This window comes from Streptococcus sp. M334 (genome assembly GCF_000187745.1).
GTDB lineage: Bacteria > Bacillota > Bacilli > Lactobacillales > Streptococcaceae > Streptococcus.
On sequence record NZ_GL732486.1, the window covers coordinates 1,333 to 57,162 of the forward strand.

Here is a 55,830-nt window from a genome sequence, read left to right on the forward strand (position 1 = left end):
CTCCACGAGTGAAAGATGGATTAACATCAGGTAAAGTAACACCGACAAACAAAGCAGTAGATGGACAACCATATACAAGCAAGGAAAAAGTCATCAATCCAAATAAACCAGGAACAACGGTAACACCAACACCAACAAATGGTTTAACAATTGATGGAACAAGCGGCAAAGTTACAGGAACACCAACAGGCTTAACATGGAATGGCGATGACACAGAACAAACAGTCAATATTCCAGTAGTCATCACAAAAGGAAATGAAAAAATCAACGTAACCATTCCAGTAGTGGTCCAACGAGATGTAACAAAAACACCAACGTTTACAGTAGGTAACCAAGATCCAACAGACGGTCATGTAGATGTAACAGTAAGCGGCGTACCAGATGGCACAAAAGTGACATTACCAGGTGTTAATGGAGAGAAAGTCGTAACAGGTGGAAAAGTAACATTAACAAATGATGAATTACCAGAAACACCTCAGACCGGAAAAGGACGTGCGCAAGAAGACGGCAAACTTCCAAAAGAAGGCACAAGTGACATCACAATTCCAGGTAAAATTTCAAGTTCAAAAGGTGAACCAGAAGTTCAAACAGAAACCCCAGACTACACAAATACAATTCCAGTTACGCCAGTCAAACCTGCTACTAATGATAATGGAGCTAAATCAAATGATTCTCAAAATGTATTGCCAAATACAGGAACAGAATCAAATGCGACTCTTGCATCTCTTGGACTTCTTGGACTATTGAGTGGATTTGGACTTGTAGCTCGCAAGAAAAAAGAAGACTAAAAATTTAGTCAAATGAATATTCATTCTTTTGTATTGTAAAGACAAACTAGATTGTTTCTGGGAATCGTGTTCGTCATAAAATACAAAAAATGTTTAGATAAAGAAAGCGAACAATGCTAGGATTTTGTTAAACGGAATTCTAAGTATTGTTCGCTTTTGTGGTATAATAAGACTATGCAGAAGAAACCAACGTCAGCCTATGTGCACATCCCGTTTTGTACCCAGATTTGTTATTATTGTGACTTTTCAAAGGTCTTCATAAAAAATCAGCCTGTAGATAGTTATTTGGAACATCTGTTAGAAGAGTTTCGTTCTTATGATATTCAAAAGTTGCGAACCCTCTATATCGGTGGTGGGACACCGACAGCTTTATCAGCTCCGCAACTGGAGGTGTTATTGAATGGCTTGACTAAAAACTTGGACTTGTCTGCCTTGGAAGAGTTGACCATTGAAGCTAATCCAGGCGACTTGGATGCGGATAAGATTGCTGTTTTGAAAAACTCGGCTGTCAATCGTGTTTCGCTAGGTGTGCAGACCTTTGATGATAAGATGCTGAAAAAGATTGGGCGCAGTCATTTGGAGAAGGATATTTATGAAAATATCGACCGCCTGAAACTGGCTGGTTTTGACAATATCTCCATCGATTTGATTTATGCACTGCCAGGTCAGACCATGGAGCAAGTTAAGGACAATGTGGCTAAGGCCATTGGACTGGATATTCCCCATATGAGTCTGTATAGTTTGATTTTGGAAAACCACACGGTCTTTATGAACCGTATGCGACGAGGGAAATTGCCTCTGCCTAAGGAGGAACTGGAGGCTGAGATGTTTGAGTACATCATTGCAGAGCTGGAGCGAGCTGGTTTTGAGCATTATGAGATTTCCAATTTCTCCAAGTCTGGTTTTGAAAGTCGTCACAATCTCATGTACTGGGACAATGCTGAATACTATGGTATCGGTGCTGGGGCATCTGGTTATGTTAATGGAGTACGCTATAAAAACCACGGTCCGATTCGCCATTATCTAAGTGCAGTTGAGGAAGGCAATGCTCGGATCACAGAAGAGCACCTGAGTCAAAAAGAGCAAATGGAAGAAGAAATGTTCCTGGGCCTTCGCAAGAAATCAGGAGTCTCCATGGCGCGATTTGAGGAAAAATTTGGACGAACTTTCGATGGACTTTATGGAGAAATTGTCAGAGATTTGGTTCAACAAGGTCTCATGCAAATAGAGGGTGACCGAGTTCGCATGACAAAAAGAGGTCTCTTTTTGGGAGACACTGTAGCAGAACGATTTATTTTGGAGTAGAATGATGGGCTTAACTTATCAAATGAAAATGAAAATTCCTTTTGATATGGCTGATATGAACGGTCATATCAAACTTCCAGATGTGATTTTGCTATCCCTACAAGTTTCAGGGATGCAGTCTATTGAGTTAGGAGTTAGTGATAAGGCAATTTTGGAAAACTATAATCTAGTCTGGATTATCACAGATTATGATATTGAGGTGGTTCGTTTGCCTCGTTTTGCGGAAGAAATCACCATCGAAACGGAAGCTTTGAGCTACAATCGGCTCTTTTGCTACCGTCGCTTTACCATTTATGATGAAGCGGAGCAGGAGCTCATTCACATGATGGCGACCTTTGTTCTCATGAACCGAGACAGTCGAAAAGTCCATGCTGTTGAATCTGAGATTGTGGCTCCTTACCAGTCTGAGTTTGATAAAAAACTTATCCGTGGCCCAAAGTATGAGCCTTTGGAAGAGACAGTCAGCAAGGAGTACCATGTCCGTTTTTACGATTTGGATATGAATGGCCATGTCAATAATAGTAAATACCTGGATTGGATTTTTGAGGTCATGGGAGCGGATTTTTTGACCCACTATATTCCCAAGAAAATCAACCTCAAGTATGTCAAGGAAGTTCGACCAGGTGGGGTGATTACATCGGCTGTTGAACGGACTGGACTGGAAAGCAAGCATGAGATTACAAGCGACGGGGCTACCAATGCCCAAGCTATCATCACTTGGCAAGAAATGAAAAAGGATTAGAGAAAATATGAAATATAAAGGCTATTTAATTGATTTAGACGGAACCATTTATAAGGGGAAAGACAGAATCCCAGCAGGAGAGGCTTTTATCCATGAATTGCAAAAGCGGGACATTCCCTATCTCTTTGTGACCAACAATACAACCCGCACTCCTGAGAGTGTTCAGCAGATGTTGGCTCAGAATTTTAATATCGATACGCCCCTGTCGACTGTCTACACAGCAACTTTGGCGACTATCGATTATATGAATGACTTGGGGCTTGAAAAGACCGTCTATGTCATCGGAGAAGCAGGGCTCAAGGAAGCCATCAAGACGGCTGGATATGTTGAAGACAAGGAAAATCCTGCCTATGTGGTAGTAGGTCTGGACTGGCAAGTTGACTATGAAAAATTTGCCACAGCAACTCTGGCTATCCAAAAAGGTGCTCACTTTATTGGAACCAATCCTGACCTCAACATCCCGACAGAACGAGGGCTTTTACCAGGAGCAGGTTCGCTAGTAACTCTCCTTGAAGTAGCAACACGAGTGAAGCCTGTTTATATCGGAAAACCAAATGCCATCATTATGGACAAGGCAGTTGAGCACTTAGGCTTGGAACGTGAAGAGTTAATCATGGTTGGGGATAATTACTTGACTGATATTCGAGCTGGGATTGATAATGGCATTCCAACGCTCTTGGTAACGACTGGTTTTACCAAGGAAGAAGAAGTAGCTGGCCTGCCAATCGCACCGACTCATGTGGTTTCTAGCCTTGCGGAGTGGAACTTTGATGAAAACTAAACTGACCTTTTGGGGCTCTATGATTTTTCTCCTCTCCCTCTCAATCCTTCTGACCATCTATCTAGCTTGGATTTTTTATCCGCTGGAAGTTCAGTGGCTGAATTTAACGGATCGGGTTTATCTAAAACCAGAAACCATTCAGTACGACTTTCATGTCTTGATGAATTACCTGACCAATCCATTTAGTCAGGTTCTAGAGATGCCTGATTTTCGTTCGTCAGCAGCAGGTCTGCACCACTTTGCAGTGGTGAAGAACCTCTTTCACTTGGTTCAGCTAGTTGCTCTAGTGACACTGCCAAGTTTCTATTTCTTTGTTAAAGGGATTGTGAAAAAGGGCTTCTTGTCTCTATTTAGTAAAGGGCTTTTGGCTCTAGTAGTCTTGCCTTTGTTGATTGGGCTTGGGGGAGTTTTGATTGGTTTTGACCAATTCTTTACTCTGTTCCATCAAATTCTCTTTGTGGGAGATGATACCTGGCTTTTTGATCCAGCCAAGGATCCTGTTATACTGATTTTGCCAGAGACTTTCTTCCTTCATGCCTTCCTCCTCTTTTTTGCCCTCTATGAAAGCTTCTTTGGCTATCTTTATCTAAAAAGTCGTAGGAAGTGAAACGAAAGATGTTTTTAATTTGTATATATAAAATTGTATACGATTTGAAACCATCGTTAAGAGTGAATTAACTAAATCCAGAATATATCAATCGTTCGCAAACAGTCTATTTTTCTTGAAAAAATAGGCTTTTTTTCTAAAAATCCCTAGTCAAGCGCTTTATTTTTTTGTATAATAGAAGTAGCAAAGTATAGATAAGAAGAGAAAAGCATGATTACACTATTTCTATCACCGAGCTGTACATCATGTCGTAAGGCTAAGGCCTGGTTAGAAAAACATAAGGTTCCCTTTGTAGAACACAATATTATGACCAGTCCTTTAACAAGAAAAGAATTGCAACACATCCTTTCCTTGACCGAAAATGGTACTGATGACATCATTTCAACTCGTTCAAAAATTTTTCAAAAATTGAATATTGATGTAGAGAGTATTTCGGTATCGGAATTGCTTCATTTGATTGAGCAGTACCCTAGTCTTTTGCGTCGTCCCATTATTATTGATGCCAAGCGCATGCAAATCGGTTTTAATGAAGATGAGATTCGTGCTTTTCTCCCTCGTAGTTACCGTAAGCAAGAACTAAAAGAAGCAAGAATGAGAGCTGGTATTAGTTAATGAACAAACAGTATAGTTACCCACTAGATTTGTCGTGGAGCACTGAAGAACTTGCTTCAGTGCTTTCTTTTTTTAATGATGTTGAAGCTGCCTATGAAGGCAAGGTAGAGGCTAAAAAGTTACTGGACTCCTATAAGGGATTCAAAGCGGTCGTGCCAAGCAAGAGTGAAGAAAAACGTTTGGGACGAGAATTTGAAACGGTTAGTGGCTATTCGCTTTACCGAGCAGTTCAGACTGCCAAGGAAAAAGGGGAAGGAAAGATTTCTCTTGGAAAGTAAATTTGAATTTGCTAAAGAGCTTGTTAAGAAAGCAGGCCAGTATATCCTTGACCATATGCAGGAAGACTTGCAGGTTGAGATTAAAACCTCTCCGACAGATTTGGTGACCAGACTGGACAAGGAAGTTCAGGAACTTTTGGTTGGTGAAATTCTATCCCGTTATCCTGAGGATAAGATTTGTGCTGAAGAAGGTTGTCTGCGAGCTTCGGTTCAAGAAGGAAAGGTTTGGGTCATTGATCCGATTGATGGTACCAGTAACTTTGTAGCCCAGCAAGAAGATTTTGCTGTTATGATGGCTTATTTTGAAAATGGTCGGGGACAGTTTGGTCTGATTTATGATGTGGTCAAAGGGGATTGTTATCACGGGGGTGGAGCCTTTCCCGTTTGTCTAAATGATAAGCCCCTAGCTCCCTTTAAAGCAAAACCACTTGGAGATTTTCTCATTGCAGGCAATAGTGGCATGCTGGAAACCAACGAATGGGGTCTGGCTGATTTAGCTCGTGCGGTCCTCGGTGTTCGTGTCTATGGGAGTGCGGCCATTAGTTTTGCCAAGATTTTATCAGGGCATTTGTTGACCTACGTCACCTATCTGCAACCATGGGATTATGCTGCGGCTAGTATTTTAGGGGAAAGTCTGGGCTATCGGGTTGTGACCCTATCTGGTCAACCGCTTGATTTTCAAACCAGACAGCCAGTCATGATGGTCCCTCTTGAGATGCAGGAGGAAATTCAGTCCTATATTTATGAAAGGAAAAGAACTTAAATGCAATTTCCAGAAGGATTTGTTGAAAAATATAAAGAGATACTAGGAGATGAGGCAAGAGATTTTCTTGCCTCTTTTGAGGAGGAAGCGGTTTCGGCCTTTCGGGTCAATCCTTTAAAAGAAGCGCCAGTTTCCTTTTCTGATCCCATTCCTCAAACCCCTTGGGGCCACTACGGAAAGGTATCAGGGAAATCGCCTGAGCATGCTACTGGTTTGGTTTATTCGCAAGAACCTGCTGCTCAGATGGTTGCTCAGGTAGCCCAGCCCAGTCCTGGTATGAAGGTCTTGGACTTGGCTGCTGCTCCAGGTGGCAAATCAACTCAACTAGCAGCCTATCTAGCAGGAGAGGGTCTCCTTGTTTCCAATGAAATTTCAAGCAAACGGGCTAAGATTTTAGTAGAAAACATGGAGCGCTTTGGAACGACAAATGTCGTAGTGACCAATGAATCTGCTGACCGCTTGGCCAAGGTTTTTAAGGGCTATTTTGACCTCATTGTCCTTGATGCCCCTTGCTCTGGTGAAGGGATGTTTCGTAAGCAACCAGATGCTATGGATTATTGGAGCCTTGATTATCCGAGTCAATGCGCTAGCTTGCAAAGAGAAATTCTGGAAGATGCAGTAACCATGCTAGCTGAAGGTGGTCGCTTGGTTTATTCAACCTGTACCTGGGCCCCCGAGGAAAACGAAGAGATTATCAAGTGGTTGCTGGAAGAGTATGATTTTGATTTGTTGCCAGTTGAACATATCAATGGAATGGTAGCTGGTATTGACCTGCCAGAAACGGCTCGAATGTACCCTCATCATTTTAAGGGAGAGGGGCAGTTTGTAGCCCATCTACAGTTTAAAGGTGAAAATCCAGCCCCTAAATTTAAGGCTAGCAAGAGCAATCTCAGCCGTGAGCAAGTTGCCTTGTGGCAGGAATTTGCCCAAAAACATCTAAACATCAATCTACCGGGTATCTTGCAGACATTTGGAGACCAGCTTTATCTCTTACCAGAACTTTTACCAGATTTAGGGAAGCTCAAGATTGCTCGCAATGGTCTGCATCTGGGTACCTTTAAGAAGAAACGCTTTGAGCCCAGTTTCGCTCTTGGACTAGCCTTGAAACCAAGTCAGGTCAAGCAGTCGGTTGAAATTGACCAAGAAGGGTTTGTAAAGTATGTTGCTGGCGAAACCGTTCAGCTGGCAGAAAGTCTGCCAAATGGTTGGTACCAAGTTTTGGTTCAAGGCAATGGGTTGGGCTTTGCTAAGGTGACTGGAAATGTTTTGAAAAATTATTTTCCAAAAGGCCTCAGATTCAAGTGAAAATGCTAGTCAAAGTAGCTTGTCTATGTTATAGTGGAAGTATGGATTTTTTTCAAATTGTCTTTCATTTTAAGTCAAAATTGGTGGAAAAGGTAACTAAGCAAATTTCTAGTTAAACCAAGCTAATACTCTTCGAAAATCTCTTCAAACCGCGTCAACGTCGCCTTGCCGTATATATGTGACTGACTTCGTCAGTCTTATCTACAACCTCAAAGCGGTGCTTTGAGCAGCCTGCGGCTGGTTTCCTAGTTTGCTCTTTGATTTTCATTGAGTATAAGAACTTCAGTTAGCTCCCAATTTTCAAAAGAAAAACATAAATAAATAGTTGAAAAAATTCACAGCATTCACCATTATTTTCAAGGAGAAAAACAGTGAAAAAAAGGAAAAAACTCGCTCTATCACTTGCGGCTCTTTTGCTAGCAGGTTCTTTGGCGGGATGTGCTAGCTGGATTGATCGTGGAGAATCCATGACAGCTGTTGGCTCAACGGCTCTCCAGCCCTTGGTCGAAGCAGCAGCAGATGAATTTGGAGCTATGAACGTTGGAAAAACAGTCAACGTTCAAGGTGGAGGATCTGGTACAGGTCTGTCTCAGGTTCAGTCTGGAGCCGTTGATGTAGGAAATTCAGACGTATTTGCCGAGGAAAAAGACGGTATCAACGCATCCGCTCTTGTGGATCACAAGGTTGCAGTAGCAAGCTTGGCGGTAATTGTAAATAAGGAAGTTGACGTTGAAAATCTGACAACAGAACAACTCCGTAGCATCTTCACAGGCCAAGTGACCAACTGGAAAGAAGTCGGTGGGAAAGACCTAGCTATTTCTATTATTAACCGTGCGGCAAGTTCTGGTTCGCGTGCAACCTTTGATAGTGTTATCATGGATGGTCAATCTGCTGTGCAGAGTCAAGAACAGGATTCAAATGGGATGGTCAAAAACATTGTTTCCCAGACACCAGGAGCTATTTCTTACCTAGCCTTTGCCTATGTGGATGACTCGGTTAAACGCATGAAGTTGAATGGCTATGAGCCGATTGCAGAAAATGTTACGACCAATAACTGGCCTTTGTGGTCTTATGAACACATGTATACCCTAGGTCAGCCGAACGAATTGGTGGCAGAGTTTCTCAACTTTGTCCTCTCAGATGAAGCGCAAAGCGGAATCGTTAAGGGGATGGGCTATATTTCTGTTAAGGAAATGAAGGTTGAAAAAGATGCTGTAGGAACGGTGACAGCACTAGAAGGGAGTCAATAATGAATCAAGAAGAATTAGCTAAAAAATTACTTTCTCCCTCAAAGAACTCTCGTCTAGAGAAATTAGGAAAAGGCTTGACCTTTGCCTGTCTGTCTTTGATTGTCATCATTGTGGCCATGATTTTGATTTTCGTAGCCCAAAAAGGCTTGTCGACCTTCTTTGTCAATGGGGTCAACATCTTTGATTTCCTCTTTGGACAAACTTGGAATCCTTCAGGTAAGCAATTTGGTGCCCTTCCTATGATTTTGGGTTCCTTTATTGTCACAATCCTATCAGCCCTTATCGCCACTCCTTTTGCCATTGGTGCGGCAGTCTTTATGACCGAGGTCTCACCAAAAGGTGCTAGAATCTTGCAACCAGCCATTGAATTGCTTGTCGGAATTCCTTCAGTCGTGTATGGATTTATCGGTTTGCAGGTCGTAGTTCCCTTTGTCCGTAGTGTCTTTGGTGGTACTGGTTTTGGGATTTTGTCAGGGATTTTCGTTCTCTTTGTCATGATCTTACCGACGGTAACCTTTATGACAACGGATAGCTTGCGTGCGGTGCCTCGTCACTATCGTGAAGCTAGTTTGGCTATGGGAGCCACTCGTTGGCAGACCATCTGGCGTGTGACCTTGAAGGCAGCGCGTTCAGGGATTTTCACCGCAGTGGTCTTTGGGATGGCGCGTGCCTTTGGAGAGGCTTTGGCCATTCAGATGGTGGTCGGAAACTCAGCCGTAGTCCCAACTTCATTGACAACACCTGCTGCGACCTTGACCTCTGTGTTGACCATGGGTATCGGAAATACTGTTATGGGAACAGTTGATAATAACGTTCTCTGGTCACTGGCCTTAGTCTTGCTCTTGATGAGTTTGGCCTTTAACAGTGTGATTAAATTGATTACGAAAGAAAGAGGAAAGAAAAACTATGCACGCTAAGAAATTAGATAAAATTGCAACAGCTGTCCTCTACTCGATTGCAGGAATTATTGTTGCCATCTTGGCATCCTTGATTCTTTATATCTTGGTTCGTGGTTTGCCCCACATCTCTTGGTCTTTCTTGACTGGCAAATCATCTTCTTACCAAGCAGGTGGAGGGATTGGAATTCAGCTTTATAATTCCTTCTTCCTCTTGGTTATTACCTTGATTATCTCTGTGCCTTTATCTATGGGGGCTGGGATTTTCCTAGCTGAATATGCCAAAAAAGGTCCTGTGACCAATTTTGTCAGAACCTGTATTGAAATCTTGTCTTCACTGCCATCAGTGGTTGTAGGTCTCTTTGGTTACTTGATCTTTGTAGTTCAGTTTGAGTATGGATTTTCAATCATTTCAGGTGCCTTGGCCTTGACAGTCTTTAACCTGCCTCAGATGACTCGAAATGTTGAGGACAGCTTGAAACACGTTCACCATACGCAGCGTGAGGCTGGCCTAGCCCTTGGAATTTCTCGTTGGGAGACAGTGGTCCATGTGGTCATTCCAGAAGCCCTTCCAGGTATTGTGACTGGGGTTGTCTTGGCATCTGGTCGTATCTTTGGTGAGGCGGCTGCTTTGATTTATACAGCAGGACAATCCGCTCCAGCCCTTGACTGGTCTAACTGGAATATTCTCAGTGTAACCAGCCCAATCTCTATTTTCCGTCAAGCAGAAACCTTGGCTGTCCACATCTGGAAAGTTAATAGCGAAGGAACTATCCCTGATGGAACCATCGTATCAGCAGGTTCTGCGGCCGTGCTCCTCATCTTTATCCTCATCTTTAACTTTGGAGCCCGCAAACTCGGAAGTTACCTACATAAGAAATTAACCGCTGCCTAAAGGAGAAGCCATGTCAAAATATAATTGGGATGAAAAGCATATCATCACCTTTCCTGAAGAGAAAGTGGCCCTCTCTACTAAGGATTTACATGTTTACTACGGTAAAAAAGAATCCATCAAGGGCATCGATATGCAATTTGAAAAAATAAAATTACTGCCTTAATTGGCCCATCTGGATCAGGAAAATCAACCTACCTCCGCAGTCTCAATCGAATGAATGATACCATTGATATTGCCAAGGTAACAGGTCAAATCCTCTATCAAGGGATTGATGTCAACCGTCCAGAAATTAACGTTTATGAAATGCGTAAGCACATCGGAATGGTCTTCCAACGACCAAATCCCTTTGCCAAGTCTATCTACCGCAATATCACTTTTGCTCATGAACGTGCAGGGGTTAAGGACAAGCAAGTCTTGGATGAAATTGTGGAAACCTCTCTTCGTCAAGCAGCTCTCTGGGATCAGGTCAAAGACGATTTGCACAAGTCAGCCTTGACCCTATCAGGTGGTCAGCAACAGCGTCTCTGTATCGCTCGTGCTATTTCTGTTAAACCAGATATTCTCTTGATGGATGAACCAGCGTCAGCCTTGGATCCGATTGCGACAGCCCAGCTGGAAGAAACCATGTTGGAATTGAAGAAGGACTTTACCATCATCATCGTAACCCACAGTATGCAGCAGGCTGCGCGTGCTAGTGACTACACAGGATTTTTCTACTTGGGTGACTTGATTGAGTACGATAAGACCTCTAATATTTTCCAAAATGCCAAACTACAGTCAACCAATGACTACGTAACAGGACACTTTGGATAGGAAGGAAACAGTATGACAGAAGCGATTTTACAGGTATCAGACCTGTCCGTTTACTACAATCAAAAAAAGGCCTTGAATAGTGTTTCCCTATCTTTCCAACCTAAGGAAATTACAGCTTTGATTGGTCCATCTGGATCAGGGAAATCAACCCTCCTAAAGGCTATCAACCGTATGGGGGATCTTAATCCAGAGGTGACTACAACTGGTTCAGTAGTTTACAACGGCCACAATATCTACAGCCCACGTACAGATACAGTTGAATTGCGTAAAGAAATCGGTATGGTTTTCCAACAACCAAACCCCTTCCCCATGTCTATCTACGAAAATGTTGTTTACGGGCTTCGTATCAATGGAGTGAAAGACAAGCAGGTTCTGGATGAAGCGGTAGAAAAAGCCTTGCAACGAGCTTCCATCTGGGATGAAGTCAAGGATCGCCTACATGATTCAGCTATCGGGCTTTCAGGTGGACAACAGCAACGTGTTTGTGTTGCCCGTGTCTTGGCAACTAGTCCTAAAATCATTCTTTTGGATGAACCGACTTCAGCCTTGGACCCTATCTCTGCTGGGAAGATTGAGGAAACCTTGTATGGGCTAAAAAATAAATACACCATGCTCTTGGTTACGCGTTCCATGCAACAAGCCTCTCGTATCTCTGACAAGACAGGATTTTTCCTAGATGGAGATTTGATTGAGTTTAACGATACCAAGAAGATGTTCCTCAACCCACAACACAAGGAAACAGAAGATTATATTTCAGGAAAATTTGGATAAGGAGATAAATGATGTTACGTTCTCAATTTGAGGAAGATTTAGAGAAATTGCACAACCAGTTCTATGCTATGGGACAAGAAGTGCTATCCCAAATCAATCGTACAGTGCGTGCCTTTGTTACGCATGACCGTGATTTGGCCAAGGAAGTCATCGAAGACGATGCAGAAGTAAACGAATACGAAGTGAAATTGGAGAAAAAATCATTTGAAATGATTGCCCTTCAACAACCCGTTTCTCAAGACTTGCGTACAGTTCTAACAGTCTTGAAGGCTGTATCTGACTTGGAACGTATGGGTGATCATGCCGTTTCCATTGCCAAGGCGGCAATTCGTATGAAAGGTGAGCAACGCATCCCAGCTGTTGAAGAAGAAATCAAGAGAATGGGGCGCGATGTCAAGAACTTCGTTGAAGCAGCCCTTGAACTCTATCTCAATGGTTCAGTGGATCAGGCCTATGAAGTAGCAGCCATGGACGAAAAAATCAACCATTACTTTGATAGCATTCGTGACTTGGCTACAGAAGAAATTAAGAAAAATCCAGATGCCATCGTTACAGGCCGTGATTACTTCCAAGTGATTGCCTTCTTGGAACGTATCGGAGACTATGCCAAGAATATCTGTGAATGGGTTGTTTACTTTGAAACAGGTAAGATTGTCGAACTATAAAATAGATTTATTTTGTATAAAAAGGAGCTTGAAATCAACTGATAGCTCCTTTTCTTGAATGAAAAAAATATTTTTGAGATAAAAATTCAAAAAACACTTGACAAGTAACTTGGATAGCGTTATAATTATACAAAATTAACAGAGAGGTTGTTTATTTATGAAATCAAAAAAATGGATATTTGTTTTATGTAGTTTTCTTGCAAGTTTCTTCTTAGTGGCTTGCCAGTCAGGTTCTAATGGTTCTCAGTCAGCTGTTGAGGCCATTAAGCAAAAGGGAAAATTAGTTGTGGCGACCAGTCCTGACTATGCACCTTTTGAATTCCAATCCTTAGTTGACGGAAAAAATCAGGTAGTCGGTGCGGACATTGATATGGCCCAAGCTATCGCTGATGAACTTGGGGTGAAGTTGGAAATCTCAAGCATGAGTTTTGACAATGTCTTGACCAGTCTTCAAACTGGTAAGGCTGACCTAGCAGTTGCGGGAATTAGCGCTACTGACGAGAGAAAAGAAGTCTTTGATTTTTCAATCCCTTACTATGAGAACAAGATTAGTTTCTTGGTTCGTAAGGCTGATGTAGAAAAATATAAGGCTCTAACTAGCCTAGAAAGTGCTAATATTGCAGCCCAAAAAGGAACTGTTCCAGAATCAATGGTCAAGGAACAATTGCCAAAAGCTCAGCTGACTTCCCTAACCAATATGGGTGAAGCAGTCAATGAATTACAGGCTGGAAAAGTAGATGCTGTTCACATGGATGAGCCTGTTGCCCTTAGCTATGCTGCTAAAAATGCGGACCTAGCTGTCGCAACTGTCAGCTTGAAGATGAAAGACGGCGAAGCAAATGCCGTTGCCCTTAGAAAAAATAGTGCTGATTTGAAAGAAGTGGTGGACAAGGTCATCCAAAAACTCAAGGATGACGGCACCTACCAAAAATATCTTGAAAAAGCGGCAACCTTAACAGAAGTGGAAGAATAATACTCAATGAAAATCAAAGAGCAAACTAGGAAGCTAGCCGCAGGTTGCTCAAAGCACTGCTTTGAGGTTGTAGATAAGACTGACGAAGTCAGTTACATATATCTACGGTAAGGCGACGCTGACGTGGTTTGAATTTGATTTTCGAAGAGTATAAGAAAAAAGCAGAGTTGGAAGTCATTCCAATTCTGCTTTTAAATAGTTTAAAACATTTTCCAGATTGTCTAAGGACACCTTGGCAAATTGATAAGGGCAGGCACCCAAGTAAGCCTCTTCAAAGAAGTCCAAGCTCAGTTGGCTATGTTTGAGACTAGCAATTTTAGGATAATGTCTCAGGTCTAGCAATAAACCATCATGTAGGGGAAAATGTGGAAGGGGACAAGGTGTTTTGGTTAAACTTTCCTTGATTTGTTTTTGGTAAATTTCCTGATTGGACAAGCGAGCTAGACGATTTTTCTCAAATAATTGACTGTCAATATAGAGTGACAGGGCCTTTTGCATGATGAGGTTGCTGTCGTAGTCTAGGATATTTTTGTAGGCCACAAAGGCTTCTTTGATAGCATTTGGCAGAATGAGTGCCGTAATCCGCAGGGCTGGAAAGAGGCTTGTTGAGAAGGACTTGATATAAATAACGCGCTCCTCTGTATCCAGATAGTGAAAGGTCTGGCCCTTCTTGGAGTCCAAGTCACCTAGATAGTCGTCCTCTACGATATAAACACCGTACTTGGCAGCTAAGTCAAGAATGGCTCGTTTGTCCTGTTCAGAATAGGAATGGCCTAGGGGATAGTGAAAACGAGGAATAGTGTAGAAAAACTTAATTTTTCCTGTTTTGAAGTGGACTTCCAGTTCCTCCAAGTCAATCCCATCAATGCCTCGTTCAATCGTTTGATAGTCTAGATCTTGAGCAATCAAGAGGCGATTCATCCGATGGTAGGTCGGCTGTTCCACCAAGATTTCCTTAGCCTGGCTAGGAAAGGAAATTTGAGAGAGGATAAACAGGGCTTGTTGGGTCCCAGAAGTCAGTACTAGTTGGTCAGCCTTGCAGTAGAGAGCTTGGTCAAAGAGTAATTTGTGAATGGACCGTCTTAGGTCTTCTAATCCTTCTTGGTTGTCATAGTAGTTGAAGAGGTAGTTTTCCCGTCCAATCAAGGTTTCATTGACACAGAGTCGGAAATCGTCATAGGCGCTGGCATGTTCGTCTGTAACCTCGATTTCTAGGTCTTGGTGTTGCCCTTGTTCTAAGACATAGTAGCCACTCTGGGGCTTGGCATAGAGGTATTGTTCGTGCCGTAATTCCAGCAGGGCGCGTTGAATAGTGTCCTTGCTACAGTGGAAGTCAAGGCTCAGCTGACGGATAGAAGGCAGGCGACTACCCGTCGGAAAGCGTCCAGACTCGATAGCATTTTTCAGATAGGAAACGACCTCTTGGTACTTGCTTTGTTTCTTCATTCCAGACCTCCCTTGATTTTGTTACATTGTACCCTTTTTTTTCCTTCTTGGCAATGTCTAGGGTGTTTCTCTCGTTCACATCTAGGGGCAAATGTGGTATACTTAGGAGTAAGATTTATAGAATAACAGACAAGAAAGAGAATGGATAAGAACGTGCAGGAACCAGTGAAATTATTTCAATACAATACCCTCGGAGCCTTGATGGCAGGCCTTTATGGTGGTACTATGACAGTAGGAGAATTACTAGAGCATGGTGACCTTGGTTTGGGAACCTTGGATTCCATTGATGGGGAATTGATTGTATTGGATGGCAAGGCCTATCAGGCCAAAGGCTCAGGAGAGCAACCGGAAATTGTAGAAGTGTCTCCAGATGCCCTTATTCCTTATGCAGCAGTAGTACCGCACCAGGCAGAGGTTATTTTTCGCCAGCGCTTTGAGATGACGGACAAGGAATTGGAAGAGCGAATTGAGTCTTATTATGATGGAGAAAATCTTTTCCGCTCTATCAAGATTCGGGGGGAATTTTCACATATGCATGTGCGCATGATTCCCAAGTCGACACCAGATACCAAGTTTGCTGATGTCGCAACCCATCAACCGGAATATAGTCGTGACAATGTGGCGGGAACCATCGTTGGTTTCTGGACGCCTGAGATTTTCCATGGGGTCAGTGTGGCAGGCTATCATCTGCACTTCATTTCAGATGATTTGACCTTCGGTGGTCATGTCATGGACTTTGTCATCAAGGAAGGGATTATCGAGGTAGGCGCTGTTGACCAGTTGGACCAACGTTTTCCAGTCCAAGACCGCCAATACTTGTTTGCTAAGTTCAATGTTGACGAGATGAAAAAAGACATTGAAAAGGCGGAATAGGAGAAGAAAATGACTATTCATATTATCATTGCCATGGTGCTGTTGCTGGCTTTCTTGATAGGAAGTATTTGGTATGCCAAAAAGAAATACCAGATTAATCTAGCTGTCTTGGGCTTGGGGGCTGTTGCCTTCTTTGTCTCTTCACAGATTTTGGAAAAACTGGTGCATATCTTGGTTTTGCATCCTCAAAAAGACGGCAGTATTGCCCTCTTGCAAGACTATCCGCTTTTCTATATCCTCTATGGCCTAGCCATGGCAGCATTTTTTGAGGAAACAGCTCGTCTTGTTTTCTTCAAATGGTTGGAGAAAAAGAGAAGTTTGGAAAAGGCAGATGCCTTGGCTTATGGGTTAGGTCATGGTGGCTTGGAGTTGATTTTCCTAGGTCTTACTAGTTTGCTTAATCTCTACTTCGTTCTCTCAGCAGTTCAAACGCAGGATCCACAGGTCATGCAATTACTGTCTGAAAATATGTTGAAAACTATCCAGTCGCTATCAGTCTGGCAGATTTATTTGCTTGGTTTTGAGAGAATCTTGGCCCTAGGTTTCCAATTACTCTTGACTGTTTGGGTTTACCAAGCTGTTCGCCAGAAGAAATGGATTTATCTCCTAGCAGCCTATGGCCTACATGCCTTTTTTGACCTAGTACCATCTCTAGCTCAAGTAGGATGGATTACAAGTCCAGTCTTGGTTGAAGTTGTCCTAGCACTTGAGCTCATTCTGGTCGCCTATGGAACCAAGGCAATCTTTTGTAAAAAATCATAAGAAAAAGGGGGTAACCTCTTTTTTGTTTAAAATAAGTCCAAGATTTTTTTAGGGTCGTCAAATGTCTCTAAAAATGGTATAATGGAATGAATTTTGTAAAAGGAAGAGTGACATGTCTGTAAGAGAAAAAATGCTTGAAATCTTAGAAGGAATTGATATCCGTTTTAAAGAACCCTTGCATAGCTATAGTTATACAAAAGTAGGTGGAGAGGCCGATTATTTGGTCTTTCCACGAAATCGTTTTGAGTTGGCTCGCGTTGTCAAATTTGCCAATCAAGAAAATATTCCTTGGATGGTTCTTGGAAATGCCAGCAACATTATCGTTCGTGACGGTGGGATTCGTGGATTTGTCATCTTGTGTGACAAGCTCAATAACGTTTCTGTTGATGGCTATACCATCGAAGCAGAAGCTGGTGCCAACTTGATTGAAACAACTCGCATTGCGCTTCGTCATAGTTTGACTGGCTTTGAGTTTGCTTGTGGCATTCCAGGAAGCGTTGGTGGTGCTGTCTTTATGAATGCGGGTGCCTATGGTGGCGAGATTGCCCACATCTTGCAGTCTTGTAAGGTCTTGACCAAGGATGGAGAAATCGAGACCCTGTCTGCCCAGGGCTTGGCTTTCGGTTACCGCCATTCAGCCATTCAGGAGTCTGGTGCAGTTGTCTTGTCAGCTAAATTTGCCCTTGCTCCAGGAAGCCATCAGGTTATCAAGCAAGAAATGGACCGTTTGACGCACCTACGTGAACTCAAGCAACCTTTAGAATATCCATCTTGTGGTTCGGTCTTTAAGCGTCCAGTAGGTCATTTTGCAGGTCAATTAATTTCAGAAGCTGGCTTAAAAGGCTATCGTATCGGTGGTGTTGAAGTGTCTGAAAAACACGCAGGTTTTATGATTAATGTTGCTGACGGAACGGCTAAAGACTACGAGGACTTGATTGAGTCTGTGATCGAAAAAGTAAAGGAACACTCTGGCGTTACTCTTGAGAGAGAGGTCCGTATTTTAGGTGAAAGCAAGTAGGAAGCTGTATTTGAAAAGCTGCTGCTATGTCATGGAAAGGGGGTGAAAGCCTATCGTTAGTGCAGAAGAATGTAGGCAGTTCAATCTCCTACACGAGGTAGTAGCGGCCTGACAGAGCCCTGATCTGTTAATCTATGAAAAAGAAGGAATAAATGACAATTGAAAAAACCAATTATTGAATTCAAAAACGTCTCTAAAGTTTTTGAAGACAGCAACACCAAGGTTCTCAAAAATATCAACTTTGAGTTGGAAGAAGGGAAGTTCTATACTCTTCTAGGCGCATCTGGTTCAGGGAAATCAACTATCCTTAACATCATTGCAGGTTTACTGGATGCGACGACAGGAGATATTTTGCTGGACGGTGTTCGTATCAACGACATCCCAACCAACAAGCGAGACGTCCATACGGTCTTCCAATCCTATGCCTTGTTTCCACACATGAATGTGTTTGAAAATGTTGCCTTTCCACTTCGCTTGCGTAAGATTGACAAGAAAGAAATCGAAAAACGTGTAGCGGAAGTTCTCAAGATGGTTCAGTTGGAAGGTTATGAAAAACGTTCCATTCGTAAACTCTCTGGAGGACAACGTCAGCGTGTGGCTATTGCCCGTGCCATCATCAATCAACCCCGTGTGGTCTTGTTGGATGAGCCTTTGTCAGCGTTGGACTTGAAATTGCGAACAGACATGCAGTACGAACTGCGTGAACTGCAACAACGATTGGGCATTACCTTTGTCTTTGTTACCCACGATCAGGAAGAAGCACTTGCCATGAGTGACTGGATTTTCGTTATGAATGATGGCGAGATTGTCCAGTCTGGAACGCCTGTAGACATCTACGACGAGCCGATTAATCACTTTGTTGCCACCTTTATCGGTGAGTCAAATATCTTGCCAGGAACCATGATTGAGGACTACTTGGTTGAGTTTAACGGCAAACGCTTCGAAGCGGTCGATGGGGGGATGAAGCCAAATGAGCCTGTCGAGGTTGTGATTCGTCCAGAGGACTTGCGTATTACCCTTCCTGAAGAAGGCAAGCTCCAAGTTAAGGTCGATACCCAGCTCTTCCGTGGGGTTCACTATGAAATTATCGCCTATGACGAACTTGGAAATGAATGGATGATCCACTCAACCCGTAAGGCCATCGTTGGTGAGGAAATCGGTCTGGACTTTGAACCAGAAGACATCCACATCATGCGTCTCAACGAAACCGAAGAAGAGTTCGATGCTCGTATCGAGGAGTACGTGGAAATCGAAGAGCAAGAAGCAGGTCTAATCAATGCAATCGAGGAGGAAAGAGATGAAGAAAACAAGCTCTAAACTCTTTGTAGTGCCCTACATGCTCTGGATTGCCCTCTTTGTCCTAGCACCCTTGGTCTTGATTTTCGGTCAATCCTTTTTCAATATCGAAGGCCAGTTTAGTTTAGAAAATTATAAATCTTACTTTGCGTCACAAAACTTGACCTACCTAAAAATGAGTTTCAACTCAGTGCTTTATGCAGGGATTGTGACCTTTGTGACTCTGCTTATCAGCTATCCAACAGCCCTCTTTTTGACTCGTCTCAAGCACCGTCAACTCTGGCTCATGCTGATTATTTTGCCAACTTGGATTAATTTGCTCCTTAAAGCCTATGCCTTTATCGGGATTTTTGGTCAGAATGGCTCTATTAACCAATTCCTTGAATTTATCGGAATCGGTTCGCAACAGTTGCTCTTTACCGATTTCTCCTTTATCTTTGTCGCAAGCTACATCGAGCTTCCCTTTATGATTTTGCCCATTTTCAATGTCTTGGACGATATGGATAACAATCTCATCAATGCCAGCTATGACCTCGGTGCGACCAAGTGGGAGACATTCCGACATGTCATCTTCCCTCTGTCTATGAATGGTGTGCGAAGTGGAGTTCAGTCGGTCTTTATCCCCAGCTTGAGTCTCTTCATGCTGACCCGTTTGATTGGTGGGAACCGCGTTATCACCTTGGGGACAGCCATTGAGCAGAATTTCCTAACCAATGACAACTACGGTATGGGTTCAACCATCGGTGTTATTCTCATCCTGACCATGTTCATCACCATGTGGGTGACCAAGGAAAGGAGAGAACGATGAAAAAATTTGCCAATCTTTATCTGGGACTGGTCTTTCTTGTCCTCTATCTGCCTATCTTTTACCTGATTGGTTATGCCTTTAATGCAGGCAACGACATGAACAGCTTTACAGGTTTTAGCTTGAACCATTTTAAAACCATGTTTGGCGATGGTCGTCTCATGTTGATTGTGACTCAGACCTTTTTCTTGGCCTTTTTATCAGCCTTGATAGCGACTATTATCGGGACTTTTGGAGCTATCTATATCTATCAGTCTCGTAAGAAATACCAAGAAGCCTTTCTATCTCTCAATAATATCCTCATGGTTGCGCCTGATGTTATGATTGGTGCCAGCTTCTTGATTCTTTTTACCCAACTCAAGTTTTCACTTGGCTTTTTGACCGTTCTATCTAGTCACGTGGCCTTCTCCATTCCTATCGTGCTCTTGATGGTCTTGCCACGTCTTAAGGAAATGAACGGAGATATGATTCATGCGGCCTATGACTTGGGAGCCAGTCAATTTCAGATGTTCAAGGAAATCATGCTTCCTTACCTGACTCCGTCTATCATTGCGGGTTATTTCATGGCCTTCACCTATTCGCTAGATGACTTTGCCGTGACCTTCTTTGTAACGGGAAATGGCTTTTCAACCCTGTCAGTCGAGATTTACTCTCGTGCTCGTAAGGGGATTTCTCTAGAAATCAATGCTCTGTCTGCCCTAGTCTTTCTCTTTAGTATTATTCTGGTTGTTGGTTATTACTTTATCTCACGTGAGAAGGAGGAGCAAGCATGAAAAAACTCTATTCATTTTTAGCAGGAATTGTAGCCATTATCCTGGTCTTGTGGGGAATTGCGACGCATTTAGATAGTAAAATCAATAGCCGAGATAGTCAAAAACTGGTTATCTACAACTGGGGAGACTATATCGATCCTGAACTCTTGACTCAGTTCACAGAAGAAACTGGAATCCAAGTACAGTATGAGACCTTTGACTCCAACGAAGCCATGTACACTAAGATCAAGCAGGGTGGAACGACTTATGATATTGCTATCCCTAGTGAATACATGATTAACAAGATGAAGGACGAAGACCTCTTGGTACCGCTTGATTATTCAAAACTTGAAGGTCTTGAAAATATCGGACTAGAGTTTCTCAACCAGTCCTTTGACAAAGGAAATAAATTCTCCATTCCTTACTTCTGGGGAACCCTGGGAATTGTCTACAATGAAACCATGGTAGATGAAGCGCCTGAGCATTGGGACGACCTTTGGAAGCCAGAGTATAAAAACTCTATCATGCTCTTTGATGGGGCGCGTGAGGTACTGGGACTCGGACTCAATTCCCTCGGCTACAGCCTCAACTCCAAGGATACCCAGCAGTTAGAAGAAACAGTGGATAAGCTTTACAAGCTCACTCCAAATATCAAGGCTATCGTTGCAGACGAGATGAAGGGCTACATGATTCAGAACAACGCTGCAATCGGCGTGACCTTCTCTGGTGAAGCCAGCCAAATGCTAGAAAAAAATGAAAATCTACGCTATGTGGTTCCGACCGAGGCCAGCAACCTTTGGTTTGACAATATGGTCATTCCCAAAACAGTCAAAAACCAAGATGCGGCCTATGCCTTTATCAACTTTATGTTGAAACCTGAAAATGCTCTAAAAAACGCAGAGTATGTCGGCTATTCAACTCCAAACCTACCAGCTAAGGAATTGCTCCCAGAGGAGAAAAAAGAAGACAAGGCCTTCTATCCTGATGCTGAAACCATGAAACACCTAGAAGTTTATGAGAAATTTGACCATAAATGGACAGGAAAATATAGCGACCTCTTCCTACAGTTTAAAATGTATCGGAAGTAGCAGTTAGCGGTCACGAAACGAATCAGTCAAGCTGGTTCGTTTTTTAGAAAAAATAGAAATCATGGTATAATAGTTTTAGGTTGAGAGTTATTAGAATTGTTTATAGCATCTCTGAAAATTTAATTCCAAAGGAGTTCAAAATGAGTCAGACTACGCAAATGCATATATATATATATATATATAACCTGATAAAAAAATGTAAAAAATATAGATTGAAACCTACTGAAAATCCAGTAGGCTTTTTGCGTTTCTTGGAGGTATCTAATGGCTAAAAAGTTATTAAATATTACCGAGATTGAGGATAGAACCAAGGTTTTAGTAGAGAATCTTAATAAATCGACATTTATCATTGAATTTGTTTCATTGTTTGACATTACTAAAACGACCATAACAAGAGCAAGTAAAGTAGCATCTGATGATTTTATAATAAAAAACAAATTGTATTTTCGTAAAGTTGAAAATCAGCCATTACTTACTCTGACTGAGATTGATAAAGAGTTGGAGGATCAGGTTCGTAAATCTCGATTTATTATTACAACAGATTTTCAAGAATTATATGCAAAGGATACACAGACAGGGCTAACTCTAGCAATTTCTTTTAATGATTTACCAGCCCATTGTGATTTCTTCTTACCTTGGAATGGTATTGAAAAGATTGATTATGATAAGGAAAATCCTGCTGATGTAAAAGCGGCAGAGCGTTTCACCAAACTTTATGATGAACTAATTTCTATCAATCCTGAACTAGCAATCACTGAAACTGATGGTAAATCATTTAATCTATTTTTGATTCGTGTTCTTTTTCTACTATTTGCAGAAGATACAAATATTATCTCCAAGGGAGCTTTCACAAATGTTATTAAGATGAGGACATCCGAAGATGGTTCTGACTTGAATGAGTGTGTTAGAAAACTATTTACTGTTTTAGATATGCCTGAATGTAGTCGTCAGAATTTGGAGTCATGGTTATCAGATTTTCCTTATGTAAATGGTAAGCTTTTTTCAGAGCCACATCATGACCTTATTTTCAATAAAAGAACTCGTCAATTACTCATTGAAGCAGGAGAATTGCTAAACTGGAATGAAATCAATCCAGATATTTTGGGATCAATGATTCAAACCGTGGCAAATGCAGAAGCAAGATCAACATCGGGTATGCACTATACTAGCGTGCCTAATATTATGAAGGTCATCAAACCACTATTTTTAGATAATCTACGAGCAACATTTACGGAATTAGAAGAACGAGCTGATTACTATATAGGAGGTGGTGACTTTAGTGAGGAACATCGTCGCAAGGAATTACGACAAATCTTACCTAAGTTAGAAGAGTTGCTCACTCGTATGGCCTCTATCAAGTTTTTAGATCCTGCTTGTGGTTCTGGAAATTTCCTCATCATTACCTATAAAGAACTTCGTCGTTTAGAAATTAATATCTTAGTCAAACAGCGTGAAATTCGTGACTCCTTGAATGAAAAAGCTGTTTATCAAGGAGAATTGATTGCTGATGCATCTAAGATTTCTCTATCCCAGTTTTCAGGAATTGAATTGGATGATTTCGCTCATGAAGTAGCAAGGCTATCCTTGTATATAGCAGAACACCAGATGAATGTGGAAATGGAAGAAGCTCTTGCTGATGTCCATCCAAGACTATTACCTTTAAGAGAAGCTGGAAATATCGTCTGTGGGAATGCTCTAAGAATTGACTGGGAAACTGTGTTGAATGCTAAGGAAGATGACGAAGTTTATATATTTGGGAATCCGCCGTATATAGGGGCTGGGGGAAGAAATCCTCAAACGAAGGTTCAAAAAGAAGATTTAAAGAATGCTATTTTCCCAATTAGTGCTAAAAAAATTGATTATATTTTAGGATGGTTTGTTAAAGGAAGTAGATTCATATTAGGAAGAAATAATTTGACTAATTTAGCCTTTGTGTCTACAAATTCTATTTTTCAAGGTGAACAAGCCTCATTTTTCTTGAATAATATTTTAAATAGTCTTGAAATTAGTTTTGCTTACCCATCGTTTTCTTGGTCAAATAGTGCTAAAAATAAAGCTGGAGTTACTGTTGCAATTGTTGGTATTTCAAGAATAAATAATGAAAAGAAAAAATTATTTAAACTTGATGAAGTAAAGGCAGTAGATAATATAAATGTCTATTTAAAAGAAGGGCCAAATTTTATAGTAAACAAAAGAAGAGAGCCATTAAGTCGTTTACCAAAGAATATAACAAAAGGAAGTGCTGAATTTGGTGAAGATAATCTTATTTTGACTATTGAAGAAAAGAATAAGTTTGTTTCTAAATATCCAGAATCGGAGAAATTATTTAAAAAACTAATTAATGCTACTGATATCATGAATGGAACGTATTCATTTGCTATTTGGATTAATGATGAAGAAGTAGATTTTGCTATAAAAATACCTGAAATAAAGAGTCGTATTGAAAAAGTGAAATATTTTCGTGAGAATACAAAAGGTAAGAGTTCAAATTCAGTAGCTAATAAACCGTGGCGTTTTGGTCAAGATAAATATCGTGAAGAAGATGCAATTGTTATGCCTGTAGTATCTTCTGAAAGTAGAGATTATATACCAGTCGCTTACATGGAGAAAGGTACAATTGCCACTTATGCTGTAAGCATTGTTTACAATGCTCCAATCTGGCTTATAGGGATAATTGGGTCGCGTATGCATAATATCTGGTTACGTGAAGTAGGTGGTAAATTAGAGACACGTTTGCGTTATTCAGCTGGACTGGTCTATAATACATTCCCAATTCCAGAACTTTCGGATACTCGGAAAAATATGCTTGAAGAAGCTGTTTTTGAAATGTTAGATGTTCGAGAAGAAGAAGGTGGGACCTTGGCTGAATTGTACGGTGGAGCCAATAAACCGATGAACGAACGTCTTCGTCAAGCACATGAAAAAATTGATGGTATCGTAGAACGTGCCTACCAGCAAAAGCCTTTTGAATCAGATGAAGAAAGGCTCAGTGTCTTATTGAACCTGTATAAAGAAATGACAGAAAAGGAAGCGAAATGACCTCAAATATATTTGAAATTAATTATAATGGTACAGGTGCTAGTCAATCAAATAATGCACTTGGAATGCGTGAAATGCAGGAGCGGGTATATGCTAAGAGATCTTCTCAACACTTACTGATTAAGGCGCCTCCTGCCTCTGGTAAGTCGAGAGCTCTGATGTTTATTGCTCTTGATAAACTACATGCTCAAGGTCTGAAAAAAGCTATCATAGCTGTTCCAGAAAGATCTATCGGAAAATCGTTTCGTTCAACAAAATTGACAGATTATGGTTTTTACTGGGATTGGGAAGTTCTTTCCAAAAATAATTTGACTGAACAAGGAACCAGTAAAAGTAAGGTAAAACAGTTTGTAGACTTTATGCATTCAGAGTCACCTGATGATAGAGTTTTAATCTGTACGCATGCCACCTTGCGTTTTGCCTTTGAACAGCTGGCTGATAGTGATTTTAACAATGTTCTTTTAGCTATCGATGAATTTCATCATGTATCTCAAGATGATAATTCAGTTTTAGGGAATGCCTTGAGAAACATATTAGCCAATTCAACAGCTCATGTAGTGGCTATGACAGGGTCTTATTTCCGTGGAGATTCTGTCCCTATTTTGGCACCTGAAGATGAGCAAAAATTTGATAAGGTATCCTATACTTATTATGAACAGTTGGAGGGATACCAATATCTGAAAAGTTTTGCCATGGGTTATAACTTTTATCGTGGTCGTTACACGGATGTTTTGCACGAAGTATTGGACACAAGCAAGAAAACCATCATTCATATTCCCAATGTAAACTCGGGTGAGTCAACTAAGGATAAGTATGATGAAGTTGACCGAATTTTAGACGAACTGGGGCAAGCTGTTCCAGATCCTAAGACTGGATTATGGTTAGTTACTGAGGAAACAGGTCGTGTATTGAAGGTTGCTGACCTTGTTACAGAAGAAGGGCGTGAAAAAGTACAGGATTATCTAAACAAGATGACCAGTTTAGATGATCTCGATATCATTATCGCACTTGGTATGGCTAAAGAAGGTTTTGACTGGCCTTATGCTGAGTATGCTTTAACGATTGGCTATCGTCAGTCGCTAACAGAAATTGTTCAGATTATAGGTCGAGTAACACGAGATAGTTCCAATAAATCGCATGCTCAATTTACCAATCTTATTTCCCAACCAGATGCTCAAGATGATGAAGTTTTCTTTGCTGTGAATAATGTTATGAAGGCTATTACAGCTAGTCTATTGATGGAGTCTGTTTTAGCACCAAATTTCAAGTTCAAACGCAAAGACCGAGATGACCAGAAATCTTCTGGTGCCGAAATGTTTGTGAAAGGCTTAAAAGAGCCGACTACTCAAAGAACAAAAGATATCATAGAAAATGACATGAATGACTTACGTGCTAGTATCTTACAAGAATCGCGTATCCAAACTGCGATTGCTTCAGGAACGGATGCAGAAGTCATTAATAAGCAGATGATTCCAGCCATCATTAAACAAATCTATCCTGACTTAAGTGGGGCTGAAGTTGAAGAAGTTCGTCAACAGTTTATTAGTCAATCGGTCGTTCAATCAGCTGAACGGAAAGAGGGAGTAGGGCAAACAGATTTCCTAAAAATGGCAGATAAATTTGTGAATATTGATGAGTTGTCTATTGATTTGATTGATCAGATCAATCCTTTCCAGAGAGCTTACGAAGTTATATCACGTGAAATTGATGCTCCGACTTTGCGTCTAATACAAGATTATATGGATGGTCAGAAGATGGAGTTTTCGGAAGAAGAACTGTTAATTCTTTATCCTCAAATTAAGCAGTTTTTAAATGAAAATGGTCGTCATCCAGATAAATTAAGTAACGATACGTACGAACAGAGACTGGCTTATGCTTTGTTACAATTGTCTCAGATGAAGTTGAAGATGGAGAATGGTAATGATTGATTTCAAAAATTTAACTGACATTTTTAATGATTCTGATTTTGAACATTTAATAGCTCCTTTAAAACCTAAGAAAAAAATAGTTACAGATCATGAAGTAGAGAAATTTTTAGAAATTATAGACTGGGTGAGAGTAAATAATGGACAAGAGCCACAAAAGTCTAGAAATATTAAAGAACGCAGTTTATTTTCTCGATTAAATGGTATTAGAAAATCTCCTGATAGCATCCGAAAGTTAGAACCTTATGATGAATTTGGGCTACTAAAAATAGATATTGTTGAGTCCGAGACTCCTATTTCAAGTCCTGCTAGTTTAACAGATATTTTATCAGATGAATTGTTTGAGTCAGTAAATAGTGCTGAAAAATCGTTATTTGATATCTCACGTTATAAACGAACGATTCAAGCGCGTGATAAAACACGAACACGCAAACGAATGGGCAATTTTGAAGATTATCAAGGATTATTTACTCGTGTTCATGATGAAATTAGTGAAGGTCGTCGTCAAGTCAGAAAGTCTGATGTGATAAAAGAAAAAGAAATTAAACCAGGTATGTTCTATGTGGATAATGGAGTAATGGTTTATGTTGTTTCTAAAGGAGAAGACTTCACTGACAAGAATGGCTATACTAATGCTGAACTTCATCTCGTGTATGAAAATGGTACAGAAAACAAGAAGGCCTTACTCCGTTCTTTTGTATCTAATCTGCACGATAGAACGCGACATGGACGAATGGTAACCGAATTGATAGAAGATGTGATGACTGGTATTAGTCCAAGCGAACGTATTACAACTGGATATATCTATGTAGTGAAATCCTTGAGTAGCAATCCTCAAATTGCCAATATCAGTAATCTCTATAAAATCGGTTTTACAGAGGATCAAATTTCAAAACGGTTAGCAAATGCAGAAAGAGAAGGAACCTATCTTTATGCTCCTGTCCGTTTAGTAGCTAGTTTTGAGGTTCAGAATTTCAGCGCTCGAAAATTAGAAACGACTCTTCATCATTATTTTGCAGACAAGCAGTTAGATGTGGAATTAATATCACCAAATGGAGAGAGCTTTGTCCCTAAAGAATGGTTTCTAGTATCGCTAGATGAGATCCAAAAAGTGATTGAAAAAATTGGCTTTGAAATTAGATTTAGATAAAGAAAGACACTATTTAGAAGACTATTTAATATTTAGAGAACACAAAATATTTTAGACTGATTAAACTAAAAGGAATAATAGAAAAATGAAAGAGTTGAAATTCTTGAAATATGCTACAATCGTATTTATGCTTTTTATCTTATTTTGGGTAAACTTTGTGGGATATATTTTAGGAACTCAAGGAAGCAAGGAAGAGATTAAAACAGTACAAACAGAAAGCTTAGATCTGCAAGAAAGCAAGTTAAAAGCAAAAGAAGAAGATGCAGAAATTTTAGGCAAGTTTTGGAATGATAAAGGACATTTTATTGTAGTGTATAACGGACTCACAAAAGTCCCAGAAATCCTTGAGGTTGGTTATTCTGAGTGGCAATATATGAGAATAGGGAAAAGTATTAGAAATAAATTAAATATTACTACTTACATTTCAAAACTAGTAGGTGAATTTTCAAAATATCTTCTCTCCTAACTCACTACTATTGGTTAGAATCATTTCCAGTTGACGCAGACTTAAAAAAACGTTATAATAAGAGAGTTGAGAATTGATTTTCTCTTGTCTTAGTCCAGAGAAATGGCGGTGCTGCGAGCCATCTAAGCTAGAAAGTCATGCTACTCAATCATACAATTGCATAAGAATAAGAGAATGACAAGTTCATTGAATGAAGGTGGTACCGCGGTTTTTCGCCCTTCGTGATATGAGCTTGTCTTTTGATTTTTTGGAGGTGTTGATGAAAACATTTCTTGTCAAACAAAAGTTTCGTCTTGGAGGCGAACGCTTCGCTATCAAGGATGACAGGGGAGAAATCGCCTATCAGGTGGAGGGATCTTTTTTCCAAATTCCTAAGACTTTTACCATCTATGACGCCTATGGTGAACAGGTCAGTCAGATCAGTAAAGAAATCTTGACCTTGCTTCCTCGTTTTGAGATTCAGCTTTGGAATGGCTCGAGTTTCGTCATTCGTAAGAAGTTGACCTTCTGGCGAGATAAGTATGAGTTTGATAATCTAGGTCTTCGTATCGAGGGCAATATCTGGGATTTGAATTTCAAATTGCTGGATGATCGCAATCAGATGATTGCGGAAATTAAGAAGGAACTCTTCCATCTGACCTCTACCTATACCGTAACGGTTCTGGAGGACGCTTATGCAGACCTAGTCATTTCCCTCTGTGTCGCCATTGACTATGTGGAAATGCTGGAAAGCCAATCACATTAAACAAGTAAATAAGGAGACAATATGAAACAACTATCTAGTGCACAAGTACGCCAAATGTGGCTTGATTTCTGGGCGACCAAAGGTCACTCTGTAGAACCATCAGTGAGCTTGGTTCCTGTAAATGATCCAACACTTTTGTGGATCAACTCTGGGGTAGCAACTCTTAAGAAATACTTTGATGGGACTATTATCCCAGAAAATCCACGTATTACCAATGCCCAAAAGGCGATCCGTACCAACGATATTGAAAACGTAGGGAAGACTGCTCGTCACCATACCATGTTTGAAATGTTGGGGAACTTCTCTATTGGGGATTACTTCCGTGACGAAGCCATCACTTGGGCTTATGAGCTTTTGACAAGCCCAGAATGGTTTGACTTCCCAGCTGAGAAACTTTACATGACCTACTATCCAGATGATAAAGATTCATACAACCGTTGGATTGAAGTGGGAGTGGATCCAAGCCACTTGATTCCAATCAAGGACAACTTCTGGGAAATCGGTGCTGGACCTTCTGGACCAGATACTGAGATCTTCTTTGACCGTGGAGAAGCCTTTGACCCAGAAAATATCGGACTTCGCCTGCTTGCAGAAGATATTGAAAACGACCGCTATATCGAAATCTGGAACATCGTTTTGTCACAATTTAATGCAGACCCTGCTGTTCCTCGTAGCGAATACAAGGAATTGCCACACAAGAACATTGATACGGGCGCTGGTTTGGAGCGTTTGGTGGCCGTTATCCAAGGGGCTAAGACAAACTTTGAAACGGACCTCTTCATGCCAATCATTCGTGAAGTGGAGAAATTGTCTGGTAAGGTCTACGACCAAGATGGCGACAACATGAGCTTCAAGGTCATCGCTGACCATATCCGTTCTCTTTCATTTGCCATCGGTGATGGTGCCCTTCCAGGAAATGAAGGTCGTGGTTATGTCCTTCGTCGTCTTCTTCGTCGTGCTTCTATGCATGGTCAAAAATTGGGTATCAACGAACCTTTCCTTTACAAACTGGTTCCAACTGTTGGGAAAATCATGGAAAGCTACTACCCAGAAGTGCTTGAAAAACGTGATTTTATCGAAAAAATCGTTAAGAGCGAGGAAGAGTCATTTGCCCGTACTCTTCACTCAGGTCAACACTTTGCCCAAGGCATCGTAGCAGACTTGAAAGAAAAAGGTCAATCTGTCATTGCTGGATCAGATGTCTTCAAACTTTATGATACTTATGGATTCCCAGTTGAATTGACAGAAGAAATCGCTGAAGAAGCTGGTATGACTGTGGATCGTGAAGGTTTTGAAGCAGCCATGAAAGAACAGCAAGAACGCGCGCGTGCCTCAGCTGTTAAGGGTGGCTCAATGGGCATGCAAAATGAAACCCTTCAAAACATCACAGTGGAAAGCCGCTTTAACTACGAAGCATCTCAATTGTCTTCTAAATTGGTCGCTATCGTGGCTGACAATGCAGAAGTAGAAGCTGTGTCAGAAGGAACTGCCTCTCTTATCTTTGCGGAAACGCCATTCTATGCTGAAATGGGTGGACAGGTAGCTGACCACGGTCAAATCTTGGATGAGTCAGGTAAGGTTGTGGCTATTGTGACAAATGTTCAAAAAGCTCCGAATGGACAAGCCCTTCACACGGTTGAAGTTCTTGCACCACTTGCCTTGAACCAAGAATATACCTTGACAATTGATACCAATCGTCGTCACCGTGTTATGAAAAACCACACTGCGACTCACTTGCTTCACGCTGCTCTTCACAATATCCTTGGAAACCACGCAACACAAGCAGGATCTCTTAACGAAGTTGAATTCCTTCGCTTTGACTTTACCCATTTCCAAGCTGTAACTGCTGAAGAATTGCGTGCGATTGAACAGCAAGTCAACGAGAAAATCTGGGAAGCTCTTGAAGTTAAAACAGTTGAAACGGATATTGACACTGCCAAGGAAATGGGAGCTATGGCCCTCTTTGGTGAGAAATACGGCAAGGAAGTCCGTGTTGTTACTATCGGTGACTACTCTATCGAGCTTTGTGGTGGTACCCACGTTGGCAACACTTCTGAAATTGGTCTTTTCAAGATTGTCAAAGAAGAAGGTATCGGATCAGGAACTCGCCGTATTTTAGCAGTGACTGGTAAGGAAGCCTTTGAAGCCTACCGCGAACAAGAAGATGCTCTTAAAGCTGTCGCAGCAACCTTGAAAGCACCTCAACTTAAAGAAGTACCTCACAAGGTAGAAGGACTTCAAGAACAACTTCGTCAATTGCAAAAAGAAAATGCTGAGTTGAAAGAAAAAGCCGCAGCTGCAGCTGCGGGCGATATCTTCAAGGATGTGAAGGAAGTCAATGGTCACCGTTATATCGCTAGCCAAGTATCTGTATCTGACGCTGGTGCCCTTCGTACTTTTGCAGATAACTGGAAACAAAAAGATTACTCTGATCTTCTTGTCCTTGTTGCTGCTATCGGTGACAAAGTCAATGTCCTTGTAGCAAGCAAGACAAAAGACCTTCATGCAGGAAACCTTGTCAAAGAATTGGCACCAATCGTCGATGGACGTGGTGGTGGTAAACCAGACATGGCCATGGCAGGAGGAAGCAACCAAGCTAAGATCCAAGAACTCTTGGATGCCGTAGCAGGTAAATTGTAATCAAGTAAAGATCTATCCACTTGGGTAGGTCTTTTTGTGAATGCAAAAAAGCCAAATCCGCTTGGATCTGGCTTGATGATTATAAGCTATTAGATAGTATTGGCTGCCCAGACACTTACAGATCTTGCTGAGACTGGGAATTGTCCATAACCTTCCTCATTGATTGTAACTTGACCTTGGTGGTTGCCAAGTAAGTCTACAAAGGTTTGGTTAGCCCATTCTTGGCCGACAAACATTGATTTGCTGTTTTCTTGGTCATTTGAAATCAATACTGCGATTGGGGATTGATTTTCAGCACCTGAGCGTACCCAACCGATACAGTTAGCATCATCAAAGTAGTCATTTTGTTCTCCATAGGCCAAATCTTTTCGGATGACTAGGAGGCAGTCAAGAACTTCTTTGAAATCTTGTTGAGCATACTGCCCTGAAATCCCATAGTAGTCTCCGTAAAAAACACATGGAAGGCCGTCTTGGCGTAATAGAATGAGAGCATAGGCTGCTGGTTTGAACCATTCTTCAACAGTAGACTCAAGAGCCTGACCACGTTGAGTATCGTGGTTGTCGACAAAGGTTACAGCCTTGTCAGGTTTGAGTTCAACCAAGCTATCTGTGAAAATACCACGAAGGTCATAGTTTGCGCCAGCTTGACTGGCTTCAAATAGATTCTGGTGGAGACGAACATCAACAAGGTCAAAGCGTTCTTCCGTTTTTTCAAGATAGTCCAGATTGGCTTCCTTATCTGGATTCCAAAATTCACCAAAAACGTAGAAATCCTCACCGTATTTTTCCTTCATATCTCGGATGAAATTGCGCATGAAGAAAGAGTCAATGTGCTTAACGGCATCCAAGCGGAAACCAGCTACACCAGTCGTTTCCATGAACCAGTCAGCCCAGTCATAGATATTTTGGATGACTTCAGGATGTTTAAAGTCTAGGTCGGCATACATGAGGTAGTCGTAGTTTCCGTTTTCGTTATCGACCAATTCCTCGTTGGCCCAGCCCTTGTTGTCTCCTTGAATCAGATAAATCCCAGACTTGCGGCGTTTGGCATCGTAGTCTGTACCGGTGAAGTGGTACCAGTGCCAGTGAAAGTCATTGTAGGTATCTTGGCGACCATCAAAGGTAAAGCTAGTCCAGCCATTGATGGTGAAGGGTTCTCCAAGTTCAACTGTACGGTCTACAGGATCTACTTCAATAACTTGAAAGGCTTCCATGTGATCGGCCGCAGCCTTGTGATTGAGCACCACATCGGCCATTGGTTGGATTCCCTGTGCTTTTAGGGCTTGAATGGCTTGAAGATAGTCTTCTTTAAAACCATACTTGGTGCGGACAGTTCCTTTTTGGTTAAACTCGCCTAGGTCGAATAAGTCATAGACCCCATAGCCGACATCTTTTTCATTGGTCGCCTTAAAAGCTGGTGGCATCCAGACATGGCTGATACCGAGATTGGCTAGGTGTTGAGCATCTTCAGATAGATGCGTCCAGTGCTGACCGTCGTGGGGCAGATACCATTCAAAGTATTGCATGAGTGTTTGATTTTGCATGATGTTTCCTCTTACTTGTCAATCTTGTTCTTTATTCTATCATAAAGTATTGGTTAGCTCAAACGTTTGCGTAAGATAGAAGAAATCTATTTTAACTACTTAAAATAAAGTGTTGATTTTTTTGTATCAAAGTGCTAGTATAATAGTATGTAATATAGATAAAGATAGGAGTCATCCCATGATTGAATTTCAAAATGTTAGTAAGTTGTATGGTGATAAAGAGGCTTTGAGCAATCTCAATTTGCAGATTGAAAATGGGGAGATTATGGGTTTGATTGGCCATAACGGTGCTGGAAAATCGACCACTATAAAATCCCTAGTCAGTATCATTTCACCCAGCAGTGGTCGTATTCTGGTAGATGGTCAGGAGTTATCGGAAAATCGTTTAGCTATTAAACGAAAGATTGGCTACGTAGCAGACTCGCCTGACTTATTTTTACGCTTAACAGCCAATGAATTTTGGGAATTGATCGCTTCATCCTATGATCTGATTAGCTCTGACTTGGAAGCTAGTCTAGCTAGGTTATTGGACGTTTTTGACTTTGCTGAAAATCGCTATCAAGTTATTGAAACTCTTTCTCACGGAATGCGTCAGAAAGTCTTTGTCATCGGGGCACTCTTGTCTGATCCTGATATTTGGGTTTTGGACGAACCCTTGACTGGTTTGGATCCCCAGGCTGCCTTTGATTTGAAGCAGATGATGAAGGAGCATGCACAAAAAGGCAAGACGGTCTTGTTTTCAACCCATGTCCTAGAGGTGGCAGAGCAAGTCTGTGATCGGATTGCCATTTTGAAAAAGGGGCATTTGATTTATTGTGGTAGCGTAGAGGACTTGAGAAAAGACCATCCAGACCAGTCTTTGGAAAGTATCTACCTTAGTCTTGCTGGTAGAAAAGAGGAGGTTTCAGATGCGTCTCAAGGTCATTAAAAAATTAGTTGATATCAATATCCTCTATTCATCTCAAGAAGCTAATCTGGCTAACCTACGAAAGAAGCAAGCTAAAAATCCTGGAAAAAAAGTAAATGTTTCCGCTAGAGTCCTAAGTTCTTACATTTTTTCCAGTCTCTTGATGCTCATCATGTTTATAAATATAGCCTTTCGTTTTCCTTTTGAGGAAATACCAAGTTTTTTTAGTAGCATGGTTGCTATTTTACTGGTGCTTGCCTTTTCAACTTCTTTCACTGCATTTTACAATGTCTTTTATGAGAGTAAGGATTTGGTATCGTATAGGCCCTATGCCTTTAAAGAATCAGAGATTATAATTGCTAAAGGACTGTCTGTTCTCTTGCCAGCTCTAGCTGGAATTGTACCAATCCTAGCTTATTTTCTAGTCCTCTATATTAGGCTAGCTCCTTCTCTTTGGCTGGGCTTGCCTTTGATGCTGCTGTCCTTGGCCTTATTATTTGTCTCTGTTACTTTAGTGATGGTAGTGGCAGTACATTTCTTGGCTCAGACTACGGTCTTCAGAAAGTATCAGTCTATTTTTGCCAATGTGATGATTGGGATAGGGGTTCTCATACCTTTAATATTTGTCCTCTTTCTACAGTCGACTTTTGGAAGTATTGTTGACAAAGTTAGAGACATTCCATTTCTCCTTTATCCTATTCATATCTTTTACAAAATAGCAGTGCAGCCTTTTTCGACTGAAGCCATAGTGGGTCTACTAGCTTGGATAGGGCTAACTCTCTTCTTGCTTTACCTGACCAAAAAGAAGGTTTTTCCTCATTTTTATGACGTGATCCTGCTTAATAGTGAGGAGAAAGTCAAAAAAGAACGTCGCAATAAGGAGAGAATTTCAACTACTAATAAAAAGGGCTTTTTCCGTATGGTTTTACGCTACCACCTCACCCTCTTGGGACAGGGAACTGGCGTAATTACAGTACTTTTTACAAGTGCCTTTCTTCCTTATCTCATGATGATCGGTCTGATTTCCAAAATTCGAGATTCTCAGATAGTTCCAGACATTCATCCTCCATACTGGTTACCCTTGTTTTTTATAGCTCTCTTTATAGCAGTTGTCAATAACAATATCACCAGCCTGCATTCAATTGCCTTGTCCTTGGAGAGGGAAAATGTTGATTTTCTTAAGAGTTTACCCTTTGACTTTGCTCGTTATGTGAAAGTGAAATTTTGGATTATATTTGCTGTCCAGTCTTTTTTACCAGTTCTGATTTTACTTGGCCTTTCTCTATATTTAGGCTTGCCCATCCTTTCGATGATTTACCTTCTTGCAGTTTGGACCCTTGCCAGTGTCATCCTTTCTTGTCACCATTATTTTAAGGATGTGAAAAATCTGTCAACCAATTGGAGTAGCATTACTGACCTAGTGAATCGTTCAAATCGTATAGTAGCAATAGTTTTACTGTTTATTTATATTGCAATCCTGATGGCCCTTGTAATTGGGAGCTTATTCTTGGTTCGGTCTCTCTCACCTATCCTTGCCATTAGCTTGGGAGTAGGATCTCTTATCCTCTTGCTTGGTCTTGCTATTTTTGGCTATCATTACTACCTGTCACGCATATTGGCAGAGATAGAAAAAAGATGAGATAGTTGGTCGCTTGATTGATAAAGTCAATTCGACAAACGCTTTTATAGTTTGTTAGAATGTAGTTGTAAATGATTAAGATTGGTAATCAAAAATATATAGGGAGGAATGTTTTGAATAAGAAATATAATATAGTTCTATTATTGTTGTTTATAGTTTATTTATTTGGATATTTTTCAATTTCAAAAACATTAATTCCTATAATGTGTCTTTTTCAAGTATTTTTGATAGAACATATATTTAGAGTTCGAAATAGGATTATGCAGATAGGTGAAATTATAATTATTGTTGCTTCTATAATATTATTTATTGATAGTATATTGAGTTTGTAACAAAAGGCTTCTCTATAGAATCAAATTTTCCATATATCTGCTGAAGCTGATTTATTTCTTCATCCTTTCTTCTACTATATTTGTCACTAAATTTGTCACTAAATTTGTCACTAAATTTGACAGACATATATTGCTGATACAACCTCTCTACCTACAATCTCGCAGTTAATCTGAGGCTAGCTTCCTAGTTTGCTCTTTGATTTTCATTGATAAAAAGAAATGCTCCTCCACGATGGAAGAGCATTTTTATTGTGATTTTGATTCGGTTTCGGCAGACTCGGGGTGGAGTTCTTGGTAACTTGGTGCCTTGAAAAGGTCAGTACTGGTTTTACCTTGTCGTTGGCTAAAGAGACTAGTTGATTGACTACCTTTTTCCTGTTCAATCTTTTGCAGAATTGGTAAGGAATTGAGGTAAGAAATACTTTCTGTATCAACTGTTCCAAGATGATCTGCTTGGTAGAAACGTATCAAATCACCAGTTTGAATCTGGTCGCTGATTTTCAGTTGTTGACTGGCTGCCTGACGAACACTTTCCAGTTCAGTCTGAGCTTGTTCATCAAGATTGCTGATTTCAAGACCGCTCTCAGTATAGTAGGTTCGTCCGTCATAGCTAGTATATTTTGGTGTGACGAAGGAATTGGCAGTTCGAAAGGCAACGATTTCTTGATGATCTGGAGACAGAAGGTCTTGTCCAACTTGAAGGAAGGAATTGGACTCAATACCAAGGAGGTGTTCGAGAGTCGGTAAGATATCGATTTGTCCACCGTAGGTATTGATGATTTGCCCCTTTTCATAACCAGGCATGACTACCATAAAAGGCACTCGTTGCAACATGGCATTATCGTAGTTAGACCAGTTCTCAGAAGTCTTGCCAATCAAGGGTGCCAGCTCAGGATTGCGGGAGTTGGAAATTCCATAATGGTCTCCGTAAATGACGATGATGGATTTTTCATAGAGGCCACTTTCTTTGAGATAGGCAAAGAAAGCCTTGATGGCACTATCCAGATAGTTGGCTGTTTGGAAGTAGCCATTGATCGTTTCATCTTTGGTTTTAGCCAAGGGGAAACCAAGCTCATCGCCAGTCAGATTGCTAGCATAGGGATAGTGATTGGACACCGTGATATACTTGGCATAAAAAGGCTGCTGTAAATGCTCCAGATATTGGATAGAATCTTTCATCATGATTTTATCATTTAAACCATATTGGAAAGAATTGCTACTGTCTTGCTTGGTGAAGTAGGATGCGTCAAAGAAGTATTGGTAGCCCCATTGTTTGTAGGTCGTATTTCGATTCCAGAAGGTCCCGATATTACCGTGAAAGACAGCACTTGATTGGTAGCCGTTTTTTGATAGGATAAAAGGTGCTGCCTGCTGGGTATTGGTACCACCGTAGTTGACCATGAAAGAACCTTGGTTAAGTCCAAACAGACCAGTTTCCAACATAGTTTCCGCATCTGAGGTTTTACCAGCCTTGACTTGGTTAAAGATATTAGAAAAGGCTAGGGTTGATTGCGAATGGTAGAGGGAATTAAGGAAGGGAGTGACTTCGTGTTCAGTTCCATCTATGTTGAGTTTGTAGTCAAGCAGGAATTGCTGGAAACTCTCCAAGTGGAGGTAGATTACATTTTTCCCTTTGACTAAGCCAAAATAGTCTGGATTGGGCTTAGCAGCATGTTCTTGAATATAATCTGTAATAGGTTGAAGGTCGGTCTCAGAAGCCTTGGCACGTTCCTTATTTGCACTGTAGGATTGGTTGGCACTATAGCCTAAAAAAGCTGGCAAACTAAGGGCGCGGACAACGTAATAATTAGAAAATCCTCGCGATAGGAGATCGGGACGTTCAATCTCGGCCAAGAAAAGGTTAGCAGAAAAGAGCAAGGCTGAGAGAGCAGTGATAGCAACACTCGAGCGAAATTTGAAAGGTCTCCTATCCAAATGGATGAATTTTTTAAAGAAAAGAAAAGCCAGTACTGGGAAATCCATAAAATAGATAAAATCCCAAGGACGCAGCAACTCTAGTTCCGCAGTACCAACAGAAACTTTGCTGACAACCTTCATGCTATTAGCCGTGATAAAGTCACTAAATTCTCGATAGTAAAAGACATTGGAATAGAGCCAAATGAATAAAAGGCTATAAATAGCTATACTAATACTATAAAAAATCTTGGTTGACCGAGCATAGAGAGCTAGAGCTAGTAGAAGGAGGCCCAAAGGAAGGGGGTTGAAAAAGGCGATAAAGGCAAGGTAATTTCCCTGCAATTTGCCTACTTGAATATCTAAGTTAAAATCAACGGTATAGGCTAATAAGGTTTTGAGCCAATAGAGGATTAAAAGGGTTAGGACAAAACCCAGTCTGGTACCCATGGCTTTTTGGATTTTGTTAAAATTAATTCTCACACATTTACTTCCTAATTTTTAATTAGTATTAGTATACCATTTTTTAAAACGAGAGTAAAAAAGCAAGGGTAGTTTCTTTTTTGAGAATTGTCTAAAAATTTGATATAATGGTAGTTATGAATAGAATAAGAGTCAGTAAGCGGGTTGAAAAAAAGCTTATCAAAGGTCTAGTTTTACTAGAAGCCAGCGATCTTGAGAATGTCAATCTTAAGGAACAGGAAGTGGAAGTCCATAGTCAAGATGGAAATTTTCTTGGGACTGCCTACCTTTCCCAACAAAACAAGGGCTTGGGCTGGTTTATCAGCAAAGATAAGGTGACCTTTAATCAAGCTTTCTTTGAAACGCTGTTTAGACAAGCTAAAGAACAGAGAAAAGCCTACTATCAAGATGATTTGACAACTGCCTTTCGTCTCTTTAATCAAGAGGGAGATGGCTTTGGCGGGCTGACAGTGGACCTTTATGGCGACTATGCTGTCTTTTCTTGGTATAACTCTTATGTTTATCAGATTCGCAAGGTTATCTCAGAAGCCTTTAGACAGGTTTTCCCTGAGGTTTTAGGAGCCTATGAGAAGATCCGCTTTAAGGGGTTAGACTATGAATCTGCCCATATTTATGGCCAAGATGCACCTGACTTTTTCACTGTTTTGGAAAATGGTGTCCTGTATCAAGTCTTTATGAATGATGGCTTGATGACAGGGATTTTCCTAGATCAGCATGAAGTTCGCGGTAGTTTAGTGGATGGATTGGCTATGGGTAAATCCTTGCTCAACATGTTTTCTTATACAGCAGCCTTTGCAGTAGCTGCAGCCATGGGAGGAGCAAGCCAGACAACTTCGGTTGATTTAGCCAAACGTTCACGAGAATTGTCGGAAGCGCATTTTCAGGCAAATGGAATCAGCACAGACGAGCATCGTTTTGTGGTCATGGATGTCTTTGAGTATTTCAAATATGCCAAGCGAAAAGGCTTGACCTACGATGTGATTGTCCTAGATCCGCCTAGCTTTGCTCGGAACAAAAAACAAACATTTTCTGTGGTCAAGGATTATCACAAGTTGATTTCCCAGAGTCTTGAGATTTTAAATTCGGGAGGGATTATCATTGCTAGTACTAATGCTGCCAATGTTTCCCGTCAGAAATTTACAGAACAAATTGATAAAGGCTTTGCAGGAAGAAGTTACCAGATTTTAAACAAATACGGTCTTCCAGCAGATTTCGCCTATAATAAAAAAGATGAAAGTAGTAATTACCTCAAGGTGATTAGTATGAAGGTTAGTAAATGAAATTAATCGTTTCAGTAATGCCAAGAAGTTTAGAGGAGGCTCAGGCTCTGGATGCCACGAGGTATCAAGATGTTGATATTATTGAATGGCGCGCCGACTATCTGCCTAAAGAAGCGATTTTGCAGGTAGCTCCAGCTATTTTTGAAAAATTCGCAGGCCGTGAGTTGGTTTTCACCCTGCGAACTCGCTCTGAAGGGGGAGAAATCGACCTTTCTTCAGAAGAATATATCCATCTAATCAAGGAAGTGGCGCAACTCTATCAACCAGACTATATTGATTTTGAGTACTACAGCTACAAGGATGTTTTTGAGGAAATGCTGGACTTCCCAAATCTCGTTTTGAGTTACCACAATTTCCAAGAAACACCTGAAAACATGATGGAAATCTTGTCAGAGTTGACGAGCCTAAATCCAAAACTTGTTAAGGTTGCGGTGATGGCTCACACGGAGCAGGATGTGCTAGACTTGATGAACTATACACGAGGCTTTAAAACTCTCAATCCTGAGCAGGAATATGTAACTATTTCTATGGGAAAGGTGGGTAAGGTCTCTCGTATCACTGCAGATGTGACTGGTTCGAGCTGGTCCTTTGCTAGTCTAGATGAGGCAAGTGCCCCGGGTCAGATTTCTCTAGCTAACATGAAAAAAATCAGGGAGATTTTGGATGAAGCTTGATGGCTATACACGCTTAGCTGCCGTTGTTGCCAATCCAATTAAGCATTCGATTTCCCCCTTTATTCACAACAGCGCCTTTGAGGCGACAGCTACCAACGGTGCTTATGTGGCTTGGGAGATTGAAGCGGATGACTTGGAAGTCACAGTGGCTAATATTCGTCGCTACCAGATGTTTGGCATCAACCTGTCTATGCCCTATAAGGAGCAGGTGATTCCTTATTTGGATGAGCTGAGTGACGAAGCGCACTTGATTGGTGCGGTCAATACGGTTGTCAATCATAATGGCAATTTAATTGGATATAATACAGATGGCAAGGGATTTTTTAAGAGCTTGCCTTCTTTTACAATTACAGGTAAGAAGATGACCCTGCTTGGTGCAGGTGGTGCGGCCAAGTCCATTTTGGCACAAGCTATTTTGGACGGCGTCAGTCAGATTTCAGTCTTTGTTCGTTCAGTCTCTATTGAAAAAACAAGACCTTACCTAGACAAGTTACAGGAGCAGACAGGCTTTAAAGTGGACTTGTATGCTTTAGAATATGTTTCTGAACTGCAAGAAAGGATTGCCGAGTCGGATTTACTGGTCAATGCTACCAGTGTGGGCATGGATGGCCAATCGTCTCCAGTTCCTGAAAACTTAGTCTTACCAGAAACTCTCTTAGTAGCAGATATCATTTACCAACCCTTTGAAACACCATTTTTGAAATGGGCTAGGAGGCAGGGCAATCCAGCGGTCAATGGTCTGGGAATGTTGCTCTATCAGGCTGCAGAAGCTTTTCAACTGTGGACAGGAAAGGAAATGCCAACAGAAGAAATTTGGCAGTCTTTAACAGAAAAATACCAATAAAGAAAAGGAGATTCTCCTATGAAAATCAGAATCGATATTCCTCATCATCCTTATGATATTCAGATTGAAAAAGGCTGTCTGGCTCAGGCTGGTCAATGGTTGCGAGAACTTTGGCAACCACAAAAAGTGGTTATAGTAACTGACAACCATGTAGCCTCTCTCTATGCAGAGAAAGTCAAGCTCAGCCTAGAAGATGCTGGTTTTCAGGTAGCGGTATTTGACTTTTTGGAAGGGGAAGAAAGAAAGAATTTGACCACTGTTCAGAAAGTCTATGAATTTTTAGTCAAGCAAGGTCTGACTCGTAGCGATGGAATCGTGGCTCTTGGTGGCGGTGTCGTTGGGGATTTGGCTGGTTTTGTGGCCTCTACCTATATGCGGGGCATTCACTTTGTTCAGATTCCGACTAGTTTGACAGCCCAGGTTGATTCTTCTATCGGTGGAAAGACAGGCGTCAATACTCCATTTGCTAAGAATATGGTAGGAACTTTTGCCCAGCCAGACGGGGTTCTGATTGACCCACTTGTCCTTGAAACGCTTGGAAAAAGAGAGTTGTTTGAAGGAATGGGTGAAGTTATCAAGTATGGCTTGATTGAGGATCCAGAACTGTGGGCTCTCTTGACGGAGCTGGACGGTTCTGTAGAGAGCATTCTGGAATATGCAGAGATTTTGATTGAACATTCTTGTCAGGTCAAGCGCAAGATGGTAGTTGAGGATGAGTTGGACAATGGTGTTCGCCTTTACCTCAATTTTGGCCATACAATTGGTCATGCCATTGAAGCGACTGCCGGTTATGGAAAGGTCATGCATGGAGAGGCTGTAGCCATGGGCATGGTTCAGATTTCCAAAGTTGCTGAGGAAAAAGGTTTTATGCCAGCTGGTATTACCCAATCTATCACCGAGATGTGTCAGAAGTTTGGTTTGCCTGTTGACTATGAAAACTGGGATGTTGATAAGCTTTATCAGGCTTTGACTCATGATAAGAAGGCGCGTGGAAATACCTTGAAATTGGTCTTGGTACCAGAGCTTGGTTCAGCGACCATACACCCAGTTTCTCTAGAAGAGATGAAAGACTACTTGGTAAAATAAGGAGAGTGTATGAGATATTTAACAGCAGGAGAATCACACGGCCCGCGTCTGACAGCTATCATTGAAGGAATTCCAGCTGGGCTTCCTTTGACAGTAGAGGACATCAATGAGGACCTTAAACGCCGTCAGGGTGGCTACGGTCGTGGCGGTCGTATGAAAATTGAGAGTGATCAGGTTGTCTTTACTTCTGGCGTTCGCCATGGGAAGACGACAGGGGCTCCCATTACCATGGATGTCATCAATAAGGACCATCAAAAATGGCTGGACATCATGTCTGCGGAGGACATTGAAGACCGCCTTAAAAGCAAACGAAAAATCACCCATCCTCGTCCAGGTCACGCCGACTTGGTTGGGGGGATCAAGTACCGTTTTGATGATTTAAGAAATTCTTTGGAGCGTTCATCTGCCCGTGAAACCACCATGCGAGTAGCAGTTGGAGCTGTAGCCAAACGCCTCTTGGCTGAACTGGATATGGAGATTGCCAACCATGTCGTGGTCTTTGGTGGCAAGGAAATCGATGTTCCTGAGAATCTCACAGTTGCTGAGATTAAGGAGCGAGCTGCCCAGTCTGAAGTTTCTATTGTCAACCAAGAACGGGAACAGGAAATCAAGGACTATATTGATCAAATCAAGCGTGATGGTGATACCATCGGTGGGGTTGTAGAGACAGTCGTCGGAGGTGTTCCAGTTGGTCTTGGTTCCTATGTCCAATGGGACAGAAAATTAGATGCCAGACTTGCCCAAGCTGTCGTCTCTATCAATGCCTTTAAAGGGGTAGAATTTGGTCTTGGCTTTGAAGCTGGTTACCGTAAAGGTAGCCAAGTTATGGACGAAATTCTCTGGTCTAAAGAAGACGGCTATACCCGTCGTACCAATAATTTAGGTGGCTTTGAAGGTGGTATGACCAATGGGCAACCCATCGTTGTTCGAGGCGTTATGAAGCCCATTCCTACTCTCTACAAACCACTCATGAGTGTGGATATCGAAACCCATGAACCTTACAAGGCAACCGTTGAGAGAAGTGATCCGACTGCTCTTCCAGCTGCAGGCGTAGTTATGGAAGCTGTTGTGGCAACGGTTCTGGCACAAGAAATCCTTGAAAAATTCTCATCAGATAATCTAGAGGAATTAAAAGAAGCGGTAGCCAAACACCGAGACTATACAAAGAACTATTAAGGAGTTCCTATGGCAAAAACAATCTATATCGCAGGTCTTGGTTTGATCGGTGCCTCGATGGCACTTGGTATCAAACGCGATCATCCAGATTATGAAATTTTAGGTTATAATCGTAGTCAAGCTTCGAGAGATATTGCCTTGAAAGAAGGTATGATTGACCGTGCAACGGATGATTTTGCCAGTTTTGCTCCTATGGCAGATATCATCATTCTCAGTTTGCCAATCAAACAAACCATTGCTTTCATTAAGGAATTGGCCAACTTGGACTTGAAAGAAGGAGTGATTATTTCAGATGCTGGTTCGACTAAGTCAGCCATTGTGGATGTGGCGGAGCAGTATTTGGCTGGCAAACCTGTTCGCTTTGTCGGGGCCCATCCCATGGCCGGTAGTCACAAGACAGGGGCTGCTTCGGCAGATGTCAATCTTTTTGAAAATGCCTATTATATCTTTACACCTTCGAGCCTGACAAGTTCTGATACGCTTGAGGAAATGAAGGACTTGCTTTCAGGTCTTCATGCTCGCTTTATCGAGATTGATGCCAAGGAGCATGATCGTGTAACTTCTCAGATTAGCCATTTTCCTCATATTCTAGCTTCTAGTCTAATGGAGCAGACCGCGGTTTATGCTCAAGAACATGAGATGGCAAGGCGCTTTGCGGCAGGTGGTTTTCGAGATATGACTCGGATTGCGGAAAGCGAGCCGGGGATGTGGACTTCCATTCTCTTGTCTAATCGTGAGACTATTATAGACCGAATTGAGGATTTCAAGGAACGTTTGGAAGCGATTGGTCAGGCCATCAGCAAGGGAGATGAGGAGCAAATCTGGAATTTTTTCAACCAAGCGCGTGAGCAACGTCAGGCCATGGAAATCCATAAGCGTGGCGGTGTGGATAGCTCTTATGACCTCTATGTCGATGTTCCCGATGAAGAAGATGTCATCTTGCGGATTTTGGAACTACTACGTGGAACTTCCTTGGTCAATATCCATATCAACGAGGAAAATCGTGAAGACATTCACGGGATCCTACAAATTTCATTTAAAAATGCTCGAGACTTGGAAAGAGCTGAACATCTAATAACAGAAAATACCGACTACACAGTCGTTGTCAAATAAGGAGAACATCATGTCAAATATTTACGATAGCGCTAACGAACTCAGTCGCGCTTTACGCGAATTACCAGAATACAAGGCTGTCAAAGCAGCTAAAGATGCTATTTCAGCAGATGCTGAGGCAAGTAAAATCTTTACAGAATATGTTGCCTTCCAAGACGAAATTCAAAGACTGGCACAGACAGGTCAAATGCCAGACGCTTCCTTCCAAGCGAAGATGGAAGGCTTTGGCAAGCAGATTCAAGGAAATAGCCTCTTGTCAGAATTCTTTACCAAGCAACAACAATTGGCCATTTACCTTTCTGACATTGAAAAAATTGTTTTCGAACCAGTTTCAGAATTGCTAAAATAAGAAAATAACTATCATAAAGTCAGAAATTTTAAGGAATTTCTGGCTTTTTATGATAAAATAAGTAAAAGTATTGCAAGTATGAGGTCCAGTATGAAACTAAAAACAAACATTAGCCACTTACATGGCAGTATCCGAGTTCCAGGTGACAAGTCTATCAGCCACCGTTCCATTATCTTTGGAAGTTTGGCTGAGGGTGAGACCAAGGTTTATGATATATTGCGTGGTGAGGACGTGCTCTCAACTATGCAGGTTTTTCGTGACCTTGGTGTTGAGATTGAGGACAAAGATGGGGTTATTACTATTCAAGGTGTCGGTATGGACGGCTTAAAAGCGCCGCAAAATGCCCTTGATATGGGAAATTCTGGAACCTCGATTCGCCTGATTTCAGGTGTCCTTGCAGGTGCAGACTTTGAAGTAGAAATGTTCGGAGATGATAGTCTTTCCAAACGTCCTATGGATCGTGTGACGATTCCACTGAAAAAAATGGGCGTCAGCATTTCAGGGGAAACTGAGCGAAATCTACCTCCCCTTAACTTAAAAGGGACGAAAAACCTAGCACCTATTCATTATGAATTGCCAATTGCCTCTGCCCAGGTCAAGTCAGCCTTGATATTTGCAGCCTTGCAGGCTCAGGGGGAGTCTGTTATTATCGAAAAAGAGTGCACCCGTAATCATACTGAAGATATGTTGCAACAGTTTGGTGGTCATTTAAGTGTGGAGGGCAAGAAAATCACAGTCCAAGGGCCACAAAAATTGACAGGACAAAAGGTGGTCGTGCCAGGAGATATTTCCAGTGCAGCCTTTTGGCTAGTCGCAGGTTTGATTGTTCCAAATTCTCGTCTAGTACTGCAAAATGTGGGGGTCAACGAAACGCGTACTGGTATTATTGATGTCATTCGCGCCATGGGTGGAAAATTGGAAATAACTGAAATTGACCCAGTCGCTAAATCTGCTACTTTGACTGTTGAATCTTCTGACTTGAAAGGAACAGAGATTGGTGGTGCCTTGATTCCACGTTTGATTGATGAATTGCCAATTATCGCCCTACTTGCGACCCAAGCCCAAGGTGTCACAGTTATCAAGGATGCTGAGGAACTCAAAGTCAAGGAAACAGACCGCATTCAGGTTGTGGCAGACGCCTTAAATAGCATGGGTGCGAATATCACACCTACAGCAGATGGAATGATTATCAAAGGAAAATCAGCCCTTCACGGTGCTAGAGTCAATACTTTTGGAGACCACCGTATCGGCATGATGACAGCCATCGCAGCGCTCTTGGTTGCAGATGGAGAAGTGGAGCTTGACCGTGCAGAAGCCATTAATACCAGTTACCCTAGCTTCTTTGATGATTTGGAGAGCTTGATTCATGGCTAAGGTATTACTCGGATTTATGGGAGCTGGCAAGTCCACTATTGCAAGAGGATTGGATCCTAATTACCTTGATATGGATTCCCTGATTGAGGAGCGCTTAGGTATGTCTATTGCGGAATTTTTCGCTGAAAAGGGAGAAGGCGCCTTTCGTCAGATAGAATCAGAAGTCCTAGCTGAGTTACTAGAAACGGACCAAGTTGTGTCAACTGGTGGAGGAGTGGTCATTTCTCAGCGAAATCGTGATTTGCTCAAGACAAATTCTGATAATATCTACCTGAAAGCCGATTTTGAAACCCTCTACCAACGCATAGCAGCTGATAAGGACAATCAGCGCCCGCTTTTTCTCAATAATAGCAAGGAAGAATTAGCAGCTATTTTCCAAGAAAGACAGGCTTGGTATGAGGAAGCGGCTAGTCGGATTTTGGATGTGACCAAGCTAAGCCCAGAGGAAATTATAGAGGAACTGAGATGAAAATTGCTTATCTAGGTCCTAAGGGATCGTTTTCACACCATGTTGTGCAGACAGCTTTTCCTCATGAGGAATTGCAGGCTTTTGCCAACATTACAGATGTCATCAAGGCTTATGAGCAAGGATTAGTGGACTATTCTGTGGTGCCAGTTGAAAATTCTATCGAGGGTAGTGTTCATGAAACCTTGGACTACCTTTTTCATCAGGCTCGCATCCAAGCAGTTGCAGAAATCGTTCAGCCCATTCATCAGCAGTTGATGGTGGTTCCAGGTCATACTAAGATTGAAAAGATTTTTTCTCACCCACAAGCCTTGGCACAAGGAAAGAAATTCATCGATGAACAATATCCAGAGGCTCAAATCGAGGTAACAGCTAGTACAGCTTATGCGGCCCGTTTTATTTCCGAACATCCTAATCAGCCTTTTGCGGCTATTGCACCAAGAAGTTCTGCTGAAGAATATGGCTTAGAACTGATTGCCGAGGATATTCAAGAAATGGAAGCCAATTTCACACGCTTCTGGGTTCTGGGAGCTGAAAAGCCTAGTATGCCCTTGCAAGCACAAACTGAAAAAATGAGTTTGGCCTTGACCTTACCTGACAACCTTCCAGGCGCACTTTATAAGGCTCTGTCTACTTTTGCTTGGCGGGGAATTGACCTGACAAAAATTGAAAGTCGACCACTCAAGACAGCACTGGGAGAATACTTTTTCATTATCGATGTGGACTATGCTGATAAGGACTTGGTCCACTTTGCCCAAAAAGAATTAGAAGCGATTGGAATCCAATATAAAGTATTGGGCGCCTATCCTATTTATCCAATATTAGACCATGGAAAGGAGAGAAGATGAGTAAAGAAAATCCTTTAAGCCATCATGAGCAGTTGCGTTATGATTATCTTTTTAAGAATATTCATTACCTCAATGAGCGAGAGAAAAAAGAGTTTGCTTACTTGCAAGACAAATTAAATAGGGCAAGTAGTGACGCCACCTCAGAAAGTCAAGAATTGACTGAGGATTATAGAAAGACAAGTACTAACGCTTCAATTCCTCCTTATAATAGTCGTAGTCGTTCTGAGAGATACCAGAAGATCAATTCTCTTCCAAAGAAACAAGCTAAAAAGAGGAAGCTACGGTGGGGGCGTATTTTTGCTGGATTGCTTGCTCTTCTAGCCTGTGTCGGTTTTGGCATGATTTTTATGTTCCTAAAAGGCTATTCAAATGCTGATCCAAACAAACCTGCCAATGCTAAGGCTGCTAAAGTAGAAGTCTTTAATGGTCAAGATACCAAGGATGGGGTCAATATTTTGATTATGGGGACGGATGGACGAATTGGCCAAAACAGTGCTGAAACGAGAACGGACTCGATTATGGTCCTAAATGTTGGCGGCTCAGATAAGAAAATTAAGCTGGTCAGCTTCATGCGTGATAATTTGGTTTATATAGACGGTTATAGCCAAGTCATTAATGGTAAAAAGCAGTCCGATAACAAGTTAAATGTGGCCTATGAGTTAGGAGAACAAGAGGGACAAAAAGGGGCAGAAATGGTTCGCCAAATCTTGAAAGATAATTTTGACTTGGACATTAAGTACTATGCCTTGGTTGACTTTCAGGCCTTCGCAACCGCTATTGACACTCTGTTCCCTGATGGTGTGACAATTGATGCCCAATTTTCAACATTGAATGGGCATCCGCTAACAGAAGCTACAGTCGGAGATGATTTACATGCTACGGAAACAGAGTCTCCAACCCAGACTATTAAAGTCGGGAAACAGCAGATGAACGGTTCAACCTTGCTCAACTATGCTCGCTTCCGTGATGATGACGAAGGTGATTACGGTCGTACCAAGAGACAACAGCAAGTGTTGACAGCTGTTCTGCAGCAACTTAAGGATCCAACCAAACTCTTTACTGGATCAGAAGCGCTTGGTAAGGTCTTTGGTATGACCTCTACGAATGTTCCTTATAGCTTCCTACTGACCAATGGCTTATCCTTCCTAAATGGAGCGCAAAATGGTATAGAGAGATTAACAGTTCCGGAACTAGGCGATTGGGTCGATGCCTATGATGTCTATGGAGGACAGGCACTTTTAGTAGACCAAAATAAATATCAAACTAAACTTTCTCAGATGAGGATGAGATAAAATAATACAGGAAAAATCAAGGTTCGAATCACCAGTAAAACAGTGGTTTGGACTTTGATTTTTCGTAGTGTCTGATGGATTTTTAAGGGTTTTTATGGTATAATGAAACAATATAACTCGTTATTGAACAGAAGAGGAGAGATATGACTGATTTAAAAGCAATTCAGGCTCGTAGTCTGGAGATGGCTGAATATTTTGTGGGTTTTTGCAAGGAACATGATTTGCTCTGTTATCTCTGTGGTGGAGGTGCTATTGGCGCCCTTCGAAACAAGGGCTTTATTCCGTGGGATGACGACCTAGACTTTTTTATGCCCCGCAAAGATTATGAAAAATTAGCAAAATTATGGCCTCGTTATGCAGAGGAACGTTATTTCTTGTCAAAGAGTAATAAGGATTTTGTCGACCGCAATCTTTTTATTACCATTCGTGACAAGGAAACGACTTGTATTAAGCCTTACCAGCAAGATTTGAATTTGCCCCATGGTTTGGCTTTGGATGTTTTGCCTTTGGATTATTATCCGAAAAATCCAGCTGAGCGGAAAAAACAGGTTCGTTGGGCCTTGATTTATTCACTCTTTTGTGCGCAAACTGTTCCAGAAAAGCATGGCGCACTTATGAAATGGGGAAGCCGTATTTTACTGGGTTTGACTCCAAAATCTCTCCGTTATCGCATTTGGAAAAAAGCTGAGAAAGAAATGACTAAGTATGGTCTAGCTGAGAGTGATGGAATCACCGAATTATGCTCAGGTCCTGGCTACATGAGAAACAAGTACCCAATCGCATCCTTTGAAGATAATCTCTTCTTGCCATTTGAAGAGACAGAAATGCCCGTTCCAGTCGGCTATGATGCCTATCTCAGCACTGCTTTTGGTGATTATATGACACCACCACCAGCAGACAAACAGCTACCGCATCATGATGCTGTCATCGCTGATATGGATAAGTCTTATACAGAATACAAGGGAGAATATGGTGGCTAAGAAAAAAATCTTATTTTTTATGTGGTCTTTTTCTCTCGGGGGTGGAGCAGAGAAGATTCTATCTACCATTGTTTCAAATCTAGATCCAGAAAAGTATGATATTGATATTCTTGAAATGGAACATTTTGATAAGGGATACGAATCTGTTCCCAAGCATGTAGGCATTTTAAAATCCCTTCAGGATTATCGCCAAGCAAGATGGATTCGAGCTCTTTTGTGGAGAATGAGAATTTATTTTCCGAGATTGACACGTCGCTTACTGGTGAAAGATGACTATGATGTTGAAGTTTCCTTTACCATTATGAATCCTCCACTTTTGTTTTCTAAAAGAAAAGAAGTCAAGAAAATCTCTTGGATTCATGGAAGTATCGAAGAATTTCTTAAGGATAGCTCCAAAAGAGAATCACATAGACGCCAGTTGGATGCCGCGGATACCATTGTAGGAATTTCAAAAAAAACCAGTAATTCTATCAAGGAAGTCTATCCAGATTATGCTTCCAAATTACAGACGGTCTACAATGGTTATGATTTTCAGAGTATTCTAGAAACATCTCAAGAGAAGATCGATATCGAGATTGCGCCTCAAAGTATCTGTACTATCGGACGGATTGAGGAAAATAAGGGTTCTGACCGTGTGGTGGAAGTGATACGCTTATTACACCAAGAGGGAAAAAACTATCATCTCTACTTCATAGGGGCTGGTGATATGGAAGAGGAACTGAAAAAACGAGTCAAAGAGTATGGGCTTGAGGACTATGTACATTTCATTGGTTATCAAAAAAATCCATACCAGTATTTGTCTCAGATGAAAGTTCTCTTGTCTATGTCTAAACAAGAAGGTTTTCCTGGAGTGTATGTGGAAGCCTTGAGTCTGGGACTTCCTTTTGTCTCTACGGATGTCGGAGGGGCTGAGGAATTATCCCAAGAAGGACGATTTGGACAAATCATTGAGAGCAATCAAGAGGCAGCTCAGGCAATTATTGAATACATGACTTCTGCCTCAAACTTCGATGTCAATGAGGCTAGCCAATTCATTCAGCAATTTACAATTGCCAAACAAATCGAACAAGTAGAAAAACTATTAGAGGAGTAGCATGGAAACTGCATTAATTAGTGTTATTGTGCCAGTCTATAATGTGGCGCAGTACCTAGAAAAATCGATAGCTTCCATTCAGGAGCAGACCTATCAAAATCTGGAAATTATTCTTGTTGATGATGGTGCAACAGATGAAAGTGATCGCTTGTGTGATGCAATCGCTGAACAAGATGATAGGGTGTCAGTGCTTCATAAAAAGAACGAAGGATTGTCGCAAGCACGAAATGATGGAATGAAGCAGGCTCACGGAGATTATCTGATTTTTATTGACTCAGATGATTATATCCATCCAGAAATGATTCAGAGCTTATATGAGCAATTAATTCAAGAAGATGCGGATGTTTCGAGCTGTGGTGTCATGAATGTCTATGCTAATGATGAGAGCCCACAGTCAGCCAATCAGGATGGCTATTTTGTCTGTGATTCCCAAACATTTCTAAGGGAATACCTCATAGGTGAAAAAATTCCTGGAACGATTTGCAATAAGCTAATCAAGAAAGAGATTGCAACTGCCCTATCCTTTCCAAAGGGATTGATTTATGAAGATGCTTATTATCATTTTGATTTAATCAAGTTGGCTAAGAAGTACGTTGTTAATACCAAACCCTATTATTACTATTTCCATAGAGGGGATAGTATTACGACTAAACCCTATGCAGAGAAGGATTTAGCCTATATTGATATCTACCAAAAGTTTTACAATGAAGTTATGAAAAACTATCCAGATTTGAAAGAGGTTGCTTTTTTCAGATTAGCCTATGCCTACTTTTTTATTCTGGATAAGATGTTGCTAGATGATCAGTATAAACAGTTTGAAGCCTATTCTCAGATTCATCGTTTTTTAAAAGGCCATGCCTTTGCTATTGCTAGGAATCCAATTTTCCGTAAGGGGAGAAGAATTAGTGCCTTGGCTCTATTTATAAATATTTCCTTATACCGATTCTTATTACTGAAAAATATTGAAAAATCTAAAAAATTACATTAGAACGGGGGTGAGCAAGTGATTGATGGAAAACGATTATTATTTAGTTTGACCATAGTTAGCTATGCCTTGACGCTAGTAAGTGGAATTGTGTATCTGTTTAATAATGACAATGTTAGCTTGCTTTCTACTTTATTGTTCTTACTGGTTAGTAGCTTAATTGCTTGTTGGAATGATATCAAGTATTACTTAATCCATTTTATTTTCTTTTTAACTATTTTTATCTTTCTAGTATCAAGACCGACCATTGATTATTTTAGGGATGGTGCTTTGGATACCTATCATCCAATAGCCTATCGTTTTGCCTTTATAGTTGTCATGGTTTCGATTCTGGGCTTGACCATAGGAGGCATCCTGGCTCGTTACTTCATAACTAGGAAGAAAATAAAAGTAGCAAATATAGGAAATTCTCTAAAAGAGGTTTACATCAAGCGGTTGCGCTTTGTATCGCTAGGAGTTTTTCTTCTAACCTATCCTTTCTATTTCATTAGATTATTTGAACGACTCCTATATCGCTTGCAGACTTCCTACTATGCCTACTATGCAAATTTTGAAAGTAAACTGCCTTATATTACCTATATCTTGTCTACCTTTACGGTCTATGCAATGTGTATGTATCTGGCAACCAAGCCAAAGAAATGGCAGGCTACAGCAGTGCTTGTCTCCTTTATTGCAGCTAATACCATTCATTTGGCAATCGGGACACGCAATCCCTTTATTTTAAGTATTTTATTTGCTTTTGTTTATTACTTTATGCGGGAGCAAACTGAAAAAGGAAAATGGATTGGGTTTAAAGAAAAGTTAGCAATTTTTGTAGGTTCTCCTATTCTCATGTTAGCGATGGGAGTGCTCAATTATGTACGGGATAATGTCCAAGTTTCCCATACAGGTTTCTGGGATATCTTACTTGACTTTATCTATAAACAAGGGACTAGTTTTGGTGTCTTGGCTCGAGGTTTTCTATTTAACAGTAGCCTCCCTTACCGAGATTTCCGTAATTTTACTTTTGGTCCTGTCCTTGATTATTTTGCAAGGGGGAGTTTGGGGGCCATTTTCGGAGGAAAAGCCTTTGAGCATACAACCAATAGTGTGGAACTGGCTATTGATAGTAATAGTTATGCCCATAATCTATCCTATCTTGTCTTGAACAAGGAATACTTGAAAGGACATGGTATCGGAAGTAGCTATATTATGGAGTTGTATACCGACTATGGTATGATAGGAGTCTTTCTACTTAGTCTCTTACTAGGTATGTTATTCATAGCCATGCTGCAAGTAGCCTATCGTTCAAGAACAATCCTATTTGCCTTGTCTCTACTCATCTTGAATAATCTATTCTTTATGCCAAGAAGTAGCTTTTCAGAAAGTTTCTTCAATTTATTTACAATGCAATTCTGGGGAATTGTTCTTGTGATTATATTCGTAGCGAAAATGCTTACAAAAGAGAACCAGTATCTACTCAACAAAGGAGAAAAAAATCATGTTTGAACATTATTCAGTAGCTGATTTGTTTGCAAATCTTTACAAAAAACGAAAAGCAAATATTTTAGCTCTCATCGCTTTATTTGCTCTTATTGCTGTACCATTTACAATTAAAGCAGTTAAGAATAAAAATACTGTCAAAGACACAACAAGTTATTCAACTTATATCAGCTATAAAATCACCCCTCCAGAAGATTCAGCTAAAACGATTTTGAATCATCAAATTGGTGGTTATAGTGATTTCTATGGGAAATTGATTGATGGGAATTTGAATGGAGCTTATCTTTTCAATGATGTAGAACCGAGTAAGTTGAAAAAAATTGCCAGTGAATTGGATACGACAGAGTCAACCTTGAAAAATTCTACAAGCGACTATTGGTGGAAAAAATTGACCGTCTATTATATGATTGACGATGCAGGGGTTGGTGTGAAAATTTTGACACCAAGTAAAGATGCTAATGACTTGTTGGAGCGAAAAATTGATGGATTGATTGAGAAATTTAAACACACTTATGCAAATGTAAAAATTGAAAAATTGGAAACCATCAATTCTAAAGAATTGAATGCAAATGGTGAGACAGCGCTTGGATTAAACGTCAAGAATTTGATTCTTCGTTTAGCTGTTATTGGAGTAGTCTGTGTGATTTTGGTTGTGATGGGAAATGTATTGATTTATCTCTTTAATCCAACAATCAATAGAGCAGGTGATTTTTCTCAGTATCAAATTGATTTTGTAACAGAGATTACAACAATTGCTAATCTAGCAGATATTCTATCATATAAAAATGCTGGACAAGAATTGACTATTGTTAGCTCAAATAAAGCTATTCTAGATAAATTAAAACAAAATCAAGAGATTTTGAAAGGAATGCATTTTGTAGATTTACAAGATGTACCATCTCTTTTAGAAAGAGATACAGTCCTTCTTGTTGAAGAATACGGAGTGACTCGTTATAAGAAATTTGAACAAAGTCTTCAAATTCTTCGAAACTTAAATCGTTCTATCCTCGGTGTAGCAACCTTTAAATTATAAGCATCCTGATACATCGTGTCTTTAAAGTTGGCGAAGAGTCGATTTTGAGGCTCCATAATATTTGTAGTGGGTACCCTCCCTATAGATATTCTGGCTCTTTGTCAACTGTAGTGGGTTTAAGAAAAGCTAAGATCGAGAAAGGACAAAATTCGTCCTTTCTTTTTTGATGTTCAGAGCAATAAAAAACCGTTTTTTGAAGTTTTCAAAGTTCCGAAAACCAAAGGCCTTTCGTTTGATAAGTTTGATGAGATTATTGGTTGCTTCTAATTTGGCATTAGAATAGGGTAACTGAAGGGCATTGACGATTTTCTCTTTATCTTTGAGGAAGGTTTTAAAGACAGTCTGAAAAAGAGGATGAACCTGCTTTAGATTGTCTTCAATGAGTCCGAAAAATTTATCCGGTTCCTTATTCTGAAAGTGAAAAAGCAAGAGTTGATAGAGATTGTAGTGGTGTTTCAACTCTTCTGAATAGCTTAAAAGCTTGTCTAGAATCTCTTTATTCGTTAAGTGCATACGAAAAGTAGGGCGATAAAATCGTTTATCACTCAGTTTACGACTATCCTGTTGAATGAGTTTCCAGGAGCGTTTGATGGCCTTGTATTCATGGGATTTTTGATGAAACTGATTCATGATTTGGACACGCAAACGACTCATAGCACGGCTGAGATGTTGGAGTAAAACAGTCCAGTGGACTGTTTTAGCCTGAGTCTAGAAATTCTAAAGCGAAGCAGCTGTTTAGCCAAGTCATAGTAAGGGCTAAACATATCCATAGTAATGATTTTCACCTGACAACGAACGGCTCTATAGTAGCGAAGAAAGTGATTTCGAATGATAGCTTGTGTTCTTCCCTCGAGAACAGTGATGATGTTGAGATTATCAAAATCTTGTGCAATAAAACTCATCTTTCCCTTAGTGAAGGCATACTCGTCCCAGGACATAATCTCAGGAAGACGAGAAAAATCATGCTTAAAGTGGAAATCATTGAGCTTGCGAATGACAGTTGAAGTTGAAATGGCCAGCTGATGAGCAATATCGGTCATAGAAGTTTTTTCAATCAGCTTCTGAGCAATCTTTTGGTTGGTGATACGAGGGATTTGATGATTCTTCTTGACGATAGAAGTCTCAGCGACCATCATTTTTGAGCACTGATAGCAGTTAAAACGGCGTTTTCTAAGGAGAATTCTAGTAGGCATACCAGTTGTTTCGAGGTAAGGGAGCTTAGATGGTTTTTGAAAGTCATATTTCTTCATTAGACTTCCACAATCAGGACAAGAAGGGGCCTCATAATCCAGTCTAGCGATGATTTCTTTGTGGGTATCCCTATTGATGATGTCTATAATTTGGATATTAGGGTCTTTAATATCGAGTAGTTTTGTGATAAAATGTAATTGTTCCATATGATTCTTTCTAATGATGTTTTTGTCGCTTTTCATTATAGATCTTATGGGACTTTTCTACAACAAATAGGCTCCATAATATCTATAGGG

The 55,830-nt window shown here is 40.9% G+C and carries 50 protein-coding genes and 2 pseudogenes; 48 read left to right on the plus strand and 4 right to left on the minus strand.

What is annotated here, in order from left to right; all coding sequences use genetic code 11:
- The 16 genes and pseudogenes from HMPREF0851_RS16235 to HMPREF0851_RS04685 form a co-directional block, all read left to right on the plus strand.
- The coding region (locus HMPREF0851_RS16235; RefSeq protein ID WP_000298935.1) for an LPXTG cell wall anchor domain-containing protein at positions 1-788 on the plus strand (788 nt) is incomplete at its 5' end.
- Positions 789-962: 174 nt separating this feature from the next.
- Positions 963-2,093 (plus strand): radical SAM family heme chaperone HemW, encoded by a 1,131-nt coding sequence (hemW, locus tag HMPREF0851_RS04615; RefSeq protein ID WP_001170092.1) that lies wholly within the window; start codon positions 963-965, stop codon positions 2,091-2,093.
- Positions 2,094-2,097: 4 nt separating this feature from the next.
- Positions 2,098-2,835, plus strand: coding sequence for an acyl-[acyl-carrier-protein] thioesterase (locus HMPREF0851_RS04620; RefSeq protein WP_000524785.1), 738 nt, complete (start codon positions 2,098-2,100; stop codon positions 2,833-2,835).
- Positions 2,836-2,842: 7 nt separating this feature from the next.
- On the plus strand, positions 2,843-3,616 hold the full coding sequence (locus tag HMPREF0851_RS04625) for a TIGR01457 family HAD-type hydrolase (protein ID WP_000875441.1): 774 nt from the start codon (positions 2,843-2,845) through the stop codon (positions 3,614-3,616).
- Complete coding sequence (locus tag HMPREF0851_RS04630) at positions 3,606-4,223, plus strand: TIGR01906 family membrane protein (protein WP_000850604.1); 618 nt, start codon at positions 3,606-3,608, stop codon at positions 4,221-4,223. The genes HMPREF0851_RS04625 and HMPREF0851_RS04630 overlap by 11 nt, the downstream gene beginning before the upstream one ends.
- A gap of 210 nt (positions 4,224-4,433) precedes the next feature.
- Positions 4,434-4,835, plus strand: a complete 402-nt coding sequence (locus HMPREF0851_RS04635) for a Spx/MgsR family RNA polymerase-binding regulatory protein (protein WP_000631259.1) — start codon at positions 4,434-4,436, stop codon at positions 4,833-4,835.
- Complete coding sequence (locus HMPREF0851_RS04640) at positions 4,835-5,113, plus strand: UPF0223 family protein (RefSeq protein WP_001041977.1); 279 nt, start codon at positions 4,835-4,837, stop codon at positions 5,111-5,113. The genes HMPREF0851_RS04635 and HMPREF0851_RS04640 overlap by 1 nt, the downstream gene beginning before the upstream one ends.
- Positions 5,103-5,876, plus strand: coding sequence for an inositol monophosphatase family protein (locus tag HMPREF0851_RS04645; RefSeq protein ID WP_000444032.1), 774 nt, complete (start codon positions 5,103-5,105; stop codon positions 5,874-5,876). Before HMPREF0851_RS04640 ends, HMPREF0851_RS04645 begins: the two co-directional genes overlap by 11 nt.
- Complete coding sequence (locus tag HMPREF0851_RS04650; RefSeq protein WP_001160261.1) at positions 5,877-7,181, plus strand: RsmF rRNA methyltransferase first C-terminal domain-containing protein; 1,305 nt, start codon at positions 5,877-5,879, stop codon at positions 7,179-7,181.
- Between the two features lie 371 nt (positions 7,182-7,552).
- Positions 7,553-8,431, plus strand: coding sequence for a phosphate ABC transporter substrate-binding protein PstS family protein (locus HMPREF0851_RS04655; RefSeq protein WP_000746322.1), 879 nt, complete (start codon positions 7,553-7,555; stop codon positions 8,429-8,431).
- A complete protein-coding gene (gene pstC / locus HMPREF0851_RS04660) occupies positions 8,431-9,348 on the plus strand; it encodes a phosphate ABC transporter permease subunit PstC (RefSeq protein WP_001070903.1) in 918 nt (305 codons plus the stop codon). Before HMPREF0851_RS04655 ends, pstC begins: the two co-directional genes overlap by 1 nt.
- Positions 9,338-10,222 (plus strand): phosphate ABC transporter permease PstA, encoded by an 885-nt coding sequence (gene pstA, locus HMPREF0851_RS04665; RefSeq protein WP_000543046.1) that lies wholly within the window; start codon positions 9,338-9,340, stop codon positions 10,220-10,222. Before pstC ends, pstA begins: the two co-directional genes overlap by 11 nt.
- 10 nt (positions 10,223-10,232) lie before the next feature.
- A pseudogene (gene pstB, locus HMPREF0851_RS04670) lies at positions 10,233-11,035 on the plus strand (phosphate ABC transporter ATP-binding protein PstB).
- A 12-nt stretch (positions 11,036-11,047) separates the two neighbouring features.
- Positions 11,048-11,806 (plus strand): phosphate ABC transporter ATP-binding protein PstB, encoded by a 759-nt coding sequence (gene pstB / locus HMPREF0851_RS04675; protein WP_000133485.1) that lies wholly within the window; start codon positions 11,048-11,050, stop codon positions 11,804-11,806.
- An 11-nt stretch (positions 11,807-11,817) separates the two neighbouring features.
- A complete protein-coding gene (phoU, locus tag HMPREF0851_RS04680; RefSeq protein WP_000946458.1) occupies positions 11,818-12,471 on the plus strand; it encodes a phosphate signaling complex protein PhoU in 654 nt (217 codons plus the stop codon).
- A 157-nt stretch (positions 12,472-12,628) separates the two neighbouring features.
- Positions 12,629-13,444, plus strand: a complete 816-nt coding sequence (locus HMPREF0851_RS04685) for an ABC transporter substrate-binding protein (RefSeq protein ID WP_000837371.1) — start codon at positions 12,629-12,631, stop codon at positions 13,442-13,444.
- Positions 13,445-13,618: 174 nt separating this feature from the next.
- On the opposite strand, the gene HMPREF0851_RS04690 is transcribed toward HMPREF0851_RS04685, so the two are convergent.
- Entirely contained in the window at positions 13,619-14,890 is a 1,272-nt protein-coding gene (locus HMPREF0851_RS04690) for a PLP-dependent aminotransferase family protein (RefSeq protein ID WP_000744845.1), read from the minus strand.
- A 141-nt stretch (positions 14,891-15,031) separates the two neighbouring features.
- Here HMPREF0851_RS04690 and budA point away from each other — a divergent pair, with 141 nt between their 5' ends.
- The 13 genes from budA to alaS all read left to right on the plus strand — a co-directional run bounded on the left by budA (position 15,032) and on the right by alaS (position 31,449).
- A complete protein-coding gene (gene budA / locus HMPREF0851_RS04695) occupies positions 15,032-15,763 on the plus strand; it encodes an acetolactate decarboxylase (RefSeq protein ID WP_000360311.1) in 732 nt (243 codons plus the stop codon).
- A 9-nt stretch (positions 15,764-15,772) separates the two neighbouring features.
- The gene (locus tag HMPREF0851_RS04700) at positions 15,773-16,525 is read left to right on the plus strand and encodes a YhfC family intramembrane metalloprotease (protein WP_000152208.1); all 753 of its coding nucleotides are present in this window, start codon (positions 15,773-15,775) and stop codon (positions 16,523-16,525) included.
- Positions 16,526-16,637: 112 nt separating this feature from the next.
- Positions 16,638-17,543, plus strand: coding sequence for a UDP-N-acetylmuramate dehydrogenase (gene murB, locus HMPREF0851_RS04705; protein ID WP_000116182.1), 906 nt, complete (start codon positions 16,638-16,640; stop codon positions 17,541-17,543).
- A gap of 159 nt (positions 17,544-17,702) precedes the next feature.
- Positions 17,703-18,860, plus strand: coding sequence for an ABC transporter ATP-binding protein (locus tag HMPREF0851_RS04710; RefSeq protein ID WP_000742925.1), 1,158 nt, complete (start codon positions 17,703-17,705; stop codon positions 18,858-18,860).
- Positions 18,841-19,647 (plus strand): ABC transporter permease, encoded by an 807-nt coding sequence (locus HMPREF0851_RS04715; RefSeq protein ID WP_000753801.1) that lies wholly within the window; start codon positions 18,841-18,843, stop codon positions 19,645-19,647. The genes HMPREF0851_RS04710 and HMPREF0851_RS04715 overlap by 20 nt, the downstream gene beginning before the upstream one ends.
- Entirely contained in the window at positions 19,644-20,417 is a 774-nt protein-coding gene (locus HMPREF0851_RS04720; RefSeq protein WP_000712737.1) for an ABC transporter permease, read from the plus strand. Before HMPREF0851_RS04715 ends, HMPREF0851_RS04720 begins: the two co-directional genes overlap by 4 nt.
- Positions 20,414-21,484 (plus strand): ABC transporter substrate-binding protein, encoded by a 1,071-nt coding sequence (locus tag HMPREF0851_RS04725; RefSeq protein WP_000737963.1) that lies wholly within the window; start codon positions 20,414-20,416, stop codon positions 21,482-21,484. The genes HMPREF0851_RS04720 and HMPREF0851_RS04725 overlap by 4 nt, the downstream gene beginning before the upstream one ends.
- 264 nt (positions 21,485-21,748) lie before the next feature.
- Positions 21,749-24,523: a class I SAM-dependent DNA methyltransferase gene (locus HMPREF0851_RS04730; RefSeq protein ID WP_001085252.1), complete on the plus strand. Its 2,775-nt coding sequence runs from the start codon at positions 21,749-21,751 to the stop codon at positions 24,521-24,523.
- Positions 24,520-26,451, plus strand: a complete 1,932-nt coding sequence (locus HMPREF0851_RS04735) for a DEAD/DEAH box helicase (protein ID WP_000203248.1) — start codon at positions 24,520-24,522, stop codon at positions 26,449-26,451. Before HMPREF0851_RS04730 ends, HMPREF0851_RS04735 begins: the two co-directional genes overlap by 4 nt.
- Entirely contained in the window at positions 26,444-27,598 is a 1,155-nt protein-coding gene (locus tag HMPREF0851_RS04740) for a GIY-YIG nuclease family protein (RefSeq protein ID WP_000564864.1), read from the plus strand. The genes HMPREF0851_RS04735 and HMPREF0851_RS04740 overlap by 8 nt, the downstream gene beginning before the upstream one ends.
- An 85-nt stretch (positions 27,599-27,683) precedes the next feature.
- Positions 27,684-28,064: a hypothetical protein gene (locus HMPREF0851_RS0103570; RefSeq protein WP_000661257.1), complete on the plus strand. Its 381-nt coding sequence runs from the start codon at positions 27,684-27,686 to the stop codon at positions 28,062-28,064.
- Between the two features lie 259 nt (positions 28,065-28,323).
- Positions 28,324-28,809, plus strand: coding sequence for an LURP-one-related/scramblase family protein (locus HMPREF0851_RS04745; RefSeq protein WP_000847072.1), 486 nt, complete (start codon positions 28,324-28,326; stop codon positions 28,807-28,809).
- A 21-nt stretch (positions 28,810-28,830) separates the two neighbouring features.
- Positions 28,831-31,449: an alanine--tRNA ligase gene (gene alaS / locus HMPREF0851_RS04750; RefSeq protein WP_000811779.1), complete on the plus strand. Its 2,619-nt coding sequence runs from the start codon at positions 28,831-28,833 to the stop codon at positions 31,447-31,449.
- A gap of 89 nt (positions 31,450-31,538) precedes the next feature.
- On the opposite strand, the gene HMPREF0851_RS04755 is transcribed toward alaS, so the two are convergent.
- Positions 31,539-32,993 (minus strand): alpha-amylase, encoded by a 1,455-nt coding sequence (locus HMPREF0851_RS04755; RefSeq protein ID WP_001181032.1) that lies wholly within the window; start codon positions 32,991-32,993, stop codon positions 31,539-31,541.
- Positions 32,994-33,171: 178 nt separating this feature from the next.
- Here HMPREF0851_RS04755 and HMPREF0851_RS04760 point away from each other — a divergent pair, with 178 nt between their 5' ends.
- The 3 genes from HMPREF0851_RS04760 (at position 33,172) to HMPREF0851_RS16675 (ending at position 35,871) form a co-directional block, all read left to right on the plus strand.
- Positions 33,172-33,921 carry an ABC transporter ATP-binding protein gene (locus HMPREF0851_RS04760; protein ID WP_000569190.1) on the plus strand — a complete coding sequence of 250 codons (750 nt, stop codon included), beginning with the start codon at positions 33,172-33,174 and terminating at the stop codon, positions 33,919-33,921.
- Positions 33,902-35,539 carry a hypothetical protein gene (locus HMPREF0851_RS04765; RefSeq protein ID WP_001237591.1) on the plus strand — a complete coding sequence of 546 codons (1,638 nt, stop codon included), beginning with the start codon at positions 33,902-33,904 and terminating at the stop codon, positions 35,537-35,539. Before HMPREF0851_RS04760 ends, HMPREF0851_RS04765 begins: the two co-directional genes overlap by 20 nt.
- 71 nt (positions 35,540-35,610) lie before the next feature.
- A complete protein-coding gene (locus HMPREF0851_RS16675; RefSeq protein WP_009014126.1) occupies positions 35,611-35,871 on the plus strand; it encodes a hypothetical protein in 261 nt (86 codons plus the stop codon).
- Between the two features lie 246 nt (positions 35,872-36,117).
- Here the strand turns inward: HMPREF0851_RS16675 and HMPREF0851_RS04770 are convergent, their stop codons facing one another.
- Positions 36,118-38,235, minus strand: a complete 2,118-nt coding sequence (locus HMPREF0851_RS04770; protein ID WP_029693015.1) for an LTA synthase family protein — start codon at positions 38,233-38,235, stop codon at positions 36,118-36,120.
- A 149-nt stretch (positions 38,236-38,384) separates the two neighbouring features.
- Here HMPREF0851_RS04770 and HMPREF0851_RS04775 point away from each other — a divergent pair, with 149 nt between their 5' ends.
- From HMPREF0851_RS04775 to HMPREF0851_RS04850, 16 genes are all read left to right on the plus strand, one after another.
- Positions 38,385-39,548, plus strand: coding sequence for a class I SAM-dependent rRNA methyltransferase (locus HMPREF0851_RS04775; protein ID WP_009014127.1), 1,164 nt, complete (start codon positions 38,385-38,387; stop codon positions 39,546-39,548).
- On the plus strand, positions 39,545-40,222 hold the full coding sequence (gene aroD, locus HMPREF0851_RS04780; RefSeq protein WP_000767771.1) for a type I 3-dehydroquinate dehydratase: 678 nt from the start codon (positions 39,545-39,547) through the stop codon (positions 40,220-40,222). Before HMPREF0851_RS04775 ends, aroD begins: the two co-directional genes overlap by 4 nt.
- On the plus strand, positions 40,212-41,066 hold the full coding sequence (locus tag HMPREF0851_RS04785; RefSeq protein ID WP_000762503.1) for a shikimate dehydrogenase: 855 nt from the start codon (positions 40,212-40,214) through the stop codon (positions 41,064-41,066). The genes aroD and HMPREF0851_RS04785 overlap by 11 nt, the downstream gene beginning before the upstream one ends.
- Before the next feature lie 18 nt (positions 41,067-41,084).
- Positions 41,085-42,152 (plus strand): 3-dehydroquinate synthase, encoded by a 1,068-nt coding sequence (aroB, locus tag HMPREF0851_RS04790; RefSeq protein ID WP_000702130.1) that lies wholly within the window; start codon positions 41,085-41,087, stop codon positions 42,150-42,152.
- Between the two features lie 9 nt (positions 42,153-42,161).
- A complete protein-coding gene (aroC, locus tag HMPREF0851_RS04795) occupies positions 42,162-43,328 on the plus strand; it encodes a chorismate synthase (protein ID WP_001269893.1) in 1,167 nt (388 codons plus the stop codon).
- A 9-nt stretch (positions 43,329-43,337) separates the two neighbouring features.
- A complete protein-coding gene (locus tag HMPREF0851_RS04800) occupies positions 43,338-44,441 on the plus strand; it encodes a prephenate dehydrogenase (protein WP_001140491.1) in 1,104 nt (367 codons plus the stop codon).
- A 10-nt stretch (positions 44,442-44,451) separates the two neighbouring features.
- The gene (locus tag HMPREF0851_RS04805; RefSeq protein WP_000065964.1) at positions 44,452-44,790 is read left to right on the plus strand and encodes a YlbF/YmcA family competence regulator; all 339 of its coding nucleotides are present in this window, start codon (positions 44,452-44,454) and stop codon (positions 44,788-44,790) included.
- Positions 44,791-44,880: 90 nt separating this feature from the next.
- Complete coding sequence (aroA, locus tag HMPREF0851_RS04810; protein WP_009014128.1) at positions 44,881-46,164, plus strand: 3-phosphoshikimate 1-carboxyvinyltransferase; 1,284 nt, start codon at positions 44,881-44,883, stop codon at positions 46,162-46,164.
- The gene (locus HMPREF0851_RS04815) at positions 46,157-46,633 is read left to right on the plus strand and encodes a shikimate kinase (protein WP_001151391.1); all 477 of its coding nucleotides are present in this window, start codon (positions 46,157-46,159) and stop codon (positions 46,631-46,633) included. Before aroA ends, HMPREF0851_RS04815 begins: the two co-directional genes overlap by 8 nt.
- The gene (gene pheA / locus HMPREF0851_RS04820; protein ID WP_000686412.1) at positions 46,630-47,478 is read left to right on the plus strand and encodes a prephenate dehydratase; all 849 of its coding nucleotides are present in this window, start codon (positions 46,630-46,632) and stop codon (positions 47,476-47,478) included. The genes HMPREF0851_RS04815 and pheA overlap by 4 nt, the downstream gene beginning before the upstream one ends.
- A complete protein-coding gene (locus tag HMPREF0851_RS04825) occupies positions 47,475-48,770 on the plus strand; it encodes an LCP family protein (RefSeq protein ID WP_000032333.1) in 1,296 nt (431 codons plus the stop codon). The genes pheA and HMPREF0851_RS04825 overlap by 4 nt, the downstream gene beginning before the upstream one ends.
- Before the next feature lie 143 nt (positions 48,771-48,913).
- Positions 48,914-49,750 (plus strand): LicD family protein, encoded by an 837-nt coding sequence (locus HMPREF0851_RS04830; protein WP_000130740.1) that lies wholly within the window; start codon positions 48,914-48,916, stop codon positions 49,748-49,750.
- Positions 49,740-50,843, plus strand: coding sequence for a glycosyltransferase (locus HMPREF0851_RS04835; RefSeq protein ID WP_000225881.1), 1,104 nt, complete (start codon positions 49,740-49,742; stop codon positions 50,841-50,843). Before HMPREF0851_RS04830 ends, HMPREF0851_RS04835 begins: the two co-directional genes overlap by 11 nt.
- 1 nt (position 50,844) lies before the next feature.
- Complete coding sequence (locus tag HMPREF0851_RS04840) at positions 50,845-51,831, plus strand: glycosyltransferase family 2 protein (protein WP_000446964.1); 987 nt, start codon at positions 50,845-50,847, stop codon at positions 51,829-51,831.
- A gap of 15 nt (positions 51,832-51,846) precedes the next feature.
- The gene (locus HMPREF0851_RS04845; protein WP_000565074.1) at positions 51,847-53,316 is read left to right on the plus strand and encodes an O-antigen polysaccharide polymerase Wzy family protein; all 1,470 of its coding nucleotides are present in this window, start codon (positions 51,847-51,849) and stop codon (positions 53,314-53,316) included.
- Positions 53,309-54,343: a hypothetical protein gene (locus HMPREF0851_RS04850; RefSeq protein WP_000461492.1), complete on the plus strand. Its 1,035-nt coding sequence runs from the start codon at positions 53,309-53,311 to the stop codon at positions 54,341-54,343. The genes HMPREF0851_RS04845 and HMPREF0851_RS04850 overlap by 8 nt, the downstream gene beginning before the upstream one ends.
- Before the next feature lie 126 nt (positions 54,344-54,469).
- Here the strand turns inward: HMPREF0851_RS04850 and HMPREF0851_RS15425 are convergent.
- A pseudogene (locus HMPREF0851_RS15425) lies at positions 54,470-55,740 on the minus strand (ISL3 family transposase).
- Positions 55,741-55,830: the final 90 nt, after the last annotated feature.

Excerpts from the sequence above, each read along its gene's own strand:
- HMPREF0851_RS04835 (WP_000225881.1), top strand. The coding sequence starts at position 49,740 with ATGGTGGCTAAGAAAAAAATCTTATTTTTTATGTGGTCTTTTTCTCTC.
- murB (WP_000116182.1), top strand. The coding sequence starts at position 16,638 with ATGTCTGTAAGAGAAAAAATGCTTGAAATCTTAGAAGGAATTGATATC.
- pheA (WP_000686412.1), top strand. The coding sequence starts at position 46,630 with ATGAAAATTGCTTATCTAGGTCCTAAGGGATCGTTTTCACACCATGTT.
- HMPREF0851_RS04700 (WP_000152208.1), top strand. The coding sequence starts at position 15,773 with ATGACTATTCATATTATCATTGCCATGGTGCTGTTGCTGGCTTTCTTG.
- pstA (WP_000543046.1), top strand. The coding sequence starts at position 9,338 with ATGCACGCTAAGAAATTAGATAAAATTGCAACAGCTGTCCTCTACTCG.
- budA (WP_000360311.1), top strand. The coding sequence starts at position 15,032 with ATGGATAAGAACGTGCAGGAACCAGTGAAATTATTTCAATACAATACC.
- aroA (WP_009014128.1), top strand. The coding sequence starts at position 44,881 with ATGAAACTAAAAACAAACATTAGCCACTTACATGGCAGTATCCGAGTT.
- HMPREF0851_RS04755 (WP_001181032.1), bottom strand. The coding sequence starts at position 32,993 with ATGCAAAATCAAACACTCATGCAATACTTTGAATGGTATCTGCCCCAC.
- HMPREF0851_RS04785 (WP_000762503.1), top strand. The coding sequence starts at position 40,212 with ATGAAGCTTGATGGCTATACACGCTTAGCTGCCGTTGTTGCCAATCCA.
- HMPREF0851_RS04630 (WP_000850604.1), top strand. The coding sequence starts at position 3,606 with ATGAAAACTAAACTGACCTTTTGGGGCTCTATGATTTTTCTCCTCTCC.
- alaS (WP_000811779.1), top strand. The coding sequence starts at position 28,831 with ATGAAACAACTATCTAGTGCACAAGTACGCCAAATGTGGCTTGATTTC.
- HMPREF0851_RS04725 (WP_000737963.1), top strand. The coding sequence starts at position 20,414 with ATGAAAAAACTCTATTCATTTTTAGCAGGAATTGTAGCCATTATCCTG.
- HMPREF0851_RS04800 (WP_001140491.1), top strand. The coding sequence starts at position 43,338 with ATGGCAAAAACAATCTATATCGCAGGTCTTGGTTTGATCGGTGCCTCG.
- hemW (WP_001170092.1), top strand. The coding sequence starts at position 963 with ATGCAGAAGAAACCAACGTCAGCCTATGTGCACATCCCGTTTTGTACC.
- pstC (WP_001070903.1), top strand. The coding sequence starts at position 8,431 with ATGAATCAAGAAGAATTAGCTAAAAAATTACTTTCTCCCTCAAAGAAC.
- HMPREF0851_RS04715 (WP_000753801.1), top strand. The coding sequence starts at position 18,841 with ATGAAGAAAACAAGCTCTAAACTCTTTGTAGTGCCCTACATGCTCTGG.
- HMPREF0851_RS04815 (WP_001151391.1), top strand. The coding sequence starts at position 46,157 with ATGGCTAAGGTATTACTCGGATTTATGGGAGCTGGCAAGTCCACTATT.
- HMPREF0851_RS0103570 (WP_000661257.1), top strand. The coding sequence starts at position 27,684 with ATGAAAGAGTTGAAATTCTTGAAATATGCTACAATCGTATTTATGCTT.
- HMPREF0851_RS04765 (WP_001237591.1), top strand. The coding sequence starts at position 33,902 with ATGCGTCTCAAGGTCATTAAAAAATTAGTTGATATCAATATCCTCTAT.
- HMPREF0851_RS04825 (WP_000032333.1), top strand. The coding sequence starts at position 47,475 with ATGAGTAAAGAAAATCCTTTAAGCCATCATGAGCAGTTGCGTTATGAT.
- HMPREF0851_RS04850 (WP_000461492.1), top strand. The coding sequence starts at position 53,309 with ATGTTTGAACATTATTCAGTAGCTGATTTGTTTGCAAATCTTTACAAA.
- HMPREF0851_RS04740 (WP_000564864.1), top strand. The coding sequence starts at position 26,444 with ATGATTGATTTCAAAAATTTAACTGACATTTTTAATGATTCTGATTTT.
- HMPREF0851_RS04770 (WP_029693015.1), bottom strand. The coding sequence starts at position 38,235 with ATGGGTACCAGACTGGGTTTTGTCCTAACCCTTTTAATCCTCTATTGG.
- HMPREF0851_RS04690 (WP_000744845.1), bottom strand. The coding sequence starts at position 14,890 with ATGAAGAAACAAAGCAAGTACCAAGAGGTCGTTTCCTATCTGAAAAAT.
- HMPREF0851_RS04640 (WP_001041977.1), top strand. The coding sequence starts at position 4,835 with ATGAACAAACAGTATAGTTACCCACTAGATTTGTCGTGGAGCACTGAA.
- HMPREF0851_RS04805 (WP_000065964.1), top strand. The coding sequence starts at position 44,452 with ATGTCAAATATTTACGATAGCGCTAACGAACTCAGTCGCGCTTTACGC.
- HMPREF0851_RS04730 (WP_001085252.1), top strand. The coding sequence starts at position 21,749 with ATGGCTAAAAAGTTATTAAATATTACCGAGATTGAGGATAGAACCAAG.
- HMPREF0851_RS04840 (WP_000446964.1), top strand. The coding sequence starts at position 50,845 with ATGGAAACTGCATTAATTAGTGTTATTGTGCCAGTCTATAATGTGGCG.
- HMPREF0851_RS04735 (WP_000203248.1), top strand. The coding sequence starts at position 24,520 with ATGACCTCAAATATATTTGAAATTAATTATAATGGTACAGGTGCTAGT.
- phoU (WP_000946458.1), top strand. The coding sequence starts at position 11,818 with ATGTTACGTTCTCAATTTGAGGAAGATTTAGAGAAATTGCACAACCAG.
- aroC (WP_001269893.1), top strand. The coding sequence starts at position 42,162 with ATGAGATATTTAACAGCAGGAGAATCACACGGCCCGCGTCTGACAGCT.
- aroB (WP_000702130.1), top strand. The coding sequence starts at position 41,085 with ATGAAAATCAGAATCGATATTCCTCATCATCCTTATGATATTCAGATT.
- HMPREF0851_RS04720 (WP_000712737.1), top strand. The coding sequence starts at position 19,644 with ATGAAAAAATTTGCCAATCTTTATCTGGGACTGGTCTTTCTTGTCCTC.
- HMPREF0851_RS04635 (WP_000631259.1), top strand. The coding sequence starts at position 4,434 with ATGATTACACTATTTCTATCACCGAGCTGTACATCATGTCGTAAGGCT.
- HMPREF0851_RS04775 (WP_009014127.1), top strand. The coding sequence starts at position 38,385 with ATGAATAGAATAAGAGTCAGTAAGCGGGTTGAAAAAAAGCTTATCAAA.
- HMPREF0851_RS04620 (WP_000524785.1), top strand. The coding sequence starts at position 2,098 with ATGGGCTTAACTTATCAAATGAAAATGAAAATTCCTTTTGATATGGCT.
- HMPREF0851_RS04625 (WP_000875441.1), top strand. The coding sequence starts at position 2,843 with ATGAAATATAAAGGCTATTTAATTGATTTAGACGGAACCATTTATAAG.
- HMPREF0851_RS04650 (WP_001160261.1), top strand. The coding sequence starts at position 5,877 with ATGCAATTTCCAGAAGGATTTGTTGAAAAATATAAAGAGATACTAGGA.
- HMPREF0851_RS04685 (WP_000837371.1), top strand. The coding sequence starts at position 12,629 with ATGAAATCAAAAAAATGGATATTTGTTTTATGTAGTTTTCTTGCAAGT.
- aroD (WP_000767771.1), top strand. The coding sequence starts at position 39,545 with ATGAAATTAATCGTTTCAGTAATGCCAAGAAGTTTAGAGGAGGCTCAG.
- HMPREF0851_RS16675 (WP_009014126.1), top strand. The coding sequence starts at position 35,611 with ATGATTAAGATTGGTAATCAAAAATATATAGGGAGGAATGTTTTGAAT.
- HMPREF0851_RS04745 (WP_000847072.1), top strand. The coding sequence starts at position 28,324 with ATGAAAACATTTCTTGTCAAACAAAAGTTTCGTCTTGGAGGCGAACGC.
- HMPREF0851_RS04760 (WP_000569190.1), top strand. The coding sequence starts at position 33,172 with ATGATTGAATTTCAAAATGTTAGTAAGTTGTATGGTGATAAAGAGGCT.
- HMPREF0851_RS04830 (WP_000130740.1), top strand. The coding sequence starts at position 48,914 with ATGACTGATTTAAAAGCAATTCAGGCTCGTAGTCTGGAGATGGCTGAA.
- pstB (WP_000133485.1), top strand. The coding sequence starts at position 11,048 with ATGACAGAAGCGATTTTACAGGTATCAGACCTGTCCGTTTACTACAAT.